A 55022-nucleotide genomic window follows, 5' to 3' on the forward strand; every position below is an offset into this window, starting at 1 on the left:
TAAGTCCCGCAACGAGCGCAACCCCTGCCGTTAGTTGCCAGCGGTTTGGCCGGGCACTCTAACGGGACTGCCTGCGAAAGCGGGAGGAAGGCGGGGACGACGTCTGGTCATCATGGCCCTTACGGCCTGGGCGACACACGTGCTACAATGCCCACTACAGAGCGAGGCGACCTGGTGACGGGGAGCGGATCGCGGAAAGGTGGGCGTAGTTCGGATTGGGGTCTGCAACCCGACCCCATGAAGGCGGAATCGCTAGTAATCGCGGATCAGCCATGCCGCGGTGAATACGTTCCCGGGCCTTGTACACACCGCCCGTCACGCCATGGGAGCGGGTTCTACCCGAAGTCGCTGGGAGCCTTAGGGCAGGCGCCGAGGGTAGGGCTCGTGACTGGGGCGAAGTCGTAACAAGGTAGCTGTACCGGAAGGTGCGGCTGGATCACCTCCTTTCTAAGGAGCACCAAGCCCGTTCCCGCGCTTTCAAATCCCGCTAAGCCGGCGCAAGAAACCCCCCGTTAGGGGGGTTTTTGCTTTAGCCCCCCTCCCGAAGAGGGGGCTCTTTCACCCTAAAAGCCCCGCACGTTCAAGAAGGGCTCTGGGTGAGGCCGGCCCGAGGTGTTGGTCCAGGAGGCGGTGCTATCGGCGTTTTGCAGGAGGGCCTGCTTCACCTGGAGGGGGGTGTGGCTGGGGTAGCGGGAGAGGACCAAGGCAGCGGCCCCGGCCACGTGGGGGGCGGCCATGGAGGTGCCGCTGATGGTGTTGTAACTGGAGGTGGAGGTGTGCCAGGTGGAGAGGATGGAGACCCCCGGGGCGGCGAGGTCCACGTCGGGTCCGTAGTTGGACCAGGAGGGCCAGTCGTTCTGGCTATTGGTGGCGCTCACGGTGATGACCTCATCGTAGGCGGCGGGGACGACGTTGCGGGCATCTATCCCCTCGTTCCCCGCGGCCACCACCACGGTAATCCCGTAGTCGCAGACCGCTTTTTGGATCGCGTTGTGGAAAGCGTCGGTGGAACGGGCGATGGGGCAGTAGAGGCCGTCTTGGTCGTCGGTGCCGCTTCCGCCCAGGCTCATGTTGATGATCTTGGGCTTGCCCCCGTTGTTGTGGGCGATGACCCAGTTGATCCCCTGGACGATGCCGCTTATGGAGCCGGACCCCGAGCCGGAGAGCACCTTCACCGCCCAGAGCTCGGCCTGGGGGGCCACGCCCAGGACGCCGAGGCCATTGGCCACCGCAGCTGCCGTGCCCGCCACATGGGTGCCGTGGCCGTTGTCGTCATCCCAACTGGCCCGGCACCGGCCCCGGCACCTCACCACCGCGTGGCCGCCCTTGAGGTTGGTGAGGTCCTCGTGGCCCACCTTGATGCCCGTGTCCAAAACGTATACCGAGACTCCTGCCCCTTTGGCCGTGGTGGTGGGGGCCCCGATGCGCTCTACGCCCCAGGGGATGGCCTCCCCGTAGGCCCGGACCTCCCGGTCGGGGCTAAAGGCGTAGACCCGAGGATCCCGGGCCAGGCGCTCCGCCTTGGCGGGGGGGAGGTTGCGGAGGATCACGGCCCCCAGGGCCTCGAGGCGGTCCTCCGCCGGGATCTGCAGGCCGTGCGCCTGTTCCAGGGCGGCCAGTTTCTCCGCCAACCGGGCCTTATCGGGGAGGCTGGGCTCCAGGACGGCGATGTAGGTGCCGCCCCCCTGAAGGCCCTGGGGCGCAAGCCCCGCCTGCTGCTGGCAGGCCGCCAGTACCAAAAGAACCAAAGCCAAAGCCAGTTTTCTCATACGCCCTCCTTGGGGTACGCCGGGGAGCGTACCCCGGGGACCCTTTCCCTGTCAAGCCCTATAGTGGAGGGCGTGGACTTCCTGGAGGCCCTCTCCCGCCCTCCCTTGGTCCTGGGGGTGGACCCCAGGCCCGAGCTTCACGGCAAGGAGCCCCTTTCCCACATCCGCCGCTACACCCTGGAGCTTTTGGAGGCCCTGGCCCCTCGCCTGGCCGCGGTCAAGTTCCAGCTGGCCTTCTTCGAGGCCCTGGGGCCTAGGGGCATGGAGCTCCTCTGGGAGCTGGCGAGCGGGGCCCGGGTCATGGGCCTTCCCGCGATCTTTGACGGCAAGCGGGGGGACATCGGCTCCACCGCGGAAGCGTATGCCCGGGCTTATCTGGAGGCTTTCCCCGGAACCGCTCTCACTGTCAACCCCTACCTGGGGCTGGATGCCTTGGAGCCCTTTTTCCGGGCGGCCTCGAGGGCCAAGGGAGGGGTTTTCGTCCTGGCCAAGACCACGAACCCGGGCTCAGGCTTCCTCCAGGACCTGGAGGTGGGGGGGAGGCCCCTTTACCTTCACGTGGCGGAGGCCCTGGCGAAGGCGGGGGAGGAATACCGGGAGGGGCCCTGGAGCCGGGTGGGGATGGTAGCCGGGGCCACGGCGGAGGGGGCGGTCCTGGCCGTCCGGGAGCTGGTCCCCCACGCCCCCCTCCTCCTTCCCGGGGTGGGGGCGCAAGGGGGGAAGCCCCTCAAGGGCCCTGGCCTCCTCAATAGCGCCAGCCGCGCCCTCTACTACCCCGGGGGAAAGCCGGACCTGGAGGAGGCCCTCGAGGCGGCCGAGGCCCTCCTCGCCTTGGTAGAGTAGGGGGGATGGAGGTCCTGGAGCTTTACCGGAGGACGGGGGCCCTGCTTGAGGGCCACTTCCTCCTGCGCTCGGGGATGCACTCCCCCCTTTTCCTCCAGTCGGCGGCCTTGCTCCAGCACCCCCTCTACGCCGAGGCGGTGGGGGAGCGCTTGGGCAGGCTCTTTGAGGAGGAGGGGATCGACTTCGTCCTCGGCCCGGCCATCGGGGGCGTCGTCCTCTCCTTTGTGGTGGCCAAGGCCCTGGGGGCCCGGGCCCTTTTTGCGGAGAAGGACGCCCAAGGGGGGATGTTCATCCGCAAAGGGCTTCTCGTGAACCCTGGGGACCGCTTCCTGGCGGTGGAGGACGTGGTGACCACGGGGGAGAGCGTCCGGAGGGCCATCCGGGCTGCGGAGGCCAGGGGGGCGGTCCTGGTGGGGGTGGGGGCCCTGGTGGACCGGAGTGGGGGAAGGGCCGAGTTCGGCGTGCCCTTCCGCGCTTTGGCCCGCCTCGAGGTCCCCCAGCACCCTCCCGGGACCTGCCCCCTCTGCCGGGCTGGGGTTCCCCTAGAGGAGGTCTAGACCGTGCGCTTCCTGGGGTTTCTTGGCGTTCTCTTGGCCTTGGCCCTGGCCGCACCCGAGGAGGCGGCCAAGGAGGCGGTGACCCGCTGGCTTAGAGGGGAGCTCTCCCCCAGGCTGGAGGAGGTCTTGCGGGCCCCTCCCGAGGAGGCCCCCGGGCTCCTGGAGCGCTACGCCCTCTTCCCCCCGCCTCCTCAGGGGCTCTCCGTGAACCTGGAGGCGGCCAAGGTGGAGGGGAACCGCGTGGCCTTCCCCGCCGCCCTTGGGGAGGGGGTGGGGGAGGTGGTGGTGGTCCTGGAGGGGGGGGAGGTGCGGCGGATCTTCTTCCGTCCCGAGGGGCTGGGCCTACCCCCCTACCTCCTCAGCCCCTTGGCGGGGTGGGGGTTTCTGCTCTTCTCCCTCTTCTGGACCCTCCTCCTCTTCCAGCCCACCCCCCTTAGGGCCTGGCTTTTGGAGGCCCTCTCCTTGGTGCGGGGCTACAGAGGGCTTTACCTCTTCACCAACCTCTTCCTTTACGGCCTCTTCGCCCTGGGGGCCTTCCTCGCCTATGGGATGCCGGAGCTGGCCCGGGCCCTTCAGGTGCTCTTTGCTGGGGCCCTCGAGGCCATCGGCCTGGGGGAGGCCATAGGGAAAGGGCTTCCCGTTTTGGCGGGGGTCATCTTCCACTGGAACTTCGGCCAGGGCCTCCTACTCACCGGGCTCCTCCCCGCCCTCCTCCTGGGGGTGCCCCTCCTCCTCCTAAATGCCCTCCGCTACTTCGTCTTCGGCTTCGCCCTCTCCCCAGCCCTCCTAGGGGGGGTCTTCCTCCTCCACCTGCCCACGATCCTCCTGGAGCTCCAGGCCTACATCCTGGTGACCTTTGGCGGCCTCGTCCTCTTGGCCAAGACCGCCAGGGGGGAGGGGTACAGGAAGGGGCTTAGGGGGCTTCTCCTCGCCTTCTACCTGGGGGCCTACTTCCTCCTCCTCGCCGCCTGGTACGAGGCCTGGGAGCTGGGGGTTCTCCAGTGAAGGTGGCCATCCTGGGGGCGGGGGCCTGGGGCACGGCCCTAGGGGTGCTTCTGGCCAGCAAGGGGATCCCTGTGGCCCTCTGGGCCAGGCGGAAGGAGCAGGTGGAGGCCATGCGGGTCATGCGGGAAAACCGGGACTACCTGCCCGGGGTGGCCCTCCCCGCCCACCTCCACCCCACCTGCGACCCAGAGGAGGCCCTCTTGGGGGTGGAGCTTGCGGTGGTGGCCCTGCCCTCCAAGGCGCTTTCGGTCCTGGAGGGCCTTCCCCTCGCCCCCTGGTACCTCTCCGCCACCAAGGGCCTCTTCTTCCAAGGGGGGGAGGTCCTCACCCCGAGCCAGATCCTCGGCCGGATCACGGGCCGCCCGGCGGTGGCCCTCTCCGGTCCCAACCACGCGGAGGAGGTGGCCCGCTTCCTGCCCACGGCGGGCGTGGTGGCGGGGCCCAGGGCCTTGGCGGAAAGGGTCCAGGAGCTCTTCACCGGGCCCACCTTCCGGGTCTACACGGGCCGGGACCTGAGGGGGTTGGAGCTAGGCGGGGCGGTGAAGAACGTCCTGGCCCTGGCGGCGGGGATGGTGGACGGGCTCCGCCTGGGGGATAACGCCAAGGCCGCCCTCCTCACCCGAGGCCTCAAGGAGATGGTGCGCTTCGGCACCGCCCTGGGGGGGGAGGAGGCCACCTTTTATGGGCTCTCGGGCCTCGGGGACCTCCTGGCCACCGCCTATAGCCTCCACTCCAGAAACCGCGGGGCGGGGGAGAGGCTGGTGCGGGGGGAGGATAGGGAGCGCCTCGAGGACCGCGGGGTGGTGGAGGGGCTTTACGCCGTGAAGGCCATGGTGGCCTGGGGGGAGCGGGCGGGGGTGGAGCTTCCCATCGCCGAGGCCGTCCACGGGGTGGCCTACGGGGGCCTAGACCCCCTCAAGGCCCTCCAGGCCCTGATGGCCCGGGAGCCCAAGCCCGAGTGAGAGGGCCCGGGCTAGGACGAGGAAGATGCTGGCCAGAAAGCCCCGTCAGAAGGGAGTTCTACCGGGGCTTCCCCTGCCCCATGGCGGGGGCCAGCGCCCTTCAAGGTGGCCCTCAACGTGAAGCGGAGAATCCGGGAGGCTGTTTGGGCCTCCCGAGAAGGGCCCCCTAGAAGAGGCCCCTTGCGCCTGGGGGGCTCCGGCCAGAGAAGCCCTAGACCATGGAGTAGCGGCTTTTCCTGGCCTACCGGAGGACCCCGGAAGGCTTCGCGGAGGAGGAAGGGAAGGTCTCCCCCCTGCCCGGGCCTCACCCTCCCTGCCAAGGAGGCCTTCAGGCTTTAGAAGAACTCCGAGAGGAAGCCCAAAAGCGCCGTGCGGAAGGCCTTGGGGTTTTCCAGGTTGGCCAGGTGGCCCGTCTCGGGGAGGATGAGCATGCGCCCATCGGGCAGGGCCTTCCACATCCCCTTGGCCTCCTCCGGGGGGGTGAGGGTGTCCTCCTCCCCCACCAGGACCAGGGCGGGCACCTCCATCCGGGGAAGAAGGGGGGTGGAGTCGGGGCGCTCCGCCAGGGCCTTGAGGCTTTCCGCCACCGCCTCCGGGGCGGCCTCCAGGATCAGGGCCTTGGCCTTTTCCAACACCTTGGGCTTGGCCTCCCGGGTGGTCCTGCCCAGGTGGCCGGGGAGGAGGGCCTCGGGCAGGAAGCCCACTCCCTCCTGCAGGACCCTTTCCCTTAGGGCGTAGCGGTTCTGCCTCGCCTCCTCGCTGTCAGGGCCAGGGCGGGTGCTGGAGAGGACCACCCCTAAAAAGCGCTCCGGGGCCCTGCGGAAGAGCTCAAAGGTGAGGTACCCCCCCATGGAGAGCCCCACGAAGACCGCCCGCTCCAGGCCCATCTCCTCCATCTCCTTTAGGACCTTTTCCGCCGCCTCCCCCAGGGATAGCCCCAGGTAGTGAGGGGCCAGGACGGGGAGGCGGGTCTTGAGGAGGGCCACCTCCTTCTCCCACATCCTGGGGTTGTAGGGGAAGGCGTGCAGGAAGACCACGCCCTTCATGCCTCCTCCTTCACGGGCTCGCCCTTCAGGCCCAGGGCCTCGAGGCGGGCGATGAGGGCCGGGTCCTCCACGATGACCACGTTCTCCCGGCCCAGGGTCTTGGCCCGGATGCGTCCTGCCCGGGCCGCCTCCTTCCAGGCCTCCATGAGGTCTGGGTACTGGACCAGCAAGGGGGTAACCTTGTGGGCCGGGTAGCGCTTCACCTTAGGGCCTCCTCCAGGGCGTGCCAGGCCAGGGTGGCGCACTTCACCCGGGCGGGGAGGCGGGCCACCCCCTGGAGGGCCAGGAGGTCTCCCAGGGAGGGGTCCGGAGGGGCCCCCTCCACCACCATGGCCTGGAACCTCTTGGAGAGGTCCAGGGCCTCGGCCACCCCCTTCCCCTTCACCGCCTCGGTCATGAGGGAGGCGCTGGCGGTGCTGATGGCGCACCCCTGGCCCTGGAAGCGGATGTCCGCAATGGTCTCCCCCTCCAGGAGGACCATGACCTCCACCTGGTCCCCGCAGGAGGGGTTCATGCCCCCAGCCCGCCGGGTGGCCTGGGGGAGAACCCCAAAGTTTTTGGGGTTCTGGTAGTGCTTGAGGATGATCTCCCGGTAGAGCTCGTCCAAGACGCTCATGGATTCCCCCATTATAGCCAGGCCCGGTACTTGTGGACGATCCTGAGAAGGGCCTCCACGAAGCGGTCTACTTCCTCCCGGGTGTTGTAGAGGTAGAAGCTGGCCCGGGCGGTGGCCACAAGGCCTAGCCTCCGGTGGAGGGGCTGGGCGCAGTGGTGCCCGGCCCTTACGGCGATCCCCTCCTCGTCTAGGAAGGTGGCCAGGTCGTGGGCGTGGAGCCGGCCCAGGGTGAAGGGGATGACCCCGCCCCGGTCGGGCCCCCGGGGGCCGTAGACCCGGAGGTGGGGGACCTCCTCCAGGCGCCCTAGGGCGTAGTCCAGAAGGGCCCGGTCGTGGGCGAAGACCCGCTCCATCCCCACCTCCATGAGGTAGCAGGCCGCCTCCCCCAGGGCGATGGCCTCGGCGATGGGGGGGGTGCCCGCCTCAAAGCGCCCCGGGGGCGGGGCGTAGGTAGAGTGGTCCAGGTGGACCTCCCGGATCATCTCCCCGCCCCCCAGGAAGGGCATCATCCCCTCCAGGACCTCGTACCTCCCCCAAAGCACCCCGGCCCCCGTGGGCCCCAGCATCTTGTGGCTGGAGAGGGCGAAGAAGTCGGCCCCTAGGGCCTTCACGTCCACGGGGAGGTGGGGGGCGCTTTGGGCCCCGTCCACCACCACCAAGGCCCCCGCCGCCTTGGCCCTCCTGGCGATCTCGGCCACGGGGTTGAGGGTCCCCAGGACGTTGGACATGTGCGCCAGGGAGACCACCTTGGTCCTTTCCGTGAGGAGGGTGTCCAGGGCCGAGAGGTCCAGCCTGCCCTCCTCGGTGAGGGGGATAGCCCTCACCCGGGCCCCCTTGAGCCCCGCCACCAGGTGCCAGGGGACGAGGCCCGCGTGGTGCTCCATCTCCGTGACCAGGACCTCGTCCCCTTCCTTGAGGTTCCGGAGACCCCAGGCGTAGGCCACGAGGTTCATGGCCTCGGTGGTGTTGCGCACGAAGACGATCTCCCGTTCCTCGGCCTTCAAGAAGCGGGCCATGCGCCTCCTCGCCTCCTCGTAGGCCTCGGTGGCGGCCACGGAGAGGCGGTAGGCCCCCCGGTGGACGTTGGCGTTCTGCTCCTCGTAGTAGCGCTTGAGGGCCTCTAGGACCCGTTTGGGCTTTTGGCTGGTGGCGGCGGAGTCCAGGTAGACGAGATGGGGGTTCTTGGCGATGAGGGGGAAGTCCTCCCTAAGGATGCGGAGGTCCATGCCCTTAGTCTATGGCCCAGGTGCCCCGCCGTGGCCCGCACCCTCACCCTCGGGTGGGGGCCGCCCTCGCGGAGGGGGCTAGGCGGGCTCCCGGGAAGGCCAGGGGGGTCAAAGCCGAGCCAGGGCTCTTTCCAGCCTCGCCCGGGCCTCCTCAGGGAGGCTTCCCAGGCCTTCCCGAACCCCTTCGGAAAGGAGGGCGAACAGGGCCGCGGGGTCTTGGACCAGGACCTCCACCTCCTCCCCTTCCTCGCGCAGGACCACGTTGCAGGGGAGGAAGAGGCCGATCCCTGGCTCGGCCTCGAGGGCCCGGTGGGCCAGGTGGGGGTTGCAGGCCCCCAGGATCAGGTAGGGGGGGCGCTCCACCCCAAGCCGGTTCTTCAGGACCCCGCTTGCGTCTATCTCCGTGAGGATGCCGAAGCCCTCCTCCTTGAGGAGGGCCTCGAGGCGGGCCCGCACCTCGGGGATGGTTCCCGAAAGCCGCTTCTTCAGGGCAAGGCCTTCCATAGATACCCTCCCCCTCTACCTTAGCGCCGGACAGGGTTTTCCGAGAAGGCCCCTCTTCACCCCGAAGGCCTAAAAGCCCTTAGCCGCAGGGAGTTGGTCACCACGAAGAGGCTGCTGAGGCTCATGGCCCAGGCGGCCAGGACCGGGTGCAGGAGGAGGCCGGTGAAGGGATAAAGGGCCCCCGCGGCCACGGGGATGAGGAGGGTGTTGTAGGCGTAGGCCCAGAAGAAGTTGAGGTGGATGGTTCGCAGGGTGCGCCGGGCCAGGGCCACGGCCTTCACCAGACCCCTTAGGTCCCCGGAGACCAGGACGACATCCCCCGCCTCGAGGGCGATGTCCGTCCCCGTGCCCATGGCTATCCCCACGTCCGCCTCTGCCAGGGCGGGGGCATCGTTGATCCCGTCCCCCACGAAGGCCACCCTTCTGCCCTGGGCCTTGAGCCGCTTCACCTCCAGGGCCTTCCCTTGGGGAAGGACCTCGGCCAGGACCTGGGCGATGCCCACCTCCCTGGCCACGGCCTCGGCCGCCAGGCGGCTATCCCCGGTGATCATCGCTAGCTGGAGGCCTAGCCCCCTGAGGGCGGCCACCGCCTCCGGGCTGCCCTCCTTCAGGGGGTCGGCCACCGCCAGGAGGGCCAGGAGCCTCCCGTCCACCGCCGCGAAAAAGGGGGTCTTGGCCTCCCGAGCCAGGGCCTCCGCCAGGGGCCGGAAGGGGGTGGGGTCCACCCCCTGCTGCCGCAGATGCCTTTCCGTCCCCACCACCACGAGCCGCCCCTCCGCCCGGGCCTCCACCCCGAGGCCGGGCACGGCCTGGAAGGCCTGGGCCTTGGGCAGGGCGAGCCCCTCCCTTTCCGCCTTCTCCACCACCGCCCGGGCGATGGGGTGCTCGCTCAGGGCTTCGGCCGCCGCCACCAGGCGCAGGGCCTCCTCCTGGGCGAAGCCTTCCGCCGGGTAGAGGTCCGTGAGCTCCGGCTTTCCCTTGGTGAGGGTGCCCGTCTTGTCCAGGACCACGGTGTCCACCCGGGCCAGGAGCTCCAGGGCCTCCCCCTTGCGGAAGAGAAGGCCCAGCTCCGCCCCTTTGCCCGTGGCCACCAGGATGGCCACAGGGGTGGCCAGGCCCATGGCGCAGGGGCAGGCGATGAGGAGAACGCTCACCGCGGCCACAAAGGCGTAGTTCAGGGAGGGCTCGGGACCCAAGAGGTACCAAAGGGAGAAGGTGAGGGCCGCAACCGCTAGGGCCAGGGGGACGAAGACCCCGGCGATGCGGTCCGCCAGGGCTTGGATGGGAAGCCTGCCCGCCTGGGCCTCCTCCACCAGGCGGATCACCTGGGCCAGGAAGGTGTCCTCCCCCACCCGGGTGGCCCGGATGAGGAGGCTCCCCGGCCCGTTCACCGTTCCCCCCACCACCCCGTCCCCCGGACCCTTGGCCTTGGGGAGGGGCTCCCCGGTGACTATGGACTCGTCCACGTGGGACTCCCCCTCCACCACCACTCCGTCCGTGGGGATCCGCTCCCCGGGGCGGACCAGAATGAGGTCCCCTACGGCCAGGGCTTCCAAGGGGCGTTCCACCTCCTTCCCATCCTCGAGCACCCGAGCGGTCCGGGGCCTCAGCCTGAGGAGCCTCCGGATGGCCTCGGAGGCCCGCCCCTTGGCCCGGGCCTCGAGGTGCTTGCCTAGGAGGACCAGGGAGATGATGACCGCCGCCGCCTCGTAGTAGGTGTTGGCGGTGCCTTCAGGGAAGAGGTTGGGGAAGAGGAGGGCCAGCGTGGAGTAGAGGTAGGCGGAGCCCGTGCCCAGCGTGACCAGGGCGCTCATCCCTGGGCTTTTGTGCTTCAGCTCGCTGAGGCTCTGGCGGAAGAAGCGCCTTCCTGCCAGGAAGAGGACCGGCGTGGCCAGGAGGAACTCCAGGCCCTGCCAAAAGCGCTTGGGCAGGAGCCCCTCCATGGCGTGGCCCAGGTGGGGGAAGAGGTGGAGGGGCATGGCGATGAGGAGGAGGGGGAGGGTGAAGAGGAGGGCCCATTGGAGTTCTTTGCGGTGGCTCTCCCCCGCTTCCAGGTCCTCTTCCTTGGGTTTTTCCGGCACGGGCTCGTACCCCGCCTCGCGGACGGCCTCCTGGAGGCGGGCCAGGCTCACCGTGTCGGGGAGGTAGCGCACGCTGGCCCTTTCCGTGACTAGGTTGACGCCCACCTCCAGCACCCCGGGTACCCGGCCCAGGGCCCGCTCCACCCGGGCTGCACAGGCGGCGCAGGTCATGCCCCGGATGGGGATCTCCGCCCTTTCCACCACGGGCTCGTACCCCGCCTCCTGGATGGCGGCGAGCACCCCCTTGAGGTCCCCTTTCTCGGGGTCCAGGAGGAGGAAGGCCTTCTCTGTAGCCAGGTTGACCCGGGCCTCCGCCACCCCTTCTGCCCGCCTTAGGGCCCGCTCCACCCGGGCCACGCAGGCGGCGCAGGTCATCCCCTTGATGCCCAGGCGGACCTCCTTCATCGCAGGAGCCAGAGGCGGAAGCGGTGGATCTCCTCCGTCTGGGCCAGGGCGATGGCCTTGGCCAGGTCCAGGACCTCCCGGTCCTTGGCCTCCAGAAGTGCGCCAAGGGCCATCTCCACGGCCCCTTGGTGGTGCTTTAGCATCAGCTCCACGAAGCCCCTTTCCCGGTTCCTCGCCCGCCTGAGCCCGGCCACCATGGCGGCCACCTCCTGGGCCATCCCTGGTCCAGGCCCCCGAAGCGTTGGAGGAAGGCCCGCATGGCGCGGATCTCCCCTTCCTGGTCCTCGAGGATGGCTTCCGCCCAGGTCCTAAACTCCGGGTCCTTGAGCCCGGGCAGGGCCACCCTCACCCTCTCCAGGGCCCCCTCGTGGTGGGCGATCATCCCCGAGAGAAAGCTCCTTTCTGGGCTGGTTCTTGGGGTGGCCGGTGCGCCGTGCGGGTGCTGGGCTAGCCTTAGGGAAAGGGCTAGCAATAGGGCAAGAACCCTTCCCATCCCCCACCTCCTAGCGGTACTTGAGGGCCTCCATGAGCTCCTCCACGATCTCCTCCACGTCCCCCCGCCCGTGGGCGGTGGCCACGTGGTCCCTTAGGTGGGCCCTCAGGACCAGCTCCCCCACCCGGTCCAGGGCCCCCTGGACCGCCTTGATCTGTTTGAGGACGTCCACGCAGTAAACCCCCTCGTCCTCCAGCATGCGGAGGACCCCCTCCAGGTGGCCCTTGGCGGAGAGGAGGCGCCTCTTTGCCTCCTCCCTGGCCTTGGGGTCCAGGTGCAGGTGGGGGTGGGGCATCAGGCCAGGACCTCCGCCCGGTAGCCCTCCTCCTCCACGGCCCGGACGAGGGTTCCGGGGTCCGCCTTCCCCTCCACCAGGGCCTCGCCCTGCTCCAGGTACACCTCGGCCCTTTCCACGCCGGGCACCCTCAGCAGGGCCTCCTTCACCGCCTTGGCGCAGTGGTCGCAGGTCATGCCTTCCACCTTGAGCTTGGTCATCCTCGGCCTCCCACCCACCCCCCCTGGGGTGGGGTATCCTTAACCTACCCTTTGGCCTTGGGAAAGGCAACCCCTGGGATCACCGGCAGGAGCCCCCCACCTCCCAAGAGGAAAGGGTCTGGCACTCCAGCCTCCAGACAGGCCTCCGAGAGGTGCGGGCAGGCTGGACTCGAGGTCCGCAAGCGCCCTAGCCAGGGTCCCGCCCCGGGCCCGGGGCGGGACCCCGGTGTGCCTCCTCTTGGGGTTAAAGGTCCAAAAGCACCGTCTCCCCCTCCAGCCGGGCGGGGAAGACCTTGACGGGCCTGGGGGCGGGAAGGGTCCCTTTCCCCGTCCTCAGGTCAAAGCGGGCCCCGTGCCGGGGGCAGACGATGACCCCCTCCTCCACTTCCCCCTCGTGCAGGGGGCCGTCGTCGTGGGTGCAGAGGTCCTCCAGGGCGAAGACCTCCTCCCCAGCGTAGAGGAGGAGGATGGGCCTCTTGTGCTCGGGCCGCCGGACCACCAGGCGGCCGTCCTTGAAGTCCTTGAGGGTAGCTACCGGGATCCACATAGGAAAAACCTTAAGGGGGAAGCGAAGGCCTCCCCCTTAGGGGCTAGAGGCGAACCTTTTCCTCGATCACCGCCTCAATGTGGGCCCTAAGGGCCTTTAGGGGAATGCGGGCGAGGACGTCCGCCAGGTGGGCCTTGACCAGTAGCTCCTGGGCCAGGGTCTGGGGCAGGCCCCGGGACTGGAGGTAGAAGAGCTGGGTCTCGTCCACGGGGGCGGTGGTGGAGCCATGGGTGCAGCGCACGTCGTTGGCCCCGATCTCCAGCTGGGGGATGGAGTCCACCCGGGCCGTGGGGGAGAGGATGAGGTTGCGGTTGGCCTGGTAGGCGTCCGTCTTCTGGGCTCCCCGCTCCAGGCGGATGAGGCCGGAGAAGACGGCCCGGGCCTCGTCCTTCACCGCCCCCTTGTAGAGGAGGTCCGAGCGGGTGTGGTGGGCCACGTGGTGCTGCAGGGTGTAGTGGTCAAACTGCTGCCGCCCGTGGCCGAAGTAGAGGCCCAGCATCTCGCTCTCCGAGCCCGGGCCCAAAAGCTCCGAGGCCACCTCGCTCCGGGCGTAGGCCCCGCCCAGGTTCACCACCAGGTCGTTGAGGCCGGAATCCCGCTCCAAAAGGGCCCGCTGGCGGTGGAAGTGCCACACCCCCTCCCCAAAGGTCTCCACGTGGGCGTGGCGCAACCTGGCCCCGGGCCTCAGGACCATCTCCGTGGCCGAGAGGTGGAGGGCGGGAGGGAGGTCTAAGGAGAGGTACTCCTCAATGTAGGCGGCCTTGGCGTTGTCCTCCAGGAAGAGGAGGCTCCGTCCCGCGGAGGCCTTCCCGCCCTCCAGGAGCACCTTGAAGACCCCGAGGGGCTTTTCCACCTCCAGCCCCGCGGGCACGTAGAGGAAGGCTCCGTGGGTGAAGAAGGCCGAGTTCTCTGCGGCGAACTTGTCCTCGGCGAAGACCGCCTGGAAGAGGCCCGCCTCCACCTTCTCTGGGTGGAGGCGCAGGGCCTCGGCCAGGGAGGTGAAGACGAGGCCCTTGGCCCTCAGCTCCTCGGGGACCTCAGCGTAGACCAGGTCCGCCCCCACGAAGACCAGGAAGGCGGAGACGTCGGTCCGCTCCAGCCGTCGCCTTACCGCCTCGGGCAGGGTATCCCGGGTGAGGTGGAGCCCTTTGGGGGTTTCCACCGGGCTCTCCAAGGGGGCCTCGGAGAGGTCGGTGTAGCGCCAGTTCTCGTCCTTCCTGTTGGGGTAGGGGAGGCGGGCGAAGGCCTCGAGGGCCTGAAGCCTCCTCTTCAGCACCCAGGCGGGCTCGCCCAAGGCCTGGGAGATGCTTTCCACCTGCGTCTTGTCCAGTACCTGCATCCTGCCTCCTTGCGCGGTGAGGGGAGAGGCGCCTCTGGCCCCTCCCCCCAGCCCTTGGCCTTTAGCCGACGGAGCCCTCCATCTCCAGCTCGATGAGGCGGTTCAGCTCCACGGCGTACTCCAGGGGAAGCTCCTTGGCGATGGGCTCAATGAAGCCCCGCACGATGAGGGCCGCGGCCTCGTCCTCCTTGAGGCCCCGGGTCTGCAGGTAGAAGATCTGCTCGTCGTTGATCTTGGAGACCGTGGCCTCGTGGCCCACGTGGGCGGAGTCCTCCTCGATCTCGATGTAGGGGTAGGTGTCCGTGCGGCTTTCCGGGTCGATGAGGAGGGCGTCGCACTCCACGTTGGCCTTAGCCCCGCGGGCCCCTTCCAGGACCTTCACCAGGCCCCTATAGCTCGCCCGCCCCTCACCCTTGGAGATGCTCTTGGAGACGATGGTCCCCGAGGTGTGGGGGGCGGCCAGGATGACCTTGGCCCCGGTGTCCTGGTGCTGGCCCGTCTTGGCGAAGGCGATGGAGAGGATCTCCGTGCGGGCCCCGGGCTCCAGGAGGTAGCTGGAGGGGTACTTCATGGTGACCTTGGAGCCCAGGTTGCCGTCCAGCCACTCGTGGTAGGCCTCCCCATAGACCAGGGCCCTCTGGGTCACCAGGTTGTACATGTTGCTGGACCAGTTTTGGATGGTGGTGTAGCGGCTCCTGGCCCCCCGCTTCACCACGATCTCGATGACCCCGGTGTGGAGGCTCTCCGTGGAGTACATGGGGGCGGTGCAGCCCTCGATGTAGTGCACCTCGGCCCCCTCGTCCACGATGATGAGGGTGCGCTCAAACTGGCCGAACTCCGGGGTGTTGACCCGGAAGTAGGCCTGCAAGGGGAGCTCCACCCTGACCCCCGGGGGCACGTAGACGAAGGAGCCCCCGGACCAGGCGGCGGAGTTCAGGGCGGCGAACTTGTTGTCCTCGGGGGGGACCACCTTGGCGAAGTGTTCCCGGAAGAGGTCCTCGTACTTCTTCATCCCCTCCTCGATGGCCACGAAGATGACCCCCTGGCGCTCAAGCTCCTCCTTGACCCGGTGGTAGACCATCTCCGAGTCGTACTGGGCCCCCACCCCGGCCAGGACCTTGCGCTCCGCCTCGGGGATGCCCAGGCGCTCGTAGGTCTTCCGGATCTCCTCGGGGATCTCCTCCCAGCTCCTGGCGTCCCGCACCTCGGCGGGCTTCACGTAGTAGACCAGCTGGTCCAGGTCCAGGCCCGAGAGGTCGGGGCCCCAGGTGGGCATCGGCTTCTTCTGGAAGATCTCCAAGGCCCTAAGGCGGAACTTGAGCATCCACTCGGGCTCGCCCTTGTGGTAGCTGATGGCCTCGATGACCCGCTTAGAGAGGCCCCGCTCGGCCACGAAGACCGGCTTGACCTCATCCACGAAGTCGTACCTGTACTCCTCTCCCAGAGTCCTCAGGTCTACCTCGTTCATGCCCCCTCCTTGACCCTTTCCCTAAGCCACTCGTAGCCCTTGGCCTCCAGCTCCAGGGCCAGCTCGGGGCCCCCCTGGGCCACCACGCGTCCGTCCACCATCACGTGGACCACGTCGGGCTGGATGTAGTTCAGGATCCGCTGGTAGTGGGTGATGACCAAGGCCCCGAAGCCAGGCCCCCGCATGGCGTTCACCCCCCGGGCCACCACCTTGAGGGCGTCGATGTCCAGGCCGGAGTCGGTTTCGTCCAGGATGGCGTAGCTGGGCTCGAGGACCAGTAGCTGCAGGATCTCCCCCCGCTTCTTCTCCCCGCCGGAGAAGCCCTCGTTGAGGTAGCGGGAGAGGTAGCCCTCGTCCCAGTCCAGAAGGTCTAGGGCCTTCTTCACCTTGGCCCAAAACTCCGCCACCCCCACCTCCCGGCCGAGCCGGGCCTGGAGGGCCAGGCGGAGGAAGTTGGCGATGGTGACCCCGGGGACCTCCACCGGGTACTGGAAGGCCAGGAAGAGGCCTTTCCGGGCCCTTTCGTCGGGGGAGAGGTCCAGGATGCTCTCCCCGTCCAGGAGGATCTCCCCCTTTTCCACAAGGTACTCGGGGTCCCCGGCCAGGATCTTGCCCAGGGTGCTCTTGCCGGTCCCATTGGGGCCCATGAGGGCGTGGACCTGGCCCTTGGGGACCACCAGGTTCACCCCCTTGAGGATCGGCTCCCCGTCAACAGAAGCCCAAAGGTCGCGGATCTCCAACTGGTTCATGTCCTTGCCTCCTGGTGTCGGGTCGATCCCTTACTGCGACCCGTTTGCAGTTAGAGTATAGCCCCTGGCCCGCTGAAAGTATAGTGACTTAGTCGGGATTTGCCAGGCGGAAGGCCAAGGCCTCCGCCGGGGCCAGGGGGCTCGGGGGGAGGTGCTCCGCTAGCTTGGGGCAGAAGCGGGCCAGGGCGCGGCCTAGCTGGAAGCGGAAGGTGGGGGGAAGGCCACTCTTACTGGCCTCCAGGAGCTTTTGCCGGGCGGCCTCCTCCTCCCCCAGGCCCAAAAGGGCTAAGACCTCCACCGCCCGCGCCTGGGCCTGGAGGCCGGGGTCCTCGAGGGGGGGCAGGGCCACGACCTGGGCCAGGGCCTCGCCAAAGCTGCCTCCCCGGGCCAGGGCCTCGGCGTAGCCCAGCCGGGCCTGGGCCCGGAGGTAGGGGTTTTCTAGGGAGAGGAAGGGTTTGAGGAGGTCTTGCCCCGCTTGGGGTGGGAGAAGGAGGGCGAGGAGGCTTATGGTGTCCAGCCTAAGGGCGGTGTAGCGGTCCGTGGCCTCCTCGGGGATAGCGGCCAGGAGGTCCTTTAGGAGGCGCTCCCCCTGGGGGGCGGTGAGGTGGCCCAGGAAGGGGGGGCGGTAGGGCTGGCCCGCCTCCAGGAGGAGGTAGGCGGCCCCCAGGCGGAAGAGGGTGCGGAGGTGGCGGTAGCGGGCCTCCTTGGGCCTCTCCTGGGTGGTGCGGAAGTAGGCCTCGGCCCGCGCCAGAAGCTCTAGGGCGGCGAAGGGCCTTCCCCAGGCGGCCTGGAGAATCCCCCCCTCGCTCTCCACCCGGGCCCGGGTGAAGGGGTCCTCGGCCTCGGCCAGGGCCTTCTTGATGGTGGCTCCCGCCTCCTCGTAGCGGCCTAGCCGCCTCAGGAGGGTGGCGTACCGGGCCCGCACCCGGGCCACCTCGTCCTTAGGGGCCCCCGCCTCCTCCAGGGCCTTGAGGCCCTCGGCCATGCGATCCTGGGCCTCGAGGCGCCCCAGGCGCATGAGGAGGTCCCCCATCTGGTAGCGGGCCCTCCCTAGGAGGAGGGGGTCGTGCCCCACCTGGGAGAGGGCCCTTAGGGCCTCCCCGTACCGGCCCAGGTCCTTGGCCACCAGGCCCCGCCAAAGCTGCACCCGGTCCCGAAGGAAGGGGGCCACGGGGAGGCTCTCCGCCTCGGTTACGAAGGAGGCGGCCTTCTCGTAGTCCCCCTTCCACCGCTCTACCGCTGCCATGACGAGAAGCCCCTCCGCCTGGGCGGTCTCGTCCAGGTGTTCTAGGTCCTCCTTTGGGGGAAGGAGCTCTTCCGCCTCCCGGTAGAGGGCAGCGTCCGCCTTGGCCTCCGCAACCTTGATGCGGGCCCAGGTACGAAGGGCGGGGTTTTGCGATTGGGAGAGGACCCTCAGGGCCTCCTCCGCCTCGGGGTGGGCGTACTGGCCCAAGACGGCCCGGTAGCGCACCACCACCCCCGCCAAGGCCTCCCGTTCCTCCTGGGGCCATCCTTCCGCCTCCTCCCAGAGGCCAGGGAGGAGGGCGAGGCGGGCGGGGTCCTCCTCTAGAAGCTCCAGGAGCACCCGCCGCTCCCCCGCCTTGCGCGCGTGGTAGAGCCTGCGAAAGAGGTTTTCCCGTGGGAAGTAGTCCAGGGCCAGGCGGTGGAGGGCCTTGGGGGCTTCCTCCGGCAGGAGGCTCCGGAGGGCAGGGCGCACCAGGCCCTCCCCCACCCAGTCCAGGAGGGCCTTTTCCGCTTGGGAAAAGCGCTCCACGGGCTTCCCCAAAGCCCTTTCCAGAAGCTCCAGGGGAAAGGCAGGGTCGGCCTCGGGGCTGAAAGCGGCCAAGGCCTGGAGGAGGGGCTTTAGAGCGGGGTCCTCCTGGAGGGGGGTCTTGGGGTCGTGCTTGGCCGCCTCCAGGAGGACCAGGCGGGAAAGCTCCCCGAAGTTGCGCCCCGCTTGGTTCACCAGGGCCTCGAGGCGTTCCGGGGGCAGGTGGGGAAGCCTTTCCCGCACGAAGCGGCGGGCCTCCTCCCGGCTCGGGGGGGAGAGGGGCTGGTAGGGCAGGGTGGGCGGGGGTTCGGAAAGGGCCGCCAGGTAGGGGATGGTGAGCCTCTTTAAGAAAGGCTCCAGCCAGGCGGCGAGCCCCTTGCGGTTCCCGTCCGGACCCCTTAGGGGCAGGCCCTCCAGGCTGCCTTCCGCCTCCGCCCGCAGGAGAAGGGGGCGGCCCTCGCGGTTTAGGGCCTGGGCCAGGAGGGCGAGGGCCTCCTGTTGCAGGGCCCCCTGGAGTACGTAGGGCTGGGTGGGGGAGAGCTGGGCCAAAAATCCCCGCACCTCCTCAGCCACCCCCAGCCCCTCCGCCAGGGGCACCAGGGCCTGGGCCAGTTCCCCGCCCAGGTTTAGGAGGTAGGGTTCCTTGCCCGGCAGGGCGGAGAGGGCCCGCCCCAGGGCGGAGAGGAGGACCCCCTTGCCCGTAGCCGGGCCTCCCACCACCACCATCCTGGGCCTCTCCCCTGCTTCCAGCTCCTTGAGGAAGCGGCGGAAGGTGCGGCGCTTGTCCCTTCCCAAGGCCTTTCGGGCGGCTTCCAGGAAGAGCTCCGGGGGCGGGGGCGGGGGGGTGAGGCCCACCTCCCGGTAGAGGTCGGCCAGGATGCCGTAGAGCCGCTCCTTCTCCTCGGGGCTTCCCAGGTCCTTGTAGAGGATGTTGCGCACCGTGCCCGCCCGCCCGCCCCGTTCCGCCACCAGGGCCTCGAGCCAGCGCAGGGAGCCCTTCTTGCCCCGGTGGTCCCGGCCTCTCAGGTGGGAGCGGAGGTCCTCTAGGTAGCGAAGCCAGATAGTAGCCTCCATCATGGTGTACACACTATAGCGCCTCACCCTCGCCTTTTCCACACAAACGAGAAGCAGTGTAAAACCCCCCCGGGGAGTCCCGGGGGGGCAGGGCATCCCCAGGGCTAGCGGACAGCCTCCTCCGTGAACTGGGCCTCCTCGGTGGAGCCCTTGAGGGCCAGGGTGGAGGCTTCCCCCTGGGTGAGGGCCAGGACCACCTCGTCAAAGTAGCCTGCCCCCACCTCCCGCTGGTGCTTCACGGCGGTGAAGCCCTGGGCCTGGGCCAGGAACTCCTTCTGCTGGAGCTCCACGAAGGCGGGCATCCCCCGGGCCTTGTACCCCTTGGCCAGCTCCCAGGTGTAGTAGTTGAGGGTATGCCAGCCAGCCAGGGTGATGAACTGGAACTTGTAGCCCATCGCCCCCAGCTCCCGGTTGAACTTGGCGATGGTCTCGTCGTCCAGGAACTTCTTCCAGTTGAAGGAGGGGGAGAGGTTGTAGGCGAGGAGCTTGTCGGGGAACTCCCGCTTCACCGCCTCGGCGAACTTCCGGGCCTCCTCCAGGTCGGGCTTGGAGGTCTCCATCCAAAGGACATCGGCGTAGGGGGCGTAGGCCAGGGCCCGGGCGACCCCCGCCTCAATCCCGTTCTTGAACCGGTAGAAGCCCTCAGGGGTGCGCTCGCCAGAGAGGATGAAGGGCCTATCCCGCTCGTCAATGTCGCTGGTGATGAGGGTGGCGGCCTCGGCGTCGGTGCGGGCGATGATCACCGTGGGCACCCCTAGGATGTCCGCGGCCAGGCGGGCCGCCTGCAGGGTACGGATGTGCTGGGCGGTGGGCACCAGGACCTTCCCGCCCAGGTGGCCGCACTTCTTTTCCGAGGCCAACTGGTCCTCGTAGTGGATCCCCGCGGCCCCCGCCTCGATCATGGCCTTGGTGAGCTCAAAGACGTTCAAGGCCCCGCCGAAGCCCGCCTCGGCGTCGGCCACGATGGGCACGTACCAGTCCCGGGTCACCTTGCCCTCGGAGCGCTCGATCATGTCCGCCCGCATGAGGGCGTTGTTGATGCGCTTCACGATTTGGGGCACGGAGTTGTAGGGGTAGAGGGACTGGTCGGGGTAGGTCTGCCAGGCCAGGTTGGCGTCGGCGGCCACCTGCCAGCCGGAGAGGTAGATGGCCTCGAGGCCCGCCCGCACCATCTCCACCGCCATGGCCCCGGTGTAGGCCCCGAAGGTGTGGACGTAGGGCCGCTCGTGCAAAAGCCGCCAGAGCCTCTCCGCCCCTCGCTTGGCCAGGGTGTGCTCCACCAGGACGCTGGGCCTGAGGCGCACCACGTCCTCGGGCCGGTAGTCCCGCCTCACCCCTTTCCAGCGGGGGTTGGTCTCCCACTCCCGCCTCAGGGCCTCCGCTTCTTGCCGCATCTCGGGGGTCAACACGCTAAGGGGTTCCATCTGGCACCTCCCAGGCCCAGTCTGGCAGCGGAGGGCGCTCTAGTGTAGTGTGTAATGTTCTAAGCTTGACACACGGAGGTGGTGTGGTTGCGTCTTGACTACACCACTTTAGCGCACCTGCTGGGCGGCGACGAGGAGGGGGTCCCAGACGGGGCTATAGGGCGGGGCGTAGGCCAGGTCCAGGGCCAGGAGGTCCTCCACGCTGCCCCCCTTGGCCAGGAGGGCAGCCAGGACGTCTATGCGCAGAGCCCCATGCCCAAAGGCCACCACCGCGCCCCCTAGAAGCCTCTCCGTCCCCTCCTCGTAGACTAGCTCCACAACGAGGGGCTGGCTTCCCGGGTAGTAGCGGGCCCCGTCCCGGCTTCGGATGAGGACCTTCCTGGCGGCGTACCCCTCCCTGAGGGCGGCCTCCAAGGAGAGCCCGGCGGTGGCCACCGCCAGGCCGAAGGCCTTGAAGATGGCCGTCCCCGCCACCCCGGCGAAGCGGGCCTCCTTTCCGGCGATGGCGCTGCCGGCTGTGCGGCCGTGCTTGTTGGCCACATCCCCCAAGGGGAGCCAGTAGGGGCGCTTTAAGACCTGGTGGAAGCTCTCCGCCACGTCCCCAGCGGCGTAGACCCCTTCCAGGTTGGTGCGCATCCTTTCGTCGGTGGCGATGGCCCCCGTAGGCCCCAGGGCCACGCCCATGGCCCGGGCCAGCTCCACGTTGGGGCGGATGCCGGTGGCGACGAGGACCAGGTCCACGGGCACCGCCCCTTCCGAGGTTTCCACCGCCTCCACCCGCCCCTGGCCCCTTAGGGCCTCCACCCTGACCCCGGTCCGGACCTCCACTCCGTGGCGCTCCAGCTCGTCTTTCAGGAGAGCCCCCACCTCCTTGTCCCAGTGGGGGAGGGGGCGGTCCTTGGCCTCCAGGAGGGTGACCTCCAGGCCCCGCTTGCGGAAGGCCTCGGCGGCCTCGAGGCCGATGTACCCCGCCCCCAGGATGGCGGCCCGCCTGGCCCCGTTTAGGGCCTCTAGGAGGCGCTCCCCGTCCTCCATGCTCCTCAGGGTGTAGACCCCCTCCTGCTCCGTGCCGGGAATGGGGGGGATAAGGGGCCTCGCCCCCGTGGCCAGGACCAGGTGGTCGTACCGGTCCTGGAAGGCGCGCCCTTCCTGATGGTCAAAGACCGTGAGGGTCTTCAGGGAGGGGTCTATGTCCACCACCTCGTGGCGGGTGTGGACCAGGACCCCCTGCTTGCGGAAGGCCTCCGGGGTGCGGGCCACCAGCCCCTCTAGCTTGGGGATCTCCCCCGAAAGCACGTAGGGCAGGCCGCAGGCCCCGTAGGCCAACCAGCCGGACTTCTCGTAGACCACCACCTCCAGTTCGGGGTTTTCCCGCTTGGCCTTGGCGGCGGCGGAGGCCCCGCCCGCCACCCCGCCCACCACCACCACGCGCTTGCCCATGGGGGCCATTGTGCCACAGGAGGGAGGGGGAGGTGTCCCTAGGTCCCCGCGGGCTGGGGGATCTCCTCCCGCCAGAGCCTCCCCCCCTTGAGGTGGAGGATCCGCCCGGCCCTTCGGGCCAGCTCCAGGTCGTGGGTGACCAGGATCAGGATGCGCTCCTCCCCGAAGGCGAAGAGGAGGGCAGCCACCTGCTCCCGGCTCTCCGCGTCCAGGTTGCCCGTGGGCTCGTCGGCGAAGAGGATGCTGGGGTCCAAGGCCAGGGCCCGGGCCAGGGCCACCCGTTGCTGCTCCCCCCCGGAGAGGCGGCTTGGCAGGTGGTGCAGGCGGTGCGCCAGGCCCACCTGCTCCAAAAGCTCCGCCGCCCGCCTCAGGCGCCTGCTCCAAGGCCACCCCGCCAAGAGGAGGGGGAAGGCCACGTTCTCCAGGGCGGTGAGGGTGGGGATCAGGTTCCACTGTTGGAAGACGAAGCCCATCCGCCTCAGGCGCACCCCTGCCCGTTCGTCCTCGGAGAGGCGGTGGAGGGGGGTTTCCTCCAGGAAGACCCCGCCTTCCGTGGGCAGGTCAAAGCCCGCCAGGAGGTTTAGGAGGGTGGTCTTCCCGCTTCCTGAGGGCCCCACCACCGCCGTGGCCCCCTTGGGGAAGGCGTAGGTGAAGCCCCGGAGGGCCACCACCTCCTTCTCCCCTTGCCGGTAGCGCTTGCTGAGGTTCTCGGCCCGAAGCATCACACCCTCCCCAAGGCTTCCACCACGGGGATGCGGCTGGCGTTGTGGGCCGGCAGCAGGCCCGCCCCAAGGCCCAGGAGGAGGGCCACCCCCAAGGCGAAGAGGGAAAGCCTAGGGGTCACGGCGGAGAGGGCCAGGCCCACCTGGTCCAGGGTGTAGAGGTTGATGGCGGAGGAGGCGAGACCCCCCACCCCAAGGCCCAGAAGGCCCCCCAGGAGGGCCAGGAGGAGGGCCTCGAGGAGCACCAGGCGGAAGATGAAGCCCCTCCTGGCCCCTAGGGCCCGCATGACCCCAAACTCCCGGATGCGCTCGTAGACGGACATCATCACCGTGTTGGCCACGAGGAGCCCGCCCACGACCAGGGCCACCAGGCTAATGCCAAAGCGCACCAGGTCGCCGATGCGCAAGGCCCTCTCCGCAAAGCGCATCACCTCCCCTGCCGTCTGGGCCTTGAGGCCAGGAACGGCGCCTTCCAGGGCTCGGGCCACCTCTTCTGCCCTCTGCCCGGGGTCCAGGGCCACCAGCACCGCGCTGGCGTTCCTGGTGCCCAGCACCTCCTGCAGGACGGGAAGCGGCACGAAGATGAGGTTGTCCGCCAGGCCCCCGGTCTCCCCCAGAACCCCCTCCACCCTCAGCTCCACCCGGGGGGAGAGGCGCAGGGGGCTTTCCAGGCCGAGGGCGTTTCGCTGGGCTACCCTGGCCCCCACCACCGCCCCCCTTTCCGAAGGGAGGAGGCGGCCCTCCTGGGCCCCCAGCCCAGGATACAGGAGGTCGGGGCTCACCCCCAGAGGTAGACCCTGGAAGAAGAAGCTGGTGCCAGGGTCAAAGCCTCCCCGGGCGAGGAAGAGGGTGGGGATCACAGCCTTTACCCCTAGATCCTTCCCGGCCTCTTCCAGGGCGCGGATCTGCTCCTGGGTTATCTCGGGAAAGGCCCCTAGGCCGAAGCCCTCCGTCCCCTCGGGCACCACCTGGATGGCTGGGCCCACCCGGGAGAGCTCCTGGAAGAGGGCCCGCCTCAGGCCTTCCCCGAAGGAGAGGAAGAGGACCATGCTGCCCGTGGCCACCAGCACCCCCAGCAGGGTGAGGAGGCTCCGCACGGGCCTGGCCATGAGGTTGCGCAGGACGAGGTAAAGGACTTCCATCCCCCCAAGCTTACCCTGGGGGGAGGTCTTGGGCGTGGCCGGAGCTACAGGAGGCGCTCCACGAAGCGGGTGTCCATGGCCTCCAGCAACTCCTGGGGCCTCACCTTTTGCCGCTCAGGATGCTCGTAGTAGGCCCTTTCCGCCTCCTCAAAGTCCTCGTGGCCCACGAACCAGAGGAACTCCCTCTCCGAGAGCCAGTAGGCCCCGAGGACCTGGAAGCCCAGGGCCTGGCGCAGGGGAACGATGGTCTCCAGGAAGACTTTCTGAAAGGGCTCCCTCGCCCCCTCCTTCAGGGTGTAGCGGCGCATCTGGACCTTCATGGGCCAAGTTTAAGGCATCAGGAGGCGTGGGGAGGCGGCCCTTCGGGAAGCCCTCCCTTGTGAGGGGGCTGGCCCTCTAGGGCCAGGGACCGAATCCCCCGCTTTGTGGGTCCAGACCCTATAATCAAAGCCATGCGCACGGCGGAGATCCGCGAGGGGTACCTCTCCTTCTTTGAGAGCAAGGGCCATCTGCGCCTGCCCTCCTTCAGCCTCATCCCCGAGAACGACCCCTCCCTCCTCTTCACCTCCGCGGGCATGGCCCCCTTAAAGCCCTACTTCCTGGGGGCCAGGCCCATCTTCGGGGGCAAGGAGTGGCGGAGGGTCACCACCTGCCAGAAGTGCCTCCGGGTGGGGGACATTGAGAACGTGGGCCGCACGGGGCGGCACAACACCTTCTTTGAAATGCTGGGTAACTTCTCCTTCGGGGACTACTTCAAGAGGGAGGCCATCCTCTGGGCCTGGGAGTTCCTCACCGAGCACTTGAAGCTTGAACCCGACCGCCTCTGGGTCACGGTCTACGAGGACGACGACGAGGCCTACGCCCTCTGGCGGGACCTGGTGGGGGTACCCGAGGAGCAGATCGGTCGCTTCGGGGAGGAGGAGAACTACTGGCCTGGGGGGGCCATCACCCACGGGCCGAACGGGCCTTCTGGCCCCTGCTCGGAGATCTTCTACGACCGGGGGCCCGCCTTCGGCACCCCCGACGAGACCGGCCCCAACACGGGAAGCGGGGACCGGTTCGTGGAGATCTGGAACCTGGTCTTCACCCAGTACGACCGCCAGGGGCCCATCCCCGGCCCTGGCATCCTCAAGCCCCTGCCCCAGAAGAACATAGACACCGGCATGGGCCTCTACCGGGTGGCGGCCATCCTGCAGGGCGTGGAGGACTTCTACCGTACAGATACCTTCTACCCCATCCTCGAGCGGGTAGCCCTCTTGAGCGGCAGGCCCTACCTGGGCCAGGAGAGCGTGAGCCACCGGGTCATCGCCGACCACGTCCGGGCGGTGGTGGCGGCCCTTTCCGATGGGGTCACCTTCTCCAACACCGGGAGGGGGTACGTGATCCGCCGCCTCCTCCGCCGGGCCCTGCGCCACGGCTACCTCCTGGGCCTGGCCGAGCCCTTCCTCCACCGGCTCGCCCCGGTGGTGGCGGAGCTCCTCGGGGACTTCTACCCCGAGATGCGGGAGAACCTGGCCGCCGTGGAGCGGCAGGTCCGCCTCGAGGAGGAGCGCTTCCTGGAGACCCTGGAAGGGGGGCTAAAGCGCCTGGACGCCCTCCTTTCCGGCCTGAGGCCGGGGGAGGTCCTCCCGGGAGGGGAGGCCTTCCGCCTTTACGACACCTACGGCTTCCCCCTGGACCTCACGGTGGAGATCGCCGCCGAGAGGGGCTTTGGCGTGGACACCGAGGGCTTTAAGAGAGCCCTAGAGGCCCAACAGGAGCGCTCCCGGGCGGCTATGGCCTTTGAGCGGGAGATCTTCAAGCGGAGCGCCCAGGTCCTGGAGGAGCTCTACGCTGAGAAGGGGGCCACGGAGTTCCTGGGCTACGGCACCCTGGAGGCCGAGGCCCAGGTCCTGGCCCTCCTGGCGGGGGACGAGAGCCTAGGGGAGGCGGGCCCCGGCACCGAGGTCCAGGTGGTCCTGGACCGGACCCCCTTCTACGCGGAAGGGGGCGGGCAGATCGGGGACTTTGGCCTTTTGGAGTGGCCCGGGGGAAGGGCCCGGGTGGAGACCACCCACAGGACCGAGCAGGGCATCTTCCTGCACCGGGCCCGGGTGGAGGAGGGGGTCCTTCGGGTGGGGGAGAGGGTGCGGGCGGTGGTGGACCCGAAAAGGCGGGACACCGAGCGGAACCACACCGCCACCCACCTCCTCCACGCGGCGCTAAGGGCCGTGCTGGGTCCCCACGTGCGCCAGGCGGGAAGCCTCGTGGCCCCGGACCGCCTCCGCTTTGACTTCACCCACCCCGAGGCCCTCACCGGAGAGGAGCTTGAGCGGATAGAGCTCCTGGTGAACCGCTGGATCCTGGCGGACTTCCCCGTCACCTGGCGCTACCTGCCCCTGGAGGAGGCCAGGAAGGAGGGGGCCATGGCCCTCTTCGGGGAGAAGTACGGGGAAGTGGTCCGGGTGGTGCGGGTGGAGGGGAGCCCCCTAGAGGGCCTCGAGTCCAAGGAGCTCTGCGGGGGCACCCACGTGCGCCGCACCGGGGAGATCGGGGCCTTCCTCATCCGGGGCGAGGAGGCGGTCTCCGCCGGGGTGCGCCGCATAGAGGCCGTCACCGGGGAGGGGGCCATCCGCTTCGCCCGGGGGGCCCTCTCCCGCCTGAAGGCCCTGACGGAGCGGCTGGAAGTGGGGGAGGCCGCCATAGAGGAGCGCCTGGAGAAGCTCCTCGCCGAGCTTCGGGCCAAGGAGAAGGAGGTGGAAGGCCTCAAGGCCCGGCTGGTCCAGGCGGCCTTGGGCGGGGGCGGGGGCCTGGCCCTGGAGGAGAAGGGGGGGCTTAGGTGGGCCGCCCTGAAGCTTCCCGGCCTGGACCTGGCGGCTCTTCGCCAGGCGGCGGACGACCTGGTGGGGCGGGGGGCCGACGTGGCCCTGGTCCTCTCCGGGGGGCAGGCGGTCCTGAAGCTCTCCAAACGGGCCCAGGAGAAGGGCCTCGAGGCGGGAAGCCTCTTCCGGGCCCTTGCGGAGCGGGCCGGGGGTCGGGGCGGGGGCAAGGGGGCCTTGGCCCAGGGCGGGGGGCTGGACCCCGAGCGGGCCAGGCTGGTCCTTCCCGAGCTCCTCCCGTAGAATGGGGGCATGGTCCTCCTAAGCGTTTTGGCGGTGGCCCTCTCCTGGGCCCTCTTCGCCCTCGTCTTCGGCCGCTACCGGAGCCGGCCCTCCCTGCACAACGCCTTCTATAGCCTGGGCCTCCTCCTCTTCGCCTTGGCGGTTTCCGCGGAGCTCCTCGCCCGCCTCCAGGGAGCCTGGAGCCCCTTTCTCTACCGGCTCTGGTACTTCGCCGGGGCCACGCACGGGGTGACCTTCCTTGGCCTCGGGAGCCTGGCCCTCCTGAACCCCAGGGCCGCCAAGGGCCTTCTCCTCCTCCTTTCCCCTTTGATCCTCTTTGGCCTCTACCTGGTGGCCACGGCCCCCCTGGACTTTGCCCGGCTCCCCGAGCCCTACACCCCCTCCGGGGCCGCCTTCCCGCCCCCGGGCCCCACCTCCCCCAGGCTCTGGACCATCCCCTTCAACCTCCTGGGCACGGCCCTCATGGCGGGGGTGGCCCTCTACACCACCCTCCTCTTCTGGCGCAAAAACCCCCTGAGGGCCCAGGGCACGGCCCTCATCTTCCTCGCCGCCCTCGTCCTGGCCTCCACCAGCACCCTGAACCGCCTGGGGGTGGTGGGCCTCGAGGAGGCGGGGCGGGCCTTCGGGGTGAGCCTCCTCTACCTGGGGGTGGTCCTGGCGGACAGAAGCGTGCAGCATGCGGGTGGGCGCGCTTGACGTGGGGGAGGCCAGGATCGGCCTGGCCGTGGGGGAGGAGGGGCTTCCCTTCGCCTCTGGCCGGGGGTATCTCGTGCGCCGGGGCCTGGAGGAGGACGTGGAGGCCCTTTTGGACTTCGTACGCCGGGAGGGCCTTGCCAAGCTCATCGTGGGCCTTCCCCTGCGCACGGACCTCAAGGAGAGCGCCCAGGCGGCCCGGGTCCTCCCCCTGGTGGAGGCCCTGAGGGCCCGGGGGGTGGAGGTGGAGCTTTGGGACGAGCGCTACACCACCAAGGCGGCCCTGGCCCGCCTGCGGCACGCCCCCAGGCGGGTGCGGCGGGAGAAGGGCAAGCTAGACGAGATGAGCGCGGTGGTCCTTTTGGAGGGGTACCTTGCCCAAGGGCCCTAGGCTATGGCTTCTTTGGGGGGTGGTGGCCTTTTTCCTCACCTTCGCCCTCCTCCTCCTCTACGCCCTCTGGCTCCTGGGCCCCACGGGCAAGGAGGCTACGGTGCGCATCCCCAGGGGGACTACGGGGGCGGAGGCAGCCCGGATCCTGGAGGAGGCAGGGCTCCTGCGTTCCGGCTACCTTTTCTCCGCCTACCTGCGCTTTTCCGGCAGGGCCAAGCGCCTCATCCCCGGGGTCTACCGCCTCCAGGGCGAGGGGGCCTTCCGCCTGGCCCGGGCCCTCACCGGCGGGGAGAGGCCCCTCACCGTCACCCTTACCTTCCCCGAGGGCATGCGGGCGGTGGACTACGCCGAGAGGCTTGCCCGGGCGGGCCTGGATGGGGAGGGCTTCTTGCGGTTGGTGGAAAGCCCCGGGGCCCTGAAGCCCCCTTACGTGGAGGGCAGGGGCCTCGAGGGCTACCTCTTCCCCGCCACCTACCCCTTCGACCTCCTCGCCACCCCCGAGGAGGTCCTCCGGGCCATGCTCCGCCGCTTTGAGGCCGAGCTCACCCCCCCGGTGCGGAGGCTTTTGGAGGAGCGGGGGCTTTCCGTTCACGCCTGGGTGACCCTGGCCTCCATCGTCCAGGTGGAGGCGGGAAGCGAAGGGGAGATGCCCAAGATCGCCGGGGTCTTCCTCAACCGGCTGGAAAGGGGCATGCCCCTCCAGGCGGACCCCACCGTGGCCTACGCCCTGGGCAAGGCCCTGCCCGAGCTCTCCCGCCCCGCTGGGGACTTCGCCGTGGACTCCCCCTACAACACCTACCGCTACCCGGGCCTCCCCCCGGGGCCCATCGCCAACCCGGGGCGGGCAGCCCTTGTCGCCGTGCTAAACCCCGTGCGCGCCGACGGGAGAGGCCGCCCCTACCTCTACTTCTTCCACGCCAGGGGGCGGCTTTTCCTAAACGTGGACTACGAGGGGCACCTGAGGGACCTCGCCCGTTACCGCTACGCCTCCCCGTGACGGAGGAGCCTGAGCTGGGCGTAGGCGAAGAGGAGGGTGAGGAGGAGGATGACCACGGTCACCGCCGCGGCGTAGCCCAGGCGGAAGCTCTCAAAGCCCGTCTCGTAGAGGTAGTAGCCCAGGACCCGGGTGGCCCCGAAAGGCCCTCCCCGGGTGAGGAGGAAGACGGCGGCGTAGGACTGGAGGGAGAGGATGGTCCCCACCACCACCAGGAAGGCCACCGCAGGCCGCATGAGGGGGAGGACCACGTGGCGGAAGGCCTCAAAGGGCCCCGCTCCGTCCACGTAGGCGGCCTCGAGGAGCCCCCTGGGGATGGCCTTGAGCCGGGCCGAGGCCACCAGGACCCCGTAGCCCAGGTGCCGCCACAGGGTGAAGAGGACGACCATGACCAAGGCCCAGAACCCGTCCCGGTCCCAGGGGGGGATGGGGAGGAACTGGGCCAGGGCCCCGTACTCCGGGGTGAAGAGGGTGTACCAGCTCAGGGTGGCCCCGCCCAGGGTGACCAAACCCGGGAGGAAGAGAAGGCCCTTGGCGAAGCGCTCGTAGGGGGCCCCTTCCAGGGCCACGGCCAGGGCCAGGGATAGCCCCACGAAGAGGGGCAGGGCCAGGGCCATGAACTTCAGGGTGACCCAGAGGCTTCCCCAAAAGGCAGGGTCCCGGAGGAGGTCCTGGTAGTTCCCTAGGCCCACGGGCCTGGGGTCGGCGAGGCCGGACCAGTCCCAGGTGGAGAAGCGGAGGACGTCCAAAAAGGGGTAGAGGACGAAGACCCCTAGGCTGAGGAGGGCGGGGAGGGAGAAGAGGGCGAGGGGGAGCTTCCGCCGCACGGGGCTACCAGAGGTAGAGGAGGCTTAGGAGGAAGGGGTAGCGGTCTGAGGTGGAAGCTTCCAAGGCCAGGGGCTCCAGGTAGAGGCGGAAGCCCACCCCCCAGGCCAGGTGGAAGCCCCCCTGGTACCCCAGGCCCAGGGTCCCCGAGAGGGCCCCGCCCGGGACCTCGAGGCTCAAGAGGGGCCCCAGATGGACCCCAAAGGGGTAGCGGAGGTCCAGGCCCAAGCCCACCGAGGTGTAGAGGTCGGCGAGGACAAGCCCGGGGAAGAGGTTGGCCTTGAGGAGGGCGTAGACCTCGGGGTTTTGGGAGAGGAGGACCTGGAGGTCAAGGCCGGTGTCGATCCCCAGGGGGCTGAAGGGGAGTACGAGGCTTCCCTGGAGGTAGAAGCCCTTGTCCGGGGCGTAGCCGAAGCCGGCGGTGTTCTCCGGGTAGACCGGGGCCTGGGCCAGGGCCAGGCCCAGGAGGAGGCCGAGGATCGGGAGGCGCTTCATATCCCCCCCATCCTACCAGGTACCATGGGGCCCATGGCAGCCCCCTTTGCCCTGGAGCCCTTCCCCGGCCTCCTTCCCACCGTGGAAGTTCCCCTCCTCGTCCTGGTGGGCCTCACGGGGGTGGGGAAGAGCACCCTGGCGGAGGCCCTCGGCTTGCCCCGGCTTCCCGACCGCCGGGCGCTCGTGGACCGCTACGTCCTCCCCCGCTACGGGGCGAGGCCCCCCATTCCCCGGGAGGAGCGCTTCCGCCTCACCCGCCGCTTCCGGGAGGAGTTCCCCGGGGGTGTGGCCGAGGTCCTCGCCCGGGGGTACGTGGCCCCTGCTCCTCTCCTCCTCTTTGACGGGCTTAGGGGGGAGAAGGAGGTGGCCTTCGCCCTGGAGCGCCTGCCCAAGGCCCTCTTTGTCCTCCTCCACGCCCGGGAGGCCACCCGCCTGAGGCGCCTCCTCGCCCGCCAGGACGCCTTTGACCGGGTGGCCCTCTCCCCGGAGGAGGCCGGGAGGCTCCATGAGCTCGCCCAGGGGGTCCTCTCCCCGGCGGAGCTCAGGGAGGCCTTGGCCCTGGCCCCGGCGGAGGAGGTCCTGGCCAGGCTCAAGATCGTGGCCGAGGAGAAGAGGAACTACGACCCGGAAGGCCCCTTGCGCCTCCTAAGGGGCCACCCCCGGGCCCTCCTCCTGGACACGGAGGCCCTGGACCTGGAGGGGGAGGTGCGGGCGGTGCGGGCCTTCCTCGAGGCCCGGGGCTTCTAGAATGGGCCTTATGGCGACCGTCAAGGACCTCCGCCTTATCCCCTTCCGCATCCCCCTGAAGGCCCCCTTGCGCTGGGGGAAGGCCTCGGAGATGGAGGCCCTAGAGCACGCCCTCCTGGAGGTGGAGCTTTCCGATGGCTCCCTGGGCCGGGCCGAGGTGGCCATCAGGCCCACCATCTACGGGGAGACCCTGGGGAGCGCGGAGGCGGGGCTGGCCTACCTCAGGCCCAGGCTCCTTGGCCTCGAGGCCGACGACCATGAGGCCATCCGCGCGGTTTTGGAGGCTTTCCCCTGCAACCACGCCCTCAAAGGGGCCCTGGACCTGGCCCTCTGGGAGGCCTGGGCCCGGAGCGAGGGGGAGGAGCTCCACCAGGTCCTGAGGCCCGCCAAGCACCGGGTGCGGGTGGCCTATATCCTGGGGTTGGCCTCGGAGGAGGAGGCCCTTGCCGATGCCCGGATGGCCTACGGGGCGGGGGTCAGGGTCTTCAAGGTCAAGGTGGGCCGGGACCTGGAGGGGGACACGAGGAGGATCCGGCGCCTCAAGGAGGCCTTCCCCGACGCCGACCTCTACGCCGACGCCAACGAGAGCCTAAGCCCCAAGGAGGCGGAGGCCTACCTCCTGGCCTGGAGGGAGCTCGGCCTCCTCTACGTGGAGGAGCCCCTGCCCACAGAGGAGGTGGAGGCGAGGCGTAGGCTCAAGGAGAGGGGCATCCTCCCCCTCATCGCCGACGACAGCGCCATGACCCCCAAGGACCTCAGGCGGGAGCTAGGCCTGGACACCTTTGACCTCCTCAACCTCAAGCCCGCCCGCACCGGGGCCACCTGGACCCTGGAGATGCTCGCCCTGGCCCGGGAGAGGGGCAAGAGGGCCATGGTGGGAAGCCAGGCCCAGAGTAGCTTTGGGGCCTACCACTCCGCCCTCCTCGCCTTCCAGCAAGGGGTCACCGGGCCCAACGAGCTCGCCTTCCACCTCAAGGCGGAAGGGGGCTTCCTGGACTTCCCCGCCTTCAGGGAGGGGTGGCTCCACTGGGAAGACCTCGTGGAGGCCCGCTTTGACGAGGGGGCCTTCCAGAGGTACGCCCTATAGGAGGGCCAGGGCCTCCCAGAAGTCCCTTAAGACCCCCTGGGCCCCGGCGGCGAGGAGGGCCTCCCTGGGGTGCCCCGTGAGGAGGGCGTAGGTGGGGATGCCCGCACCCAAGGCGCTTTCCACCCCGGAAGGGGAGTCCTCAAAGGCCAGGGCCTCCTCCGGCCCCACCCCCAGGCGCTCCAGGGCCACCCGGTAGGGGAGGGGGTCGGGCTTGCCCCGGCCCACCTCCTCCGCCAGGACCAGGAGGGGTGGGTTCAAGCCCAGGGCCTTCAGCACGTGGTGGGCGTTCTCCTTGGGGGCGTTGGTGACCACGGCCCAGGGGAGGCCCTTTTTCTGGGCTAAATCCAGAAGCTCCCCTAGGCCCGGGGTGGGCTTAAGGCCTTGGGCCAGTTCCCGGAAGTGAGCCTCCTTGGCCTCTATGAGCCTCCCAGCCTCCTCCCCTTCCATGCCCAAGAGGTCCCGCACGATCTCGGGGTTTAGGCGGCCGGAGATCCTCTTCCGGTAAAACTCCGGGTCCACCTCGAGGCCAAAGGACCTCAAGACCTCCCGCCAGGCTAGGAGGTGCAGGGGGTCCGTGTCCACCAAGGTGCCGTCCAGGTCCAAGAGGAGGGCCCTAACCATCTTTCTCCAAAACGCTTACCAGGAAGAATAGCCCCAGGGCGAGGCCCAGGAGCCCGAAGGGAATGCCTGGAAGGGGCAGAAGGGCGAAGAGGGCGGGCACGAGGGTGCTCCCTCCCGCCCCGGCGTAGAGGAGGTGCCCCAAAGCCCGGTGGCCGTACCGGGCCTGGACCAAGGCGAAGAGCGTGGAGAAGAGGGGGCCCAGGAGGAAGCCCGCCAGGGGGAAGAGGAGGGCGGTGGGGGGAAGAGGTTGAGGAGGAGGAGAAGGGTCACCCCCAAAAGGAGCCCCTTTAGGACCAAGAGGGGTCTCTGGGCCACCAGGCCCGCCAGGAGGAGCCTCCCCAGGGCCAGGAAAAGCCAGTAGAGGGAGAGGAGGATCCCGCCCGTGGCCGTGGCATAGCCCAGGCCCTCCAGCCAGACCCGGTTCCAGGTGGCCAGGGCCCCCTCGAGGCCGGTATAGAGGGCCACGGCTAGGAGGAAGGGGAGGAGCCCTTGGGCGCCTCCCCGAGCGAGGCTCTTGACCGGCGGGGCCTCCCAGACCAAGAGGGCGGCCAGGAGGGCCAAGAGGCCTGCCAGGAGGAGAAGGGCGGCGTAGGGCAAAAGGGTGAGGGCCAAGGGGGTGAAAACCGCCCCCAGGCCGAAGCCCACGTTCACCCGGTTCACCGACTCCACCCGCCTTTCGGGAAAGAGCTCCCCCACCAGGCTGTTCCCGTGCACGTTCAGCACCCCCTGGGCCAGGCCCACGGGGAAGGCTAAGGCCACCACCCAGACGAACGCCGGGGCCAAGGCTACCCCTAAGAAGGCTAGGGCCAGGAGGAGGAGGGCCCCGGGAAGGAGGGGGTGGCGCCTCTCCCCCTGGGCCAGGCGTATCCCCAGGAAGAGCCCAAGGAGGAGGGCGGCGAAGAAGGAGGAGACCTCCCTCCCCACCCCGAAGGCCTCCCGCCAATGGGGGAGGGCAGCCCCAGGCAGGGCCACGATCACCCCCACCAGGAAGAGGGAGAGGAAGGCGCCAAAGAAAAAGCGCACGCCCGCCATTCTTCACCCTTCCTGAACTCCCAGTCAATAATGGGAAGCATGAAGGACGCTTTGGAAAGGGCCCTATCCGGGGAGGGGTTCTTCGCCTTCCCCGGGCTTCTCCTCCTTGCGGGCCCCGATGCCTTCGGTTTCCTCCAGGGCCAGGCCACCCGGGACTTGAGGCGGCTAGGGGCCCCTTCGGGGGTTCTCTTCCTGAACCATAAGGGCCAGATTGAGGAGGCCGCCACCCTCTTTCCCCACGCCGAGGGCTTCCTTCTCGCCCCCTGGGGGACGCTCTCGGGCCTCAAGGCCCGGCTCCAGCGCTACATCGTCTTTGACCGGGTGGAGCTTTTGGAGCTTCCCCTCTTCCGCCTCCTCCACGCCGACGGCCGGGAGGAGGTGGCGGAGAGGGGGGAAGGGGGGCTTCCCCTCGAGGTCTTCCCCGTTTACGCCCTTCTCAAAGGGGTGCCCCTCCTTGGGGACATCCAGGGGGAGCTCCCCCAGAGCGTGGGGCTTCTCCACCTGGTGGACTACGGCAAGGGGTGCTACGTGGGCCAGGAGATCATGGCCCGCACCGAGGGGAAGGAGGTTCCCTACCGCCTGGTGGGCCTGAAGGCCCTGAGGGCTGGGGAGGTGGGGGAGCTCTTCCTGGAGGGGAAGCGGGTGGGGGAGATCAAGCGCCTGGAAAGGACGCCTTTCGGCCTTCTCGGCCTGGGGCTCGTGCGCAAGGAGGTACCCTTGGGAGGCGCGGTGACGGGGGGTGGGGGGGAGTACCTCCTCCTCCCATACCCCTTTGCGGAGGCCCTATGGAGCGGGCAGAGATCATCGGGGTAGGCACCGAGCTCATCTACGGGGAGACCCTGGACACCAACACCCAGGAGATCGCCAAAAGCCTCGAGCCCTACGCCCTCAAGGTGGAGAGGACCCTGAGGGTGGTGGACGAGGTTTCCCCCTTGGCCCGGGAGGTGGCCGAGGCCTGGGCAAGGGCCCGCCTCCTCGTCCTCTCCGGGGGGCTGGGGCCCACCCCGGACGACGTGACCCGGGAGGCCGTGGCCCTGGCCCTGGGGGAGCCCCTGGAGCTGGACGAGGCCATGCTCTCCCGCATTGAGGCCCTCTTCCGCGCCCGGGGCCGCCCTATGCCCCAGGCCAACCGCAAGCAGGCCCTGAGGATCCCCTCCGCCCGCTGGCTGGAAAACCCCCGGGGCACCGCCCCCGGCTGGTGGGTGCGGAAGGAAGGGAAGGACCTGGTCCTCCTCCCAGGGCCGCCCCCCGAGTGGCGGCCCATGTGGCGGGAGGTGCTCCGGGGGCTTTCCCTGCCCAGGAGGGCTTACGCCAAGCGGGTGCTGAAGACCTGGGGCCTGGGGGAGTCGGATATCGTGGAGCGGCTGGGGGGGCTTTTCCTCCGGGGAAAGGAGGTGGAGGTGGGCACCTACCCCAAGCTCCACGGGGTGGAGGTGGTGGTGCGGGGCCGGGAGGATCTGGTGGCCGATCTCTCCGAGAGGATCAGGAAAAAACTCCTCAAGGAGGTCTGGGGCGAGGGGGAGATGACCCTGGCCGAGGCGGTGAAACGGCGCCTGGAGCTAGAGGGGGCCACCCTTTCCACCATGGAGAGCCTCACCGGAGGGCTCCTGGGGGCGGAGATCACCCGCCTTCCCGGGGCCAGCCGCTTCTACCTAGGGGGCGTGGTATCCTATTCCGTAGGGGCCAAGGCCCGCTTCGGTGTGCCGGAGGAGCGCCTCGCCAAGACGGTCTCCGCCGAGACAGCCAAGGCCATGGCGGAGGCCGCCCGGGCACTTTTCGGCTCCACCTACGCTCTTTCCACTACGGGCGTGGCGGGGCCCGACCCCTTGGAAGGGGAGGCCGTGGGCACGGTCTACGTAGCCCTGGCCGGACCCGAGGGGGTGGAGGCCAGGCGGTACCGCTTTCCCGGGGACCGTGAGGTGGTGAGGCTTCGGAGCGTGTACGCCGCCCTAGCCCTTTTTGTAACATGAGGCTCTTCTACGCCATTTTTCTACCGGAAGACGTGCGGCGGGTCCTGGTGGAGGCCCAGGGAAAGGTTTCCCGCTACAAGGGCTGGAAGGAGGTCCCTCCCCACCAGCTCCACCTCACCCTCCTCTTCCTAGGGGAGAGGCCCGAGGAAGACCTCGAGAATCTCGTTGCCCTAGGCCACCGCCTGGGGCGGCAGGTGCCCCCCTTTTGGGCGAGGCTCAAGGGCACCGGCTACTTCCCCAACGAGGGCACGCCTCGGGTCTGGTTCGCCAAGGCCGAGGGGGAAGGCTTTGGCCCCCTGGCCCAGGGCCTGCGGGAGGGGGTGAGGGAGCTCCTAGGGGAAGGGGCCCTGGAGGCGGAGGGGGATAGGGCCTTCAAGCCCCACATCACCCTGGCCCGGCGCAAGGCCCCCGCCCCCCGGGTCCCCCCGCTGGTCTTCGGCCTCACCTGGCCCGTGGAAGTCTTCGCCCTGGTGCGTTCGGAGCTTAGGCCTAAGGGACCCGTCTACACGATCCTGGAGAGATTCCCCTTGCGAGGTGAACATGGACGAAAACAGGAAGAGAGCCCTGGAGAACGCCCTGAAGACCATTGAGAAGGAGTTCGGCAAGGGTGCGGTTATGCGCCTAGGGGAGATGCCTAGGCAACAGGTGGACGTGATCCCCACGGGCTCCTTAGGCCTGGACCTGGCCCTCGGCATCGGGGGGATTCCCCGGGGGCGGGTCATCGAGATCTACGGGCCGGAATCCGGGGGCAAGACCACCCTGGCCCTCACCATCATCGCCCAGGCCCAGAAGCAGGGGGGAGTGGCGGCCTTCGTGGATGCGGAGCACGCCCTGGACCCCTTGTACGCCGCCAAGCTTGGGGTGAAGGTGGAGGACCTCCTGGTCTCCCAGCCGGACACCGGGGAGCAGGCCCTGGAGATCGTGGAGCTCCTGGCCCGCTCGGGGGCGGTGGACGTCATCGTGGTGGACTCTGTGGCTGCTTTGGTGCCCAAGGCGGAGATCGAGGGGGAGATGGGCGACCAACACGTAGGCCTTCAGGCTAGGCTCATGAGCCAGGCCCTGAGGAAGCTCACCGCTGTCCTCTCCAAAAGCAACACCGCTGCCATCTTCATCAACCAGGTGCGGGAGAAGGTGGGGGTTATGTACGGGAACCCCGAGACCACCCCTGGGGGAAGGGCCCTCAAGTTTTACTCCAGCGTCCGCCTGGACGTGCGCAAAAGCGGCCAGCCCATCAAGGTCGGCAACGAGGCCGTGGGCATCAAGGTGAAGGTAAAGGTGGTGAAGAACAAGTTGGCCCCGCCCTTCCGGGAAGCCGAGCTGGAAATCTACTTCGGCCGGGGCTTGGACCCGGTCATGGACCTGGTCAACGTAGCCGTGGCGGCAGGGGTCGTGGAGAAGGCCGGCTCCTGGTTCTCCTACGGGGAGCACCGCCTGGGCCAGGGCAAGGAGAAGGCGGTGGAGTATCTCCGGGAGCGCCCCGAACTCCTGGAGGAGGTCCGGGCCAGGGTGCTGGAGCGGGCGGGCGAGGTGGTCCTTTCCGCCAGCGAGGAAGAGGGGGAGTAGATGAGCCTTCTGGACCTGGTGCTTTTGCTCCTGGTCCTGGCCCTCCTTGCGGCCCTCTTCCTTCGGCGCAGGGGGGAGGAGCAGGCTAAGGAGGAGGCGAGGGAGATCCTGGAGGCCGCCCGCCGGGAGGCCAGGGAGATCCTGGACGCGGCCCGTCAAGAGGCCAAGGCCCTCCGCGAAGAAGGGGAGGGCCGGATCCAGGCCCTCCGCCGGGAACTGGAGAAGGAGATGGGGGCCCGGGCCGAGGCCCTGGAAAGGGAGGCCAAAAGGCGCCTGGCCGAGACCGAGGAGCGCCTCAAGGCCGAGCGGGAGGAGCTGAGGGGGGAAAGGGAGCGCCTCAAGGCCGAGCGGGAGGAGCTCCGCCGGGAGGCGGAAAGGCTTTCCAAACGGGGCGAGGCTCTGGACGCCCGGGCCCTCAAGCTGGACGCCCTGGAGGAGGCCCTAAAGGCCAAGGAGGCCGGGCTCGTCCAGCGGGAGAAGGAGATCGAGCAAAGGCTCCACCAGGTGGCGGGCCTCTCCCCCGAGGAGGCGAGGAGGCTCATCCTGGAGAGGCTGGACCAGGAGCTGGAGGAGGAGAAGGCGGCCCGGGTGCGGGCCGCCTTGGAGAGGGCCCGGGCAGAGGCCCGGCGCGAGGCCCAGAAGATCCTGGCCCAGGCCATGCAGCGCCAGGCCTCGGAGACCGCGGCCCAGCTCTCCGTTTCCGTGGTCCCCATCCCCTCCGATGCCATGAAGGGGCGGATCATCGGCCGCGAGGGGCGGAACATCCGCACCTTTGAGGCCCTCACCGGGGTGGACCTGATCATCGACGACACCCCGGAGGCGGTCCTCCTCTCCTCCTTCAACCCCGTGCGCCGGGAGATCGCCCGCATGGCCCTGGAGGAGCTTCTCCAGGACGGGCGCATCCACCCAGGCCGCATCGAGGAGGTGGTGGAGAAGGCCAAGGGGGAGATGAAGACCTTCATCTACGAAAGGGGAGAGGAGGCGGCCCTCGAGGCCGGGGTGGTGGGCCTGAAGCCGGGCCTGGTGCAGCTTCTGGGGAGGCTCCACTTCCGCTCCAGCTACGGCCAGAACGTCCTCAAGCACTCGGTCCAGGTGGCCCACCTCGCGGGGATCATGGCGGCGGAGCTGGGCCTGGACACCGGGCTTGCCCGCAGAGCCGGGCTTCTCCACGACCTGGGCAAGAGCGTGGATCGGGAGGTGGAGGGGAGCCACGTGGAGATCGGCATCGCCCTGGCCCGCCGCTTCGGCGAGCCCCCCGAGGTCCTGGATGCCATCGCCCACCACCACGACCCCGAGAACGCCGAGACCCTTTACGCTGTCCTGGTGGCCGCCGCCGACGCCCTCTCCGCCGCCCGGCCCGGGGCCAGGCGGGAGAGCCTGGAGGAGTACCTAGAGCGCCTTGAGGCCCTGGAGCGCATTGCCCTTTCCTTCCCTGGGGTGGAGACGGCCTTCGCGGTGCAGGCGGGTCGGGAGGTCCGGGTCATCGTCAAGCCCGAAAAGGTCACCGACGCCAAGGCCACCCTCCTGGCCCGGGAGATCGCAAACCGCATCGAGCGGGAGATGAACTACCCCGGGCAGGTGCAGGTGACCGTGGTGCGGGAAACCCGAGTGGTGGAGTACGCTAGGTGAAGTGAGGCCCTATGCTTAAAGGCGAGGACATCGGGATCGACTTGGGGACGGCCAGCGTCCTCATCTACGTGCGGGGAAAGGGGATCGTCCTGAGGGAGCCCTCGGTAATCGCCGTGGTCCAGGGGAAGAGGGAGGTGAAGGCGGTGGGGGCCGAGGCCTACCGCATGCTGGGACGCACCCCCGGCAACATCGTGGCCGTGCGGCCCCTCAAAGACGGGGTTATCGCCGACTACGCCCTCACCGAGCGCATGCTCCTCCTCTTCCTGCAAAAGGTCCTTTCCCCCGTGAGCCGCTTCTTCCGGCCTCGGGTCATGGTGGGGGTGCCCTCTGGGGTCACGGACGTGGAAAGGCGGGCTGTGGTCCAGGCGGTCTCCGCCCTGGCCCAGAAGGTTTACCTCATCGAGGAGCCCTTGGCCGCGGCCATCGGGGCGGGCATCCGGGTGGCCGAGCCCACGGGGAGCATGGTGGTGGACATCGGAGGCGGCTCCACGGACATCGCCGTCATCTCCCTAGGGGGGATCGTGCGCTCGGAAAGCTTAAGGATCGCGGGCAATGAGATGGACCAGGCCATCATCCGCCACATCCGCCAGAAGTACAGCCTCCTCATCGGGGAACGCACCGCCGAGGAGCTCAAGATCCAGCTGGGCCGGGCCAAGCTCCTCCCTGGGGAGGAGCGGGAGGTGGCCGAGGTGCGGGGCCGGGACCTCATCACCGGCCTCCCCCGCACCGCAGAGATTCCCGCCGAAGACGTGGCCGAGGCCTTGAAGGAGCCCTTGGAAAAGATCTTCCAGGGGGTGAGGTCGGTGTTGGAGACCACGCCCCCCGAGCTGGCCTCGGACATCTACGAGCGGGGCATCCTCCTCACCGGGGGTGGGGCGCTCCTCAAGAACCTGGACCTCGCCCTGCAGGAGGCCACCGGAGTCCCGGTGGTGGTGGCGGAGAACGCCATTGAGGCGGTGGCCCTGGGCACGGGGAAGGCCCTGGAAATGCTCCACGTCTTGGAGGACACCATCGTTTCCTCGGACGACGTCCTGAAGAGGTGAGGCCGTGGAGATCGGGGAGATCCTGAGGTTCCTCCCCCACCGCTACCCCTTCCTCCTCATCGACCGGGTCCTCGAGGCGGACGAGAAGCGCTTCCGCGCCCTCAAAAACGTCACCTTCAACGAGCCCCACTTCCAGGGGCACTTCCCCGGCTACCCCATCATGCCGGGGGTCCTGATCCTCGAGGCCATGGCCCAGGCGGCCGTGGGCACCCTGGCCCGCCAGCCGGGGGTGGCGCCAGGGGGGCTCGTCTTCCTAGTGGGGGTGGAGGAGGCCCGCTTCAAAAAGCCCGTGGTCCCTGGGGACACCCTGATCCTGGAGGGGGAACTCCTCTTCTTCCGGAGGGGCTTGGGCAAGGTGGCGGTGAGGGCCCTGGTGGAGGGAGAGGAAAGGGCGAGGGCCACCCTGAGCTTCGCCCTTGGGGAAGGGTGATGGCGGACCTCTTCGCCTACCTCAAGCGGGCCCGGGGCGGCCGGGTGGTGCAGACGGGCTTCCTCTCCCTAGAGGAGCAGGCGGAGCTGGAGGCCCTGGCCCGCAAGGAGGGTCTCTGCGTTTCCTTCTTTGGGGGCTTCCCCTTGGCGGAGCGGAAGGCGGCCGTGCTTTACCCTCCGGAGGTCCCTTCCGTCCACGACCCGGTGGAGGTCTTCTTCCTGGAGAAGGAGCCCCCCGAGCTGGGCGAGGCCATGGGGGATGTGGAGCCCCATGAGGAAGGCTTTTTGGTGGCCCTTTTGCCCAAGGGAAGGAAGACCCTAGAGGAGGCGGGATTTACCCTCCTTCCCCCTCCCGAGGAGGCCCTGAGGCCCTCCAAAGAGAGGGTGCGCACCCTGGTGGTGCCCTCCTTGCGGGTGGACGCCGTGGGGGCCAAGGGGTTTGGGGTTTCCCGCAACTACTTCGTCCAGGGGGTGAAGGCGGGAAAGGTGCGCCTTAGGGGCAAGGTGGCTTCCCCCAAGGAGGAGATCGCTCCCGGAGACGTCCTCCTGGCCGAGGGCCTGGGGAGCCTACGGCTCCTTGAGGTCCTTGGCGAAACCCGGCGGGGCAATTATAAAATCAAGGTGGAGGTGGAGCGCTAGGGAAGATCCATCGGCTTTGGGCTTGACGGAAGAAGGGAGCGTCCTATAGACTAAGGTTTGTGCTCTTTGGTCGGGCCAAGGGAGCACGGTAAGAGCCAGCTGCCGCAAGGGGGTCCCCTTGCGGAAGAACCCTGTTAGCTTACCTCGGGCGGCCCGCTTCCCCTCAGAGGTGACGCATGGAGATCAAGCGGTTTGGTCGCATCCGAGAGGTCATTCCCCTCCCCCCCCTTACGGAAGTCCAGGTGGAGTCCTATAGGAAGGCCCTCCAGGCGGACATCCCTCCTGAAAAGCGGGAAAACGTGGGCATCCAGGCCGCCTTCAAGGAGACCTTCCCTGTAGAGGAGGGGGACAGGGGCAAGGGGGGCCTGGTCCTGGACTTCCTGGAATACCGCATCGGCGACCCCCCCTTCTCCCAGGACGAGTGCCGGGAAAAGGATCTCACCTACCAGGCTCCCCTCTACGCCCGCCTGCAGCTCGTCCACAAGGACACGGGCCTCATCAAGGAGGACGAGGTCTTCTTGGGCCACCTCCCCCTGATGACCGAGGACGGCTCCTTCATCGTGAACGGGGCCGACCGGGTCATCGTCTCCCAGATCCACCGCTCCCCCGGGGTCTACTTCACCCCCGACCCCACCCGCCCCGGGCGCTTCTTGGCCAGCATCATCCCCTTGCCCAAGCGGGGGCCCTGGATTGACCTCGAGGTGGAGGGGAACGGGGTGGTGATCATGAAGGTCAACAAGCGCAAGTTCCCCCTGGTCCTCCTCCTTAGGGTCCTGGGGTACGACCAGGAGACCCTGGTGCGGGAGCTTTCCGCTTACGGGGACCTGGTCCAGGGCCTCCTAGACGAGGCGGTCTTCGCCATGCACCCCGAGGAGGCCATGGTCCGCCTCTTCACCCTCCTCCGCCCCGGGGACCCGCCCAAGAGGGAGAAGGCCCTGGCCTACCTCCACGGCCTCCTGGCCGACCCCAGGCGGTATGACCTGGGGGAGGCGGGCCGTTACAAGGCGGAGGAGAAGCTGGGCGTGGGCTTTTCCGGCCGCACCCTGGTCCGCTTTGAGGAGGGGGAGTTCAGGGACGAGGTCTTCCTGCCCACCTTGCGCTACCTCTTCGCCCTCACCGCCGGGGTGCCGGGCCACGAGGTGGACGACATTGACCACCTGGGCAACCGCCGCATCCGCACCGTGGGCGAGCTCATGGCGGACCAGTTCCGGGTGGGGCTTTCCCGCCTTGCCCGGGGGGTGCGGGAGCGCATGGTCATGGGCTCCCCCGACACCCTGACCCCCGCCAAACTGGTGAATAGCCGTCCCCTCGAGGCCGCCCTGAGGGAGTTCTTCAGCCGCAGCCAGCTCTCCCAGTTCAAGGACGAGACCAACCCCCTCTCCTCCCTGAGGCACAAAAGGCGCATCTCCGCCCTGGGCCCCGGGGGCCTTACCCGGGAGCGGGCGGGGTTTGACGTGCGCGACGTGCACCGCACCCACTACGGGCGCATCTGCCCGGTGGAGACCCCGGAGGGGGCCAACATCGGCCTCATCACCTCCTTGGCCGCCTACGCCCGGGTGGACAGCCTGGGCTTCATCCGCACCCCTTACCGCCGGGTGAGGGACGGGGTGGTCACCGAGGAGGTGGTCTACATGACCGCTTCCGAGGAGGACCAGTACACCATCGCCCAGGCCAACACCCCCCTTGAGGGGGACCGCATCGCCGCCGACCGGGTGGTGGCGAGGCGTAAGGGGGAGCCCGTGATCGTCTCCCCGGAGGAGGTGGAGTTCATGGACGTCTCCCCCAAGCAGGTCTTCTCCCTGAACACCAACCTCATCCCCTTCCTGGAACACGACGACGCCAACCGGGCCCTCATGGGCTCCAACATGCAGACCCAGGCGGTGCCCCTCATCCGGGCCCAGGCCCCCGTGGTCATGACCGGCCTGGAGGAGCGGGTGGTGCGGGACTCCCTGGCCGCCCTCTACGCCGAGGAGGACGGGGAGGTGGTCAAGGCGGACGGCACCCGCATCGCCGTCCGCTACGGGGACGGCCGCCTGGTGGAGCACCCCTTGCGGCGTTTCGCCCGCTCCAACCAGGGTACGGTCCTGGACCAGCGCCCCCGGGTCAGGGTGGGCCAGCGGGTGCGGAAGGGGGACCTCCTGGCGGACGGCCCCGCCTCCGAGGGGGGCATTTTGGCCCTGGGGCAGAACGTCCTGGTGGCCATCATGCCCTTTGACGGCTACAACTTTGAGGACGCCATCGTCATCAGCGAGGGGCTCCTCAAGCGGGACTTCTACACCTCCATCCACATCGAGCGCTACGAGATCGAGGCCCGGGACACCAAGCTGGGCCCCGAGCGCATCACCCGGGACATCCCCCACCTCTCGGAGGCCGCCCTCAGGGACCTGGACGAGGAAGGTATCGTCCGCATCGGGGCCGAGGTGAAGCCCGGCGACATCCTGGTGGGCCGCACCAGCTTCAAGGGGGAGCAGGAGCCCTCCCCCGAGGAGCGCCTCCTGCGCTCCATCTTCGGCGAGAAGGCCAAGGACGTGAAGGACACCTCCTTGAGGGTTCCCCCCGGGGAAGGGGGGATCGTGGTGGGCCGCCTGCGCCTCAAGCGGGGTGACCCCGGGGTGGAGCTCAAACCCGGGGTTAGGGAGGTGGTCCGGGTCTTCGTGGCCCAAAAGCGCAAGCTCCAGGTGGGGGACAAGCTGGCCAACCGCCACGGGAACAAGGGGGTGGTGGCCAAGATCCTCCCCGTGGAGGACATGCCCCACCTCCCGGACGGCACCCCCGTGGACGTGATCCTAAACCCCCTGGGCGTGCCCAGCCGCATGAACCTGGGCCAGATCCTGGAAACCCACCTGGGCCTGGCGGGCTACTTCCTGGGCCAGCGCTACATCTCCCCGGTGTTTGACGGGGCCACCGAGCCCGAGATCAAGGCCCTCCTGGCCGAGGCCTTTGACCTCTACTTCGGCAGGCGGCAAGCGGAGGGCTTCGGGGTGGACAAGCGGGAGAGGGAGGTCCTGGCCCGGGCGGAGAAGCTGGGCCTGGTCTCCCCGGGCAAGAGCCCGGAGGAGCAGCTTAAGGAGCTCTTCACCCAGGGCAAGGTGGTCCTCTACGATGGCCGCACAGGGGAGCCCATCGAGGGGCCCATCGCCGTGGGGCAGATGTTCATCATGAAGCTCTACCACATGGTGGAGGACAAGATGCACGCCCGCTCCACCGGCCCCTACTCCCTCATCACCCAGCAGCCCCTGGGGGGCAAGGCCCAGTTTGGCGGCCAGCGCTTCGGGGAGATGGAGGTGTGGGCCCTCGAGGCCTACGGGGCCGCCCACACCCTGCAGGAGATGCTCACCCTCAAGTCCGACGACATAGAGGGCAGGAACGCCGCCTACGAGGCCATCATCAAGGGGGAGGACGTGCCCGAAGCCAGCGTGCCCGAGTCCTTCCGCGTGCTGGTGAAGGAGCTCCAGGCCCTGGCCCTGGACGTGCAGACCCTGGACGAGAGGGACAACCCCGTGGACATCTTTGAGGGCCTGGCCTCCAAGAGGTAGACCACAGCCACCTGGAGGGAAGATGAAAAAGGAAGTCCGTAAGGTCCGCATCGCCCTGGCCTCCCCAGAGCGGATCCGCTCCTGGAGCTACGGGGAGGTGGAGAAACCCGAGACCATCAACTACCGCACCCTGAAGCCCGAGCGGGACGGGCTCTTTGACGAGCGCATCTTCGGTCCCATCAAGGACTACGAGTGCGCCTGCGGCAAGTACAAGCGCCAGCGCTTCGAGGGCAAGGTCTGCGAGCGCTGCGGGGTGGAGGTGACGAGGAGCATCGTCCGCCGCTACCGCATGGGTCACATTGAGCTGGCCACGCCCGCCGCCCACATCTGGTTCGTGAAGGACGTGCCCTCCAAGATCGGCACCCTCCTGGACCTCTCCGCCACCGAGCTGGAGCAGGTCCTCTACTTCAACAAGTACATCGTCTTAGACCCCAAGGGGGCGGTCCTGGACGGGGTACCGGTGGAGAAGCGCCACCTCCTCACCGACGAGGAGTACCGGGAGCTCCGCTACGGCAGGCAGGAGACCTACCCCCTGCCCCCCGGGGTGGACGCCCTAGTCAAGGACGGGGAGGAGGTGGTGAAGGGCCAAGAGCTGGCTCCGGGCCTTGTGAGCCGCATGGACGGGGTGGCCCTTTACCGCTTCCCCCGCCGGGTGCGGGTGGACTACCTGAGGAAGGAGCGGGCCGCCCTCAGGATTCCCCTTGGGGCCTGGGTGGAGAAGGAGGGCTACCGGCCGGGGGAGGTCCTAGCCGAGCTTCCCGGGCCCTACCTCTTCCGGGCGGAGGAGGGAGGGGTGGTGGAGCTCAAGGCGCTTTCCGAGGGCCACCTCCTCTACCTGCGCCAGGGGGACGAGGTCGTGGCCCGCCACCTCCTCCCCGTGGGCCTGACCCCCGTGGTGGTCCAGGGGGAGGTCGTGGAGCCCGGCCAGCCCCTGGCGGAGGGCAAGGGGCTTCTGCGCCTGCCCCGCCACATGACGGCCAAGGAGGTGGAGGCCGAAGAGGAAGGGGAGACCGTCCACCTTACCCTCTTCCTAGAGTGGACCGAGCCCAAGGACTACCGCATCGCCCCCCACATGAACGTCATCGTCCCCGAGGGGGCCAAGGTGCAGGCCGGGGAGAAGATCGTGGCCGCCATTGACCCCGAGGAGGAGGTCATCGCTGAGGCCGAAGGGGTGGTCCACCTGCACGAGCCCGCCAGCCTCCTGGTGGTCAGGGCCCGGGTCTACCCCTTTGAGGACGACGTGGAGGTGACCACCGGGGACCGGGTGGCCCCGGGGGACGCCCTGGCCGACGGGGGGAAGGTCAAGAGCGAGATCTACGGCCGGGTGGAGGTGGACCTCGTCCGGGGCGTGGTGCGGGTGGTGGAGTCCTACGACATCGACGCCCGCATGGGGGCCGAGGCCATCCGGGAGCTTCTCAAGGAACTGGAACTGGAGAGGCTGGAGCAGGAACTCCTGGAGGAGATGAAGCACCCCTCCCGCGCCCGGCGGGCCAAGGCCAGGAAGCGCCTCGAGGTGGTGCGGGCCTTCCTGGACTCCGGCAACCGCCCGGAGTGGATGGTCCTGGAGGCCGTTCCTGTCCTGCCGCCGGATCTCAGGCCCATGGTCCAGGTGGACGGGGGGCGCTTCGCCACATCGGACCTCAACGACCTCTACCGCCGCCTCATCAACCGCAACAACCGCCTGAAGAAGCTCCTGGCCCAGGGGGCCCCGGAGATCATCATCCGCAACGAGAAGCGCATGCTCCAGGAGGCCGTGGACGCCGTCATCGATAATGGCCGCCGCGGCAGCCCCGTCACCAACCCCGGCTCCGAGCGCCCCTTGAGGAGCCTCACCGACATCCTCTCCGGCAAGCAGGGCCGCTTCCGCCAGAACCTCCTGGGCAAGCGGGTGGACTACTCGGGCCGGAGCGTGATCGTGGTGGGCCCCCAGCTCAAGCTCCACCAGTGCGGTCTGCCCAAGCGCATGGCCCTGGAGCTCTTCAAGCCCTTCCTCCTCAAGAAGATGGAGGAGAAGGGCATCGCCCCCAACGTGAAGGCGGCGAGGCGGATGCTAGAAAGGCAGCGGGACATTAAGGATGAGGTCTGGGACGCCCTGGAGGAGGTGATCCACGGCAAGGTGGTCCTCCTCAACCGGGCCCCCACCCTCCACCGCCTGGGGATCCAGGCCTTCCAGCCCGTCTTGGTGGAGGGGCAGTCCATCCAGCTCCACCCCCTAGTTTGCGAGGCCTTCAACGCCGACTTCGACGGGGACCAGATGGCAGCCCACGTGCCCCTTTCCTCCTTTGCCCAGGCGGAGGCCAGGATCCAGATGCTTTCCGCCCACAACCTCCTCTCCCCGGCCTCGGGGGAGCCCCTGGCCAAGCCTAGCCGGGACATCATCCTGGGCCTCTACTACATCACCCAGGTGCGGAAGGAGAAGAAGGGCGCGGGGCGGGAGTTCGCCACCCCCGAGGAGGCCTTGGAGGCTTACAGGAGGGGCGAGGTGGCCCTGAACGCCCCCATCCTGGTGGCGGGCAAGGAGACCAGCGTGGGCCGCCTCAAGTTCCTTTTCGCCAACCCCGACGAGGCCCTCCTGGCGGTGGCCCACGGGCTTCTGGACCTTCAGGACGTGGTCACCGTGCGCTACCTGGGCCAGCGCCTGGAGACAAGCCCGGGCCGCATCCTCTTCGCCCGCATCGTGGGCGAGGCCGTGGGGGACGAGAGGGTAGCCCAGGAGCTCATCCAGATGGACGTCCCCCAGGAGAAGAACTCCCTCAAGGACCTGGTCTACCAGGCCTTCCTGCGCCTGGGCGTGGAGAAGACCGCCCGCCTCCTGGACGCCCTCAAGTACTACGGTTTCACCCTCTCCACCACCAGCGGCATCACCATCGGCATCGACGATGCGGTGATCCCCGAGGAGAAGCAGAGGTACCTGGAGGAGGCCGACCGGAAGCTAAGGCAGATCGAGCAGGCCTACGAGATGGGCTTCCTCACCGACCGGGAGCGCTACGACCAGGTGATCGGGCTCTGGACGGAGACCACGGAGAAGGTCACCCAGGCGGTCTTCAGGAACTTTGAGGAGAACTACCCCTTCAACCCCCTCTACGTCATGGCCCAGTCCGGGGCCCGGGGTAACCCCCAGCAGATCCGCCAGCTCTGCGGCCTCAGGGGCCTGATGCAGAAGCCCTCGGGGGAGACCTTCGAGGTGCCGGTGCGCTCCTCCTTCCGTGAGGGGCTCACGGTGCTGGAGTACTTCATCAGCAGCCACGGGGCGAGGAAAGGGGGAGCGGACACCGCGCTTCGCACCGCCGACTCCGGCTACCTCACCCGGAAGCTCGTGGACGTGGCCCACGAGATCGTGGTCCGGGAGGCGGACTGCGGCACCACCAACTACATCTCCGTTCCCCTCTTCCAGCCCGACGAGGTGACCCGCACCCAGCGCCTGAGGAAGCGTTCGGACATCGAGTCTGGCCTCTACGGCCGGGTCCTGGCCCGGGAGGTGGAGGTCCTGGGCCGGAGGCTGGAGGAGGGGCGGTACCTCTCCTTGGAGGACGTCCACTTCCTCATCCGGGCGGCGGAGGCGGGGGAGGTGCAGGAGGTCCCCGTGCGGAGCCCCCTCACCTGCGGGACCCGCTACGGGGTCTGCCAGAAGTGCTACGGCTACGACCTCTCCATGGCCCGGCCCGTGTCCATTGGGGAGGCGGTGGGCGTGGTGGCCGCGGAGTCCATCGGCGAGCCCGGCACCCAGCTCACCATGCGCACCTTCCACACGGGGGGCGTGGCGGTGGGCACGGACATCACCCAGGGCCTGCCCCGGGTCATTGAGCTCTTTGAGGCCCGCCGCCCCAAGGCCAAGGCGGTCATCTCCGAGATCGACGGCGTGGTGCGGATTGAGGAGGGGGAGGACCGCCTCTCCGTCTTCGTGGAGTCCGAGGGCTTCGCCAAGGAGTACAAGCTCCCCAAGGACGTCCGCCTCTTGGTGAAGGACGGGGACTACGTGGAGGCGGGCCAGCCCCTCACCCGTGGGGCCGTTGACCCCCACCAGCTCCTGGAGGCCAAGGGCCCCGAGGCGGTGGAGCGCTACCTGGTGGACGAGATCCAGAAGGTCTACCGGGCCCAGGGGGTGAAGCTCCACGACAAGCACATCGAGATCGTGGTGCGGCAGATGCTCAAGTACGTGGAGGTCACCGACCCCGGGGATAGCCGCCTCCTCGAGGGCCAGGTCCTGGAACGGTGGGACGTGGAGGCCCTAAACGAGAGGCTCATCGCCGAGGGCAAGGTGCCCGTGGCCTGGAGGCCCCTCCTCATGGGGGTCACCAAGAGCGCCCTCTCCACCAAGAGCTGGCTCTCCGCTGCGAGCTTCCAGAACACCACCCATGTGCTCACCGAGGCGGCCATCGCCGGGAAGAAGGACGAGCTCATCGGCCTCAAGGAGAACGTGATCCTGGGCCGCCTGATCCCTGCGGGCACGGGCTCCGACTTCGTCCGCTTCACCCAGGTGGTGGACCGGAAGACCCTGAAGGCCATTGAGGAGGCCCGGAGAGAGGCGGTGGAGGCCAAGGAGGCCCCCGTCCGCCGCCCCGTGCGCCGGGAGCAGCCGGGCAAGGGCCTCTAGGTGTACCCCGCCGAGGCTTGGGCCTCGGCGGGGCCCCTTTGGGACGATGTTAGCCAAGGTCTTTTCCACCTTTCGCCAAGTGGGTGAGGACCTCTTCCGCCAGAGGCTCATCTCGGCCACGGCGGGCAACTTCTCCGTGCGCACCAAGGAGGGCTTCCTCATCACCAAAAGCGGGGTGCAGAAGGCCCACCTGACCCCGGAGGACCTGGTGGAGGTCCCCTTGGAGGGGCCTATCCCCGAGGGGGCCAGCGTGGAGAGCGTGGTCCACCGGGAGGTGTACCGGAGGACCCCGGCCTGGGCCCTCGTCCACGCCCATCCCCGGGTGGCCGTGGCCCTCTCCCTCCACCTGGACCGCCTCCTGCCCCTGGACCTCGAGGGCCAGCTCCACCTGAAGGAGGTGCCCGTCCTCTCCCCCAAGAGCGCTTCGGGCACGGAGGAGGCCGCCAGGGCCGTGGCCGAAGCCCTTCGGCATAGCCGGGTCTGCCTCCTCAGGGGGCACGGGGCCTTCGCCCGGGGCGGGAAGGAGAAGCCGGAGGAGGCCCTTCTGGAAGCCTATGGCCTCATGACCACCTTGGAGGAGAGCGCCGAGATCCTCTTTTATGAGCGCCTGTGGGGGAGAGCATGAGGGTCCTTTTTGTGGAGGGCAAGGAGGAGGAGGCCTTAAGGGCCTTGGCCCGGGAGCTCCCTCACCCTTACTGGCTTCTTGAGGGGGAAGGGCTTTTTCTCCTCCAGGTCTTCGGGGCCTCGGAGGAGGCGGCCTCCAGGGCCCGGGAGGTGCCCGGGGTTAAGGTTTGGGCCTTTCGCCTCCAGGATGGGGTAGTCTATGGGGGATGCGGGAAGAGATCGGCTACATCCCCGTAGGGGGGGCAGAGCTCTACGTGGAGGACGTGGGGGACCTGCACGCCCCCGCCCTCTTTGTCCTTCACGGCGGCCCTGGGGGGAACGCCTACGTCCTGAGGGAGGGCCTCGGGGAGTACCTGGAGGACTTCCGCGTCATCTACTTTGACCAGCGGGGCTCGGGGCGGAGCCTGGAGCTCCCCGACGACCCGAGGCTTTTCACTGTGGACGCCTTGGCGGAGGACACCCTCCTCCTGGCCGAGGCCCTGGGGCTGGACCGCTTCGCCCTCCTGGGGCACGGCTTCGGGGCCCTGGTGGCCCTGGAGGTCCTCCGCCGCTACCCAGAGGCCAGGGGGGCGGTTCTTCTCGCTCCCTGGTTGAGTTTTCCCTGGCTTGCGGCCCGGCTGGCGGAGGCTGCCGGGCTTTCCCCTTCCGAGGACCCGGAGGAAACCCTCCGGGCCGCCCTGGAAAGGGCTGAGCCCAAGCTTCTCTTTGACCGCCTCATGTTCCCGAGCCAAAGGAGCCGCCTGGAGTACGAGTGGGTGGTGGAGGGCTCGGGGATCCTGGGCCCCGACGCCCCGGCCCGGGCCTTCCTGCGGAACGGCCTCTGGCGCCTGGACTACACCCCCTACCTCACCCCAAGCCGGAGGCCCGTGGCCGTGGTGGTGGGGGAGAAGGACGGCACCAGCTACCCCTACGCCGAGGAGGTGGCCGAGCGCCTCGGGGCCCCCATCCACGTGATCCCCGAGGCGGGGCACTTCCCCTGGATGGACCAGCCAGAGGCCTTCGAGGAGGCCTTCCTCGAGGCCCTCTCGGCCCTACGCGTGCTACACTAGAGGCGTCACCGGGGGTGCCCCTAGGGGGCTGAGAGATACCCTTGGAACCTGATCCGGGTAATGCCGGCGTAGGGAAGGTGACCGAGGCCCCTCCCGGTGACCAAGGAGGGGTTTTATGCTTAGGATCCTTGCGGCTTTCGCCCTTCTGGCCTTCGGCCTGGCCCAGGAGATCACGGTCCTCACCCACAACAGCTTCTCCCTGGACAGGGCCCTCATCGCCCAGTTTGAGCGGGAGACGGGCCTTAGGCTCCGCTTCCTCAAGGGGGGGGATGCGGGGGAGACCTTGAACCGGGCCATCCTTACCAGGGCCGCCCCCATCGCCGACGTCATCTACGGCTTTGACAACACCTTCCTCTCCCGGGCCCTGGAGGCGGACATCCTCCTCCCCTACCGGAGCCCGGAGGTCCGGAACCTCAAGGCCACCCTGCTCCTAGACCCCACCTTCCGCGCCCTCCCCGTGGACTACGGCTGGGTGAGCCTGAACTACGATAGGGCCTACTTCAAGGACCGCCCCCTGCCCAGGACGCCCCAGGACCTGGCCCGGCCCGAGTACGCCCGGCTCCTCGTGGTCCAGAACCCCGCTACCAGCTCCCCGGGTCTGGCCTTCCTCATGGCCACGGTGGCCCGCTTCGGCGAGGACGGCTACCTGGACTTCTGGGCCAGGCTTCGGGAGGGTGGGGTGCGGGTGGCCAAGGGCTGGAGCGAGGCCTACTACACCCACTTCACCCTCTACAAGGGGGACCGGCCCCTGGTGGTCTCCTACACCACCTCCCCGGCGGCGGAGGTCTTCTACTCCGAGGGCAGGTACCAGGAACCCCCCACGGGCAACCTTTTCCCCGAGCTCGCCTTCTTCCAGGTGGAGTTCGTGGGCATCCTGAGGGGGACCAGGAACCCCGAGGGGGCGAGGAGGGTGGTGGACTGGTTCCTCTCCCGTCCGGTACAGGAGAACCTGCCCACGGAGATGTGGATGTACCCCGCCAGGAGGGAGACCCGCCTTCCCGAGGTCTTCCGCTTCGCCCCTGAGCCCCTGGGGAGCGTACGCCTGGACCCCGGGGCCATGGCCAGGAACCGGGAGCGGTGGATTGAGGAGTGGACCAAGGTGGTCCTCCAGGGCCAAAGCCCCGAGGCGGTGCGGCGGGCGAGGCGCTAGGGCGTGGGCCGCCTCCTGGGGAGGCTTCTTCTCCTTTTCCTCGCCTTCGCCCTCCTCTACCCCCTCCTCCGCATCCTCCTCCTGGGGGTAGGGGAGGGGTTGGCCCGGGCCCTGGGCAACCCCTTCTACCTGGGCCGCTACCTCTTCAGCCTGCAGTACGGGTTCCTCTCCGCCCTCCTCACCCTTCTCCTGGCCCTGCCCCTGGCCTTCCTCTTCCGGCGGCGCTTCCCCTTTAGGGAGGCCCTCCTCGCCTGGAGCACCCTGCCCTTCGTCCTCCCCGCCCCGGTGGTGGCCCTAGGCTTTCTGGCCCTCCTTGGGCCCAGGGGGCTCCTGGGGGTGGACCTCTACGGCACCCAGGCCATGCTCCTCCTGGCCGCGGTCTTCTACAACCTGGGGCTGGCCCTCCGCATCCTCCTCCCCGTGGCCCTCTGCCTCGAGGGGCCCCTTAGGGCGGCCCGGGTCCTGGGGGCAAGCCCCTTTCGGGCCTTCCTCCGCGTGGGGCTTCCCCTCCTCCTCCCCGCCCTGGGCTCGGCGGGGCTCCTGGTCTTCCTCTACACCTTCTCCGCCTTCGGGGTGCCCCTCCTCCTAGGGGGTGGGCGGTACGCCACCCTCGAGGTGGAGGTCTACACCCTCCTGGCCCACCGCCTGGCCTTCGCCGAGGCCAGCGGCCTGATGCTCTTGCAGCTCGCCACCCTGGGCCTGGCCGCCTTCCTCTACCTGAGGATCCCCTCCTACCCCCTTTCCCCTGGGGGCCTCCTCCCGGGCCCCAGGCCCTGGGCCCTCACCCTGGGGCTTGGCCTCCTCTTCCTCCTTCTCTACGCGCCCCTCCTCGCCCTCTTCCTGGAGGTGGACCCCAGGGCCCTGGTCCGGGCCTGGGCCTCCGAGGCCTTTACCCCCTTGCCCCTAGCCCTTTGGAACACCTTCCGCTTCGCCCTCCCGGCCTTTCTCCTGGCCCTCCTCCTGGGGGTGGCCTACGCCGTGGCGGCCCGGGGGCGGGGAGGCCTTGACCTCCTTGGGCTCCTCCCCCTCATGGTGAGTCCGGTGGCCGTGGGCTTCGGCTACCTCCTGGCCTACCCCTCCTTGCGGGGATCCTCCTTGCTCCTCGCCGCCGCCTACGCCCTTTTGGCCTACCCCCTCCTCGCCCGGGCCCTCCTCCCGGCCCTGAGGAGCCTCCCCCCAAGCCTCCCCGGGGCGGCCCGGGTCCTGGGGGCCACCCCCTTTCGCGCCTTTCTCAAGGTGGAGCTTCCCCTCCTCCTCCCGGCCCTGGCCTCGGGGAGCGCCCTAGCCCTTGCCGCCATCCTGGGGGAGTTCGGGGCGAGCCTCGTCCTTTGGCGGCCCGAGTGGACCACCCTGACCCTGGCCATCTACGAGAGGTTGGGAAGGCCCGGGGAGGGGCCTTACCGGGAGGCCTTGGCCCTGGCCGCCCTTCTCGCCCTCCTCTCCGGCCTCCTCTTCTACCTCCTGGACCGGGGGCGGGGGCGCTTGGGCTGACTTTTCTGGGGCCCCCGCCGTGGCTCTTGCCACGGCGGGGGGCTTAGCCCTGGCACCGGGGGCAGAAGTGGGTCCCCCGGCCCGCCACCACCCCCCTGGCGATGGGAGTCCCGCACCGGGGGCAGGGGAGGCCCGCCCGCCGGTAGACGGCGTGCCGCTCCTGGAAACTACCGGGGAGGCCGTCGGGCTGCTGGTAGGTGCGGTCGGAGAGGGTGCTCCCCCCTAGGGCCACCGCCTCGGCCAGGACCGCCCTGAGGGCCTGGAAGAGCCTCAAGGCCTCCGCCTCGGAAACCTCCTTCCCCGGCCGGAAGGGGCTTAGGCCCGCCCGGAAGAGGGCCTCGTCGGCGTAGATGTTCCCCACCCCCGCGGCCAGGGTCTGGTCCAGGAGGAGGGCCTTGAGGGGCTTCTGGCTCCGCCTCAGGCCCGTGAGGAAGGGCTCGGGGCGGAAGTCCTCGGAGAGGGGCTCGGGGCCAAGCCTTTTGAGGAGGGGGATCTCCCGGTAGTCCCCCTCTTGGACCACCCAGAGGCGCCCGAAGCGCCGGGGGTCGTGGAAGTGGAGGACCCCCTCTTCCAGGAGGAGCTCGGCCCGGGTGTGGGGGGTCCTCTCCAGGCGGAAGCCCCCCGTCATCCCCAGGTGGACCACCATCTCCAGGCCGCCGGAGAGCCCAAAGAGAAGGAACTTACCCCGCCTGGCAATCCCCTCCACCCGCCTGCCCGAGGCCCTTTCCGTGTGGCGGTAGCGGGAGGGGTCCTGGTGGCGGACCTCGAGGAGGGGCTTGCCCTTTAGGAGGGGAAGAAGCCTCCTCCTCGTGGTCTCCACCTCGGGAAGCTCAGGCACGGGGCCGCCTCCGGGCAAAGGCCTGGTAAAGCCTTTCCCCCAGGCCCCCCACCTGGCCCAGGAGGAGCAAGGGGTAAAGGGGCCAGAGGAGGGGGATCTTTCGCCCCAAGGCCAGAAGGGCCCCGTAGCCCCGGTGGATCCGCCCCTCCTCCAGGACGTGGAGCTCCCTCAAGAGCTCCTCCTGGGGGAGGTCCTGGGCCTCCTGCAGGGGCTCCACCTTCAGGGCCTTTCCCAGGTCCAGGGCCTCGAGGGCCCTGCCCAAGGCCCGGCAGTAGGGGCAACGGGCGTCAATCAGCACCCGCATGGGCCTCCACCGGGACGGGCTCCCCCCGCTCGTTCACGGCCACGTAGGTGAGGAAGCCCTTGGTGGCAAGAAGGCGGCCATCCTCCCCGAAGCGCTCCTTGTAGACCTCCACCTCCACGGTGAGGGAGGTCCTGCCCACCCGCACCACCCGGGCCACCACCTCCAGGAGGTCCCCGGTGCGGATGGGCACCTTGAACTCCACGCTTCCCACGGCCACGGTGACCACGGGCCTTCTGGCCCTCCGGGCGGCGGCGTAGGAGCCCACCTTGTCCATAAGCCCCAGGACGAAGCCCCCGAAGGCCGCCCCCAGGGGGTTGGTGTGCTCGGGGAAGACGAGCTCTAGGGTGCGCGCCTCCATATCCCTTTCAGGCTACCCCAGGAGGGCGTCCGTCAGACGGGCCATCTCCCGGTCCTTCTCCGTGACCCCCCCCGCCGAGTGGGTCCACCACTCCACGAGGACCCGCCCCCACTCCACGGTGAGGCGGGGGTGGTGGTTCTC

Annotated in this window: 51 protein-coding genes, 1 rRNA gene, 2 pseudogenes and 1 riboswitch (2 of these 55 only partly in view); of the genes and pseudogenes, 26 read left to right on the forward strand and 28 right to left on the reverse strand. The window is 69.0% G+C overall.

All coding sequences use genetic code 11. The annotated features are described in order from the left end of the window. A 16S ribosomal RNA gene (locus ATI37_RS08915) occupies positions 1-447 on the forward strand; it begins 1069 nt to the left of the window's first position. A 116-nt stretch (positions 448-563) separates the two neighbouring features. Here the strand turns inward: ATI37_RS08915 and ATI37_RS08920 are convergent. Further along, on the reverse strand, positions 564-1769 hold the full coding sequence (locus ATI37_RS08920) for a S8 family serine peptidase (RefSeq protein WP_117238044.1): 1206 nt from the start codon (positions 1767-1769) through the stop codon (positions 564-566). Positions 1770-1841: 72 nt separating this feature from the next. Between ATI37_RS08920 and pyrF the strand changes: the two genes are divergently transcribed. The 4 genes from pyrF to ATI37_RS08940 are packed head-to-tail and all read left to right on the forward strand — an operon-like array spanning position 1842 to position 5136. Continuing rightward, complete coding sequence (gene pyrF / locus ATI37_RS08925; protein WP_117238045.1) at positions 1842-2612, forward strand: orotidine-5'-phosphate decarboxylase; 771 nt, start codon at positions 1842-1844, stop codon at positions 2610-2612. Between the two features lie 5 nt (positions 2613-2617). Further along, complete coding sequence (gene pyrE, locus ATI37_RS08930) at positions 2618-3169, forward strand: orotate phosphoribosyltransferase (protein WP_117238046.1); 552 nt, start codon at positions 2618-2620, stop codon at positions 3167-3169. Positions 3170-3172: 3 nt separating this feature from the next. Beyond that, positions 3173-4174, forward strand: a complete 1002-nt coding sequence (locus ATI37_RS08935) for a hypothetical protein (RefSeq protein WP_117238047.1) — start codon at positions 3173-3175, stop codon at positions 4172-4174. Beyond that, positions 4171-5136 (forward strand): NAD(P)H-dependent glycerol-3-phosphate dehydrogenase, encoded by a 966-nt coding sequence (locus ATI37_RS08940; RefSeq protein ID WP_117238048.1) that lies wholly within the window; start codon positions 4171-4173, stop codon positions 5134-5136. The genes ATI37_RS08935 and ATI37_RS08940 overlap by 4 nt, the downstream gene beginning before the upstream one ends. 335 nt (positions 5137-5471) lie before the next feature. On the opposite strand, the gene ATI37_RS08945 is transcribed toward ATI37_RS08940, so the two are convergent. The 19 genes and pseudogenes from ATI37_RS08945 to ATI37_RS09035 form a co-directional block, all read right to left on the reverse strand. Then, positions 5472-6182, reverse strand: coding sequence for an alpha/beta fold hydrolase (locus ATI37_RS08945; RefSeq protein WP_117238049.1), 711 nt, complete (start codon positions 6180-6182; stop codon positions 5472-5474). Beyond that, positions 6179-6385: a hypothetical protein gene (locus ATI37_RS08950; RefSeq protein ID WP_117238050.1), complete on the reverse strand. Its 207-nt coding sequence runs from the start codon at positions 6383-6385 to the stop codon at positions 6179-6181. The genes ATI37_RS08945 and ATI37_RS08950 overlap by 4 nt, the downstream gene beginning before the upstream one ends. Then, positions 6382-6798 carry a Fe-S cluster assembly sulfur transfer protein SufU gene (gene sufU / locus ATI37_RS08955; protein ID WP_117238051.1) on the reverse strand — a complete coding sequence of 139 codons (417 nt, stop codon included), beginning with the start codon at positions 6796-6798 and terminating at the stop codon, positions 6382-6384. Before sufU ends, ATI37_RS08950 begins: the two co-directional genes overlap by 4 nt. A gap of 11 nt (positions 6799-6809) precedes the next feature. After that, positions 6810-8024 carry a cysteine desulfurase gene (locus ATI37_RS08960; protein ID WP_117238052.1) on the reverse strand — a complete coding sequence of 405 codons (1215 nt, stop codon included), beginning with the start codon at positions 8022-8024 and terminating at the stop codon, positions 6810-6812. A 108-nt stretch (positions 8025-8132) separates the two neighbouring features. After that, positions 8133-8528: a DUF302 domain-containing protein gene (locus ATI37_RS08965; RefSeq protein ID WP_117238053.1), complete on the reverse strand. Its 396-nt coding sequence runs from the start codon at positions 8526-8528 to the stop codon at positions 8133-8135. Positions 8529-8584: 56 nt separating this feature from the next. Then, positions 8585-11014, reverse strand: a complete 2430-nt coding sequence (locus ATI37_RS08970) for a heavy metal translocating P-type ATPase (protein WP_117238054.1) — start codon at positions 11012-11014, stop codon at positions 8585-8587. Beyond that, positions 11011-11507, reverse strand: a pseudogene (locus ATI37_RS12600) (DUF305 domain-containing protein). Before ATI37_RS12600 ends, ATI37_RS08970 begins: the two are co-directional and overlap by 4 nt. A gap of 10 nt (positions 11508-11517) precedes the next feature. Then, on the reverse strand, positions 11518-11802 hold the full coding sequence (locus tag ATI37_RS08980) for a metal-sensitive transcriptional regulator (protein WP_117238055.1): 285 nt from the start codon (positions 11800-11802) through the stop codon (positions 11518-11520). Then, positions 11802-12002, reverse strand: coding sequence for a CopZ family metallochaperone (locus ATI37_RS08985; RefSeq protein WP_117238056.1), 201 nt, complete (start codon positions 12000-12002; stop codon positions 11802-11804). Before ATI37_RS08985 ends, ATI37_RS08980 begins: the two co-directional genes overlap by 1 nt. Before the next feature lie 244 nt (positions 12003-12246). Continuing rightward, entirely contained in the window at positions 12247-12549 is a 303-nt protein-coding gene (locus ATI37_RS08990; protein ID WP_117238057.1) for a Rieske (2Fe-2S) protein, read from the reverse strand. Positions 12550-12592: 43 nt separating this feature from the next. Then, positions 12593-13888 (reverse strand): Fe-S cluster assembly protein SufD, encoded by a 1296-nt coding sequence (gene sufD / locus ATI37_RS08995; RefSeq protein WP_117238058.1) that lies wholly within the window; start codon positions 13886-13888, stop codon positions 12593-12595. 61 nt (positions 13889-13949) lie between these two features. Further along, positions 13950-15356: a Fe-S cluster assembly protein SufB gene (gene sufB, locus ATI37_RS09000; RefSeq protein WP_117238059.1), complete on the reverse strand. Its 1407-nt coding sequence runs from the start codon at positions 15354-15356 to the stop codon at positions 13950-13952. Continuing rightward, on the reverse strand, positions 15353-16105 hold the full coding sequence (gene sufC, locus ATI37_RS09005) for a Fe-S cluster assembly ATPase SufC (protein WP_117238060.1): 753 nt from the start codon (positions 16103-16105) through the stop codon (positions 15353-15355). Before sufC ends, sufB begins: the two co-directional genes overlap by 4 nt. An 88-nt stretch (positions 16106-16193) precedes the next feature. Continuing rightward, positions 16194-18953, reverse strand: a complete 2760-nt coding sequence (locus ATI37_RS09010) for a hypothetical protein (protein ID WP_408646681.1) — start codon at positions 18951-18953, stop codon at positions 16194-16196. Positions 18954-19054: 101 nt separating this feature from the next. Further along, entirely contained in the window at positions 19055-20374 is a 1320-nt protein-coding gene (gene aceA, locus ATI37_RS09015; RefSeq protein ID WP_117238061.1) for an isocitrate lyase, read from the reverse strand. Between the two features lie 108 nt (positions 20375-20482). Further along, entirely contained in the window at positions 20483-21814 is a 1332-nt protein-coding gene (locus ATI37_RS09020; protein WP_117238577.1) for an FAD-dependent oxidoreductase, read from the reverse strand. 38 nt (positions 21815-21852) lie between these two features. Then, a complete protein-coding gene (locus tag ATI37_RS09025; protein ID WP_198665537.1) occupies positions 21853-22536 on the reverse strand; it encodes an ABC transporter ATP-binding protein in 684 nt (227 codons plus the stop codon). Beyond that, positions 22536-23678: an ABC transporter permease gene (locus ATI37_RS09030; RefSeq protein ID WP_117238063.1), complete on the reverse strand. Its 1143-nt coding sequence runs from the start codon at positions 23676-23678 to the stop codon at positions 22536-22538. The genes ATI37_RS09025 and ATI37_RS09030 overlap by 1 nt, the downstream gene beginning before the upstream one ends. 44 nt (positions 23679-23722) lie before the next feature. Then, complete coding sequence (locus tag ATI37_RS09035) at positions 23723-23998, reverse strand: NIPSNAP family protein (protein ID WP_117238064.1); 276 nt, start codon at positions 23996-23998, stop codon at positions 23723-23725. A gap of 132 nt (positions 23999-24130) precedes the next feature. On the opposite strand from ATI37_RS09035, the gene alaS reads away from it, so the two are divergent. The 4 genes from alaS to mltG are packed head-to-tail and all read left to right on the forward strand — an operon-like array spanning position 24131 to position 28860. Beyond that, positions 24131-26779 carry an alanine--tRNA ligase gene (alaS, locus tag ATI37_RS09040; RefSeq protein ID WP_117238065.1) on the forward strand — a complete coding sequence of 883 codons (2649 nt, stop codon included), beginning with the start codon at positions 24131-24133 and terminating at the stop codon, positions 26777-26779. A 9-nt stretch (positions 26780-26788) separates the two neighbouring features. Beyond that, positions 26789-27475, forward strand: coding sequence for a hypothetical protein (locus ATI37_RS09045; RefSeq protein ID WP_117238066.1), 687 nt, complete (start codon positions 26789-26791; stop codon positions 27473-27475). Next, positions 27456-27863 (forward strand): Holliday junction resolvase RuvX, encoded by a 408-nt coding sequence (gene ruvX / locus ATI37_RS09050; RefSeq protein WP_117238067.1) that lies wholly within the window; start codon positions 27456-27458, stop codon positions 27861-27863. The genes ATI37_RS09045 and ruvX overlap by 20 nt, the downstream gene beginning before the upstream one ends. Beyond that, positions 27847-28860, forward strand: a complete 1014-nt coding sequence (gene mltG / locus ATI37_RS09055; protein ID WP_198665538.1) for an endolytic transglycosylase MltG — start codon at positions 27847-27849, stop codon at positions 28858-28860. Before ruvX ends, mltG begins: the two co-directional genes overlap by 17 nt. Here mltG and ATI37_RS09060 read toward each other — a convergent pair. Together ATI37_RS09060 and ATI37_RS09065 are read right to left on the reverse strand one after the other, a co-directional pair. After that, a complete protein-coding gene (locus ATI37_RS09060) occupies positions 28845-29684 on the reverse strand; it encodes a carbohydrate ABC transporter permease (RefSeq protein WP_117238068.1) in 840 nt (279 codons plus the stop codon). The two genes, mltG and ATI37_RS09060, sit on opposite strands and share 16 nt — an antisense overlap. A 4-nt stretch (positions 29685-29688) precedes the next feature. Next, positions 29689-30177: a bioflim formation protein gene (locus tag ATI37_RS09065; RefSeq protein WP_117238069.1), complete on the reverse strand. Its 489-nt coding sequence runs from the start codon at positions 30175-30177 to the stop codon at positions 29689-29691. Positions 30178-30210: 33 nt separating this feature from the next. Between ATI37_RS09065 and ATI37_RS09070 the strand changes: the two genes are divergently transcribed. After that, positions 30211-30924 carry a DEAD/DEAH box helicase family protein gene (locus ATI37_RS09070; RefSeq protein ID WP_117238579.1) on the forward strand — a complete coding sequence of 238 codons (714 nt, stop codon included), beginning with the start codon at positions 30211-30213 and terminating at the stop codon, positions 30922-30924. Between the two features lie 10 nt (positions 30925-30934). Continuing rightward, positions 30935-32011: an enolase C-terminal domain-like protein gene (locus ATI37_RS09075; protein ID WP_198665539.1), complete on the forward strand. Its 1077-nt coding sequence runs from the start codon at positions 30935-30937 to the stop codon at positions 32009-32011. Here the strand turns inward: ATI37_RS09075 and ATI37_RS09080 are convergent. Both ATI37_RS09080 and ATI37_RS09085 read right to left on the reverse strand, forming a co-directional pair. Continuing rightward, positions 32006-32632, reverse strand: coding sequence for an HAD family hydrolase (locus ATI37_RS09080; protein ID WP_117238071.1), 627 nt, complete (start codon positions 32630-32632; stop codon positions 32006-32008). The two genes, ATI37_RS09075 and ATI37_RS09080, sit on opposite strands and share 6 nt — an antisense overlap. After that, positions 32625-33664, reverse strand: a pseudogene (locus ATI37_RS09085) (MFS transporter). The gene ATI37_RS09080 and the pseudogene ATI37_RS09085 overlap by 8 nt, the downstream one beginning before the upstream one ends. Before the next feature lie 39 nt (positions 33665-33703). Here ATI37_RS09085 and ATI37_RS09090 point away from each other — a divergent pair. From ATI37_RS09090 to ATI37_RS09160, 15 genes are all read left to right on the forward strand, one after another. Next, positions 33704-34477 (forward strand): YgfZ family protein, encoded by a 774-nt coding sequence (locus ATI37_RS09090; protein ID WP_198665540.1) that lies wholly within the window; start codon positions 33704-33706, stop codon positions 34475-34477. Further along, on the forward strand, positions 34450-35634 hold the full coding sequence (locus tag ATI37_RS09095) for a CinA family nicotinamide mononucleotide deamidase-related protein (RefSeq protein WP_117238073.1): 1185 nt from the start codon (positions 34450-34452) through the stop codon (positions 35632-35634). The genes ATI37_RS09090 and ATI37_RS09095 overlap by 28 nt, the downstream gene beginning before the upstream one ends. Next, positions 35631-36224: an RNA 2',3'-cyclic phosphodiesterase gene (gene thpR, locus ATI37_RS09100; protein WP_117238074.1), complete on the forward strand. Its 594-nt coding sequence runs from the start codon at positions 35631-35633 to the stop codon at positions 36222-36224. The genes ATI37_RS09095 and thpR overlap by 4 nt, the downstream gene beginning before the upstream one ends. After that, on the forward strand, positions 36175-37197 hold the full coding sequence (gene recA / locus ATI37_RS09105; RefSeq protein ID WP_117238075.1) for a recombinase RecA: 1023 nt from the start codon (positions 36175-36177) through the stop codon (positions 37195-37197). Before thpR ends, recA begins: the two co-directional genes overlap by 50 nt. Beyond that, positions 37198-38826 carry a ribonuclease Y gene (gene rny / locus ATI37_RS09110; protein ID WP_117238076.1) on the forward strand — a complete coding sequence of 543 codons (1629 nt, stop codon included), beginning with the start codon at positions 37198-37200 and terminating at the stop codon, positions 38824-38826. A gap of 11 nt (positions 38827-38837) precedes the next feature. After that, complete coding sequence (gene mreB / locus ATI37_RS09115; RefSeq protein ID WP_117238077.1) at positions 38838-39869, forward strand: rod shape-determining protein; 1032 nt, start codon at positions 38838-38840, stop codon at positions 39867-39869. A gap of 4 nt (positions 39870-39873) precedes the next feature. Next, positions 39874-40299 carry a 3-hydroxyacyl-ACP dehydratase FabZ gene (fabZ, locus tag ATI37_RS09120; protein ID WP_117238078.1) on the forward strand — a complete coding sequence of 142 codons (426 nt, stop codon included), beginning with the start codon at positions 39874-39876 and terminating at the stop codon, positions 40297-40299. Continuing rightward, a complete protein-coding gene (locus ATI37_RS09125) occupies positions 40299-40937 on the forward strand; it encodes an RNA-binding protein (protein ID WP_117238079.1) in 639 nt (212 codons plus the stop codon). The genes fabZ and ATI37_RS09125 overlap by 1 nt, the downstream gene beginning before the upstream one ends. A gap of 176 nt (positions 40938-41113) precedes the next feature. Further along, positions 41114-44473 carry a DNA-directed RNA polymerase subunit beta gene (rpoB, locus tag ATI37_RS09130; protein WP_117238080.1) on the forward strand — a complete coding sequence of 1120 codons (3360 nt, stop codon included), beginning with the start codon at positions 41114-41116 and terminating at the stop codon, positions 44471-44473. 22 nt (positions 44474-44495) lie between these two features. After that, positions 44496-49067, forward strand: coding sequence for a DNA-directed RNA polymerase subunit beta' (gene rpoC / locus ATI37_RS09135; protein WP_117238081.1), 4572 nt, complete (start codon positions 44496-44498; stop codon positions 49065-49067). Between the two features lie 46 nt (positions 49068-49113). Further along, positions 49114-49692, forward strand: coding sequence for a fuculose-1-phosphate aldolase (locus ATI37_RS09140; RefSeq protein ID WP_117238082.1), 579 nt, complete (start codon positions 49114-49116; stop codon positions 49690-49692). Next, positions 49689-49928 carry a hypothetical protein gene (locus ATI37_RS09145; protein WP_117238580.1) on the forward strand — a complete coding sequence of 80 codons (240 nt, stop codon included), beginning with the start codon at positions 49689-49691 and terminating at the stop codon, positions 49926-49928. Before ATI37_RS09140 ends, ATI37_RS09145 begins: the two co-directional genes overlap by 4 nt. Beyond that, positions 49898-50740 (forward strand): alpha/beta fold hydrolase, encoded by an 843-nt coding sequence (locus ATI37_RS09150; RefSeq protein ID WP_117238083.1) that lies wholly within the window; start codon positions 49898-49900, stop codon positions 50738-50740. The genes ATI37_RS09145 and ATI37_RS09150 overlap by 31 nt, the downstream gene beginning before the upstream one ends. Beyond that, a riboswitch (TPP riboswitch) is annotated at positions 50741-50833 on the forward strand. Between the two features lie 22 nt (positions 50834-50855). Then, positions 50856-51890 carry a thiamine ABC transporter substrate-binding protein gene (locus ATI37_RS09155; RefSeq protein WP_117238084.1) on the forward strand — a complete coding sequence of 345 codons (1035 nt, stop codon included), beginning with the start codon at positions 50856-50858 and terminating at the stop codon, positions 51888-51890. A gap of 3 nt (positions 51891-51893) precedes the next feature. Continuing rightward, positions 51894-53381: an ABC transporter permease subunit gene (locus ATI37_RS09160; protein ID WP_232822481.1), complete on the forward strand. Its 1488-nt coding sequence runs from the start codon at positions 51894-51896 to the stop codon at positions 53379-53381. Positions 53382-53424: 43 nt separating this feature from the next. Here the strand turns inward: ATI37_RS09160 and ATI37_RS09165 are convergent, their stop codons facing one another. The 4 genes in view from ATI37_RS09165 to ATI37_RS09180 are tightly spaced (at most 12 nt apart) and all read right to left on the reverse strand, a layout consistent with a single transcriptional unit that may run on beyond the window. Then, a complete protein-coding gene (locus tag ATI37_RS09165; RefSeq protein WP_117238085.1) occupies positions 53425-54219 on the reverse strand; it encodes a DNA-formamidopyrimidine glycosylase in 795 nt (264 codons plus the stop codon). Next, positions 54212-54523, reverse strand: a complete 312-nt coding sequence (locus ATI37_RS09170; protein ID WP_117238086.1) for a DCC1-like thiol-disulfide oxidoreductase family protein — start codon at positions 54521-54523, stop codon at positions 54212-54214. The genes ATI37_RS09165 and ATI37_RS09170 overlap by 8 nt, the downstream gene beginning before the upstream one ends. Further along, positions 54507-54881, reverse strand: coding sequence for an acyl-CoA thioesterase (locus ATI37_RS09175; protein WP_117238087.1), 375 nt, complete (start codon positions 54879-54881; stop codon positions 54507-54509). Before ATI37_RS09175 ends, ATI37_RS09170 begins: the two co-directional genes overlap by 17 nt. Before the next feature lie 12 nt (positions 54882-54893). Further along, on the reverse strand, positions 54894-55022 hold the 3' portion of the coding sequence (locus ATI37_RS09180; RefSeq protein WP_117238088.1) for a 4a-hydroxytetrahydrobiopterin dehydratase. Its footprint extends 111 nt past the window's final position; only the last 129 of its 240 coding nucleotides appear in the window; its start codon lies off the right edge, out of view; it ends in the stop codon at positions 54894-54896.

Origin of the sequence: Thermus sediminis (assembly GCF_003426945.1) — a bacterium.
In the GTDB taxonomy this organism is placed as follows: domain Bacteria; phylum Deinococcota; class Deinococci; order Deinococcales; family Thermaceae; genus Thermus; species Thermus sediminis.

Coding starts and splice junctions, on each gene's coding strand:
- rpoB (WP_117238080.1), top strand. CDS start 41,114: ATGGAGATCAAGCGGTTTGGTCGCATCCGAGAGGTCATTCCCCTCCCC.
- ATI37_RS09175 (WP_117238087.1), bottom strand. CDS start 54,881: ATGGAGGCGCGCACCCTAGAGCTCGTCTTCCCCGAGCACACCAACCCC.
- thpR (WP_117238074.1), top strand. CDS start 35,631: ATGAGGCTCTTCTACGCCATTTTTCTACCGGAAGACGTGCGGCGGGTC.
- ATI37_RS09140 (WP_117238082.1), top strand. CDS start 49,114: ATGTTAGCCAAGGTCTTTTCCACCTTTCGCCAAGTGGGTGAGGACCTC.
- aceA (WP_117238061.1), bottom strand. CDS start 20,374: ATGGAACCCCTTAGCGTGTTGACCCCCGAGATGCGGCAAGAAGCGGAG.
- ATI37_RS09030 (WP_117238063.1), bottom strand. CDS start 23,678: ATGGAAGTCCTTTACCTCGTCCTGCGCAACCTCATGGCCAGGCCCGTG.
- rpoC (WP_117238081.1), top strand. CDS start 44,496: ATGAAAAAGGAAGTCCGTAAGGTCCGCATCGCCCTGGCCTCCCCAGAG.
- sufU (WP_117238051.1), bottom strand. CDS start 6,798: ATGAGCGTCTTGGACGAGCTCTACCGGGAGATCATCCTCAAGCACTAC.
- ATI37_RS09025 (WP_198665537.1), bottom strand. CDS start 22,536: ATGCTTCGGGCCGAGAACCTCAGCAAGCGCTACCGGCAAGGGGAGAAG.
- ATI37_RS08985 (WP_117238056.1), bottom strand. CDS start 12,002: ATGACCAAGCTCAAGGTGGAAGGCATGACCTGCGACCACTGCGCCAAG.
- ATI37_RS09075 (WP_198665539.1), top strand. CDS start 30,935: ATGGCGACCGTCAAGGACCTCCGCCTTATCCCCTTCCGCATCCCCCTG.
- ATI37_RS08920 (WP_117238044.1), bottom strand. CDS start 1,769: ATGAGAAAACTGGCTTTGGCTTTGGTTCTTTTGGTACTGGCGGCCTGC.
- ATI37_RS09150 (WP_117238083.1), top strand. CDS start 49,898: ATGCGGGAAGAGATCGGCTACATCCCCGTAGGGGGGGCAGAGCTCTAC.
- ATI37_RS09065 (WP_117238069.1), bottom strand. CDS start 30,177: ATGAAGCGCCTCCCGATCCTCGGCCTCCTCCTGGGCCTGGCCCTGGCC.
- sufC (WP_117238060.1), bottom strand. CDS start 16,105: ATGAACCAGTTGGAGATCCGCGACCTTTGGGCTTCTGTTGACGGGGAG.
- ATI37_RS09095 (WP_117238073.1), top strand. CDS start 34,450: ATGGAGCGGGCAGAGATCATCGGGGTAGGCACCGAGCTCATCTACGGG.
- ATI37_RS08965 (WP_117238053.1), bottom strand. CDS start 8,528: ATGGAAGGCCTTGCCCTGAAGAAGCGGCTTTCGGGAACCATCCCCGAG.
- ATI37_RS09045 (WP_117238066.1), top strand. CDS start 26,789: ATGGTCCTCCTAAGCGTTTTGGCGGTGGCCCTCTCCTGGGCCCTCTTC.
- ATI37_RS09090 (WP_198665540.1), top strand. CDS start 33,704: ATGAAGGACGCTTTGGAAAGGGCCCTATCCGGGGAGGGGTTCTTCGCC.
- ATI37_RS09155 (WP_117238084.1), top strand. CDS start 50,856: ATGCTTAGGATCCTTGCGGCTTTCGCCCTTCTGGCCTTCGGCCTGGCC.
- rny (WP_117238076.1), top strand. CDS start 37,198: ATGAGCCTTCTGGACCTGGTGCTTTTGCTCCTGGTCCTGGCCCTCCTT.
- ATI37_RS09020 (WP_117238577.1), bottom strand. CDS start 21,814: ATGGGCAAGCGCGTGGTGGTGGTGGGCGGGGTGGCGGGCGGGGCCTCC.
- ATI37_RS09010 (WP_408646681.1), bottom strand. CDS start 18,953: ATGATGGAGGCTACTATCTGGCTTCGCTACCTAGAGGACCTCCGCTCC.
- ATI37_RS09125 (WP_117238079.1), top strand. CDS start 40,299: ATGGCGGACCTCTTCGCCTACCTCAAGCGGGCCCGGGGCGGCCGGGTG.
- ruvX (WP_117238067.1), top strand. CDS start 27,456: ATGCGGGTGGGCGCGCTTGACGTGGGGGAGGCCAGGATCGGCCTGGCC.
- ATI37_RS09145 (WP_117238580.1), top strand. CDS start 49,689: ATGAGGGTCCTTTTTGTGGAGGGCAAGGAGGAGGAGGCCTTAAGGGCC.
- pyrE (WP_117238046.1), top strand. CDS start 2,618: ATGGAGGTCCTGGAGCTTTACCGGAGGACGGGGGCCCTGCTTGAGGGC.
- ATI37_RS09070 (WP_117238579.1), top strand. CDS start 30,211: ATGGCAGCCCCCTTTGCCCTGGAGCCCTTCCCCGGCCTCCTTCCCACC.
- ATI37_RS08980 (WP_117238055.1), bottom strand. CDS start 11,802: ATGCCCCACCCCCACCTGCACCTGGACCCCAAGGCCAGGGAGGAGGCA.
- recA (WP_117238075.1), top strand. CDS start 36,175: ATGGACGAAAACAGGAAGAGAGCCCTGGAGAACGCCCTGAAGACCATT.
- ATI37_RS08960 (WP_117238052.1), bottom strand. CDS start 8,024: ATGGACCTCCGCATCCTTAGGGAGGACTTCCCCCTCATCGCCAAGAAC.
- mreB (WP_117238077.1), top strand. CDS start 38,838: ATGCTTAAAGGCGAGGACATCGGGATCGACTTGGGGACGGCCAGCGTC.
- ATI37_RS08970 (WP_117238054.1), bottom strand. CDS start 11,014: ATGAAGGAGGTCCGCCTGGGCATCAAGGGGATGACCTGCGCCGCCTGC.
- ATI37_RS09170 (WP_117238086.1), bottom strand. CDS start 54,523: ATGCGGGTGCTGATTGACGCCCGTTGCCCCTACTGCCGGGCCTTGGGC.
- ATI37_RS08990 (WP_117238057.1), bottom strand. CDS start 12,549: ATGTGGATCCCGGTAGCTACCCTCAAGGACTTCAAGGACGGCCGCCTG.
- alaS (WP_117238065.1), top strand. CDS start 24,131: ATGCGCACGGCGGAGATCCGCGAGGGGTACCTCTCCTTCTTTGAGAGC.
- ATI37_RS08945 (WP_117238049.1), bottom strand. CDS start 6,182: ATGAAGGGCGTGGTCTTCCTGCACGCCTTCCCCTACAACCCCAGGATG.
- ATI37_RS09080 (WP_117238071.1), bottom strand. CDS start 32,632: ATGGTTAGGGCCCTCCTCTTGGACCTGGACGGCACCTTGGTGGACACG.
- sufD (WP_117238058.1), bottom strand. CDS start 13,888: ATGCAGGTACTGGACAAGACGCAGGTGGAAAGCATCTCCCAGGCCTTG.
- sufB (WP_117238059.1), bottom strand. CDS start 15,356: ATGAACGAGGTAGACCTGAGGACTCTGGGAGAGGAGTACAGGTACGAC.
- ATI37_RS09035 (WP_117238064.1), bottom strand. CDS start 23,998: ATGAAGGTCCAGATGCGCCGCTACACCCTGAAGGAGGGGGCGAGGGAG.